The organism is Nonomuraea typhae, assembly GCF_009760925.1.
Lineage (GTDB): Bacteria > Actinomycetota > Actinomycetes > Streptosporangiales > Streptosporangiaceae > Nonomuraea > Nonomuraea typhae.
In genome coordinates this window covers 686,156-741,347 of sequence record NZ_VRLV01000003.1, presented here as the reverse complement: position 1 = coordinate 741,347, position 55,192 = coordinate 686,156, and the positions used below count along the sequence as shown (strand labels likewise).

General features: G+C 71.4%; 56 protein-coding genes (2 of these 56 cut by a window edge). 40 read left to right on the top strand and 16 right to left on the bottom strand.

What is annotated here, in order from left to right:
• Nucleotides 1-571 carry the 3' portion of a GntR family transcriptional regulator gene (locus FVE25_RS15580; protein WP_157247595.1) on the top strand. It extends 104 nt beyond the left edge of the window, so 571 of the gene's 675 nt are visible here — the last part of the coding sequence; its start codon lies beyond the left edge, outside the window; its stop codon occupies nt 569-571.
• Nucleotides 572-574: 3 nt separating this feature from the next.
• Here the strand turns inward: FVE25_RS15580 and FVE25_RS15575 are convergent, their stop codons facing one another.
• From FVE25_RS15575 to FVE25_RS15560, 4 genes are all read right to left on the bottom strand, one after another.
• Nucleotides 575-1,399 carry a class I SAM-dependent methyltransferase gene (locus FVE25_RS15575; protein ID WP_157247592.1) on the bottom strand — a complete coding sequence of 275 codons (825 nt, stop codon included), beginning with the start codon at nt 1,397-1,399 and terminating at the stop codon, nt 575-577.
• 93 nt (nt 1,400-1,492) lie between these two features.
• The gene (locus FVE25_RS15570) at nt 1,493-2,425 is read right to left on the bottom strand and encodes an EamA family transporter (RefSeq protein ID WP_157247590.1); all 933 of its coding nucleotides are present in this window, start codon (nt 2,423-2,425) and stop codon (nt 1,493-1,495) included.
• A gap of 82 nt (nt 2,426-2,507) precedes the next feature.
• Nucleotides 2,508-3,275, bottom strand: coding sequence for an ABC transporter permease (locus FVE25_RS15565; protein WP_157247589.1), 768 nt, complete (start codon nt 3,273-3,275; stop codon nt 2,508-2,510).
• On the bottom strand, nt 3,272-4,180 hold the full coding sequence (locus FVE25_RS15560; RefSeq protein ID WP_157247587.1) for an ABC transporter ATP-binding protein: 909 nt from the start codon (nt 4,178-4,180) through the stop codon (nt 3,272-3,274). Before FVE25_RS15560 ends, FVE25_RS15565 begins: the two co-directional genes overlap by 4 nt.
• Before the next feature lie 148 nt (nt 4,181-4,328).
• Here FVE25_RS15560 and FVE25_RS15555 point away from each other — a divergent pair, with 148 nt between their 5' ends.
• From FVE25_RS15555 to FVE25_RS15490, 14 genes are all read left to right on the top strand, one after another.
• Nucleotides 4,329-5,105 carry a VOC family protein gene (locus tag FVE25_RS15555; protein ID WP_157247585.1) on the top strand — a complete coding sequence of 259 codons (777 nt, stop codon included), beginning with the start codon at nt 4,329-4,331 and terminating at the stop codon, nt 5,103-5,105.
• 83 nt (nt 5,106-5,188) lie between these two features.
• Nucleotides 5,189-6,412, top strand: coding sequence for a multidrug effflux MFS transporter (locus FVE25_RS15550; RefSeq protein ID WP_157247583.1), 1,224 nt, complete (start codon nt 5,189-5,191; stop codon nt 6,410-6,412).
• A 91-nt stretch (nt 6,413-6,503) separates the two neighbouring features.
• Nucleotides 6,504-7,244: a helix-turn-helix transcriptional regulator gene (locus FVE25_RS15545; RefSeq protein WP_246267048.1), complete on the top strand. Its 741-nt coding sequence runs from the start codon at nt 6,504-6,506 to the stop codon at nt 7,242-7,244.
• Entirely contained in the window at nt 7,241-8,653 is a 1,413-nt protein-coding gene (gene sufB, locus FVE25_RS15540; protein WP_157247581.1) for a Fe-S cluster assembly protein SufB, read from the top strand. Before FVE25_RS15545 ends, sufB begins: the two co-directional genes overlap by 4 nt.
• Entirely contained in the window at nt 8,653-9,777 is a 1,125-nt protein-coding gene (gene sufD / locus FVE25_RS15535; RefSeq protein ID WP_157247579.1) for a Fe-S cluster assembly protein SufD, read from the top strand. The genes sufB and sufD overlap by 1 nt, the downstream gene beginning before the upstream one ends.
• A complete protein-coding gene (locus tag FVE25_RS15530; protein WP_157247577.1) occupies nt 9,774-10,091 on the top strand; it encodes a non-heme iron oxygenase ferredoxin subunit in 318 nt (105 codons plus the stop codon). Before sufD ends, FVE25_RS15530 begins: the two co-directional genes overlap by 4 nt.
• Nucleotides 10,091-10,837, top strand: a complete 747-nt coding sequence (sufC, locus tag FVE25_RS15525) for a Fe-S cluster assembly ATPase SufC (RefSeq protein ID WP_157247575.1) — start codon at nt 10,091-10,093, stop codon at nt 10,835-10,837. The genes FVE25_RS15530 and sufC overlap by 1 nt, the downstream gene beginning before the upstream one ends.
• Nucleotides 10,837-12,090, top strand: a complete 1,254-nt coding sequence (locus FVE25_RS15520) for a cysteine desulfurase (RefSeq protein ID WP_157247573.1) — start codon at nt 10,837-10,839, stop codon at nt 12,088-12,090. Before sufC ends, FVE25_RS15520 begins: the two co-directional genes overlap by 1 nt.
• Before the next feature lie 2 nt (nt 12,091-12,092).
• Nucleotides 12,093-12,530 (top strand): Fe-S cluster assembly sulfur transfer protein SufU, encoded by a 438-nt coding sequence (sufU, locus tag FVE25_RS15515; RefSeq protein WP_157247571.1) that lies wholly within the window; start codon nt 12,093-12,095, stop codon nt 12,528-12,530.
• Nucleotides 12,527-12,889 (top strand): metal-sulfur cluster assembly factor, encoded by a 363-nt coding sequence (locus FVE25_RS15510; protein ID WP_157247569.1) that lies wholly within the window; start codon nt 12,527-12,529, stop codon nt 12,887-12,889. Before sufU ends, FVE25_RS15510 begins: the two co-directional genes overlap by 4 nt.
• Nucleotides 12,890-13,181: 292 nt before the next feature.
• Entirely contained in the window at nt 13,182-15,110 is a 1,929-nt protein-coding gene (locus FVE25_RS15505; protein WP_157247567.1) for a DEAD/DEAH box helicase, read from the top strand.
• 353 nt (nt 15,111-15,463) lie between these two features.
• On the top strand, nt 15,464-15,727 hold the full coding sequence (locus tag FVE25_RS15500; protein WP_157247565.1) for a phosphoribosyl-ATP diphosphatase: 264 nt from the start codon (nt 15,464-15,466) through the stop codon (nt 15,725-15,727).
• Between the two features lie 14 nt (nt 15,728-15,741).
• Entirely contained in the window at nt 15,742-16,587 is an 846-nt protein-coding gene (gene hisG, locus FVE25_RS15495) for an ATP phosphoribosyltransferase (RefSeq protein WP_157247563.1), read from the top strand.
• A gap of 34 nt (nt 16,588-16,621) precedes the next feature.
• Entirely contained in the window at nt 16,622-17,311 is a 690-nt protein-coding gene (locus tag FVE25_RS15490) for a carbonic anhydrase (protein WP_157247561.1), read from the top strand.
• Here the strand turns inward: FVE25_RS15490 and FVE25_RS15485 are convergent.
• Nucleotides 17,308-18,633: an aminotransferase class V-fold PLP-dependent enzyme gene (locus tag FVE25_RS15485; RefSeq protein ID WP_157247559.1), complete on the bottom strand. Its 1,326-nt coding sequence runs from the start codon at nt 18,631-18,633 to the stop codon at nt 17,308-17,310. The genes FVE25_RS15490 and FVE25_RS15485 overlap by 4 nt on opposite strands.
• Before the next feature lie 326 nt (nt 18,634-18,959).
• Between FVE25_RS15485 and FVE25_RS15480 the strand changes: the two genes are divergently transcribed.
• Both FVE25_RS15480 and FVE25_RS15475 read left to right on the top strand, forming a co-directional pair.
• Nucleotides 18,960-19,655 (top strand): GAF and ANTAR domain-containing protein, encoded by a 696-nt coding sequence (locus FVE25_RS15480; protein WP_157247557.1) that lies wholly within the window; start codon nt 18,960-18,962, stop codon nt 19,653-19,655.
• Nucleotides 19,652-19,972, top strand: a complete 321-nt coding sequence (locus FVE25_RS15475; protein ID WP_157247555.1) for an STAS domain-containing protein — start codon at nt 19,652-19,654, stop codon at nt 19,970-19,972. The genes FVE25_RS15480 and FVE25_RS15475 overlap by 4 nt, the downstream gene beginning before the upstream one ends.
• On the opposite strand, the gene FVE25_RS15470 is transcribed toward FVE25_RS15475, so the two are convergent.
• Entirely contained in the window at nt 19,973-20,947 is a 975-nt protein-coding gene (locus FVE25_RS15470) for an EAL domain-containing protein (protein WP_246267046.1), read from the bottom strand.
• 349 nt (nt 20,948-21,296) lie between these two features.
• On the opposite strand from FVE25_RS15470, the gene FVE25_RS15465 reads away from it, so the two are divergent.
• The 5 genes from FVE25_RS15465 to FVE25_RS15445 all read left to right on the top strand — a co-directional run bounded on the left by FVE25_RS15465 (nt 21,297) and on the right by FVE25_RS15445 (nt 26,913).
• Nucleotides 21,297-21,959, top strand: coding sequence for an acVLRF1 family peptidyl-tRNA hydrolase (locus tag FVE25_RS15465; RefSeq protein WP_157247551.1), 663 nt, complete (start codon nt 21,297-21,299; stop codon nt 21,957-21,959).
• 160 nt (nt 21,960-22,119) lie between these two features.
• Entirely contained in the window at nt 22,120-23,718 is a 1,599-nt protein-coding gene (locus tag FVE25_RS15460; RefSeq protein WP_157247549.1) for an ABC-F family ATP-binding cassette domain-containing protein, read from the top strand.
• A 113-nt stretch (nt 23,719-23,831) separates the two neighbouring features.
• Nucleotides 23,832-24,047 carry a helix-turn-helix domain-containing protein gene (locus FVE25_RS15455; RefSeq protein WP_157247547.1) on the top strand — a complete coding sequence of 72 codons (216 nt, stop codon included), beginning with the start codon at nt 23,832-23,834 and terminating at the stop codon, nt 24,045-24,047.
• 122 nt (nt 24,048-24,169) lie between these two features.
• A complete protein-coding gene (locus tag FVE25_RS15450; protein ID WP_157247545.1) occupies nt 24,170-24,994 on the top strand; it encodes an enoyl-CoA hydratase/isomerase family protein in 825 nt (274 codons plus the stop codon).
• Nucleotides 24,995-25,026: 32 nt separating this feature from the next.
• On the top strand, nt 25,027-26,913 hold the full coding sequence (locus FVE25_RS15445) for an ABC transporter ATP-binding protein (RefSeq protein WP_157247543.1): 1,887 nt from the start codon (nt 25,027-25,029) through the stop codon (nt 26,911-26,913).
• On the opposite strand, the gene FVE25_RS15440 is transcribed toward FVE25_RS15445, so the two are convergent.
• A complete protein-coding gene (locus FVE25_RS15440) occupies nt 26,885-27,769 on the bottom strand; it encodes a sulfotransferase family protein (RefSeq protein WP_157247541.1) in 885 nt (294 codons plus the stop codon). The two genes, FVE25_RS15445 and FVE25_RS15440, sit on opposite strands and share 29 nt — an antisense overlap.
• 42 nt (nt 27,770-27,811) lie before the next feature.
• Between FVE25_RS15440 and FVE25_RS15435 the strand changes: the two genes are divergently transcribed.
• From FVE25_RS15435 to FVE25_RS15405, 8 genes are all read left to right on the top strand, one after another.
• Complete coding sequence (locus FVE25_RS15435) at nt 27,812-28,537, top strand: SIR2 family NAD-dependent protein deacylase (RefSeq protein WP_157247539.1); 726 nt, start codon at nt 27,812-27,814, stop codon at nt 28,535-28,537.
• Nucleotides 28,524-29,411, top strand: coding sequence for a S66 peptidase family protein (locus FVE25_RS15430; protein ID WP_157247537.1), 888 nt, complete (start codon nt 28,524-28,526; stop codon nt 29,409-29,411). The genes FVE25_RS15435 and FVE25_RS15430 overlap by 14 nt, the downstream gene beginning before the upstream one ends.
• A gap of 42 nt (nt 29,412-29,453) precedes the next feature.
• A complete protein-coding gene (locus FVE25_RS15425; protein ID WP_157247535.1) occupies nt 29,454-30,311 on the top strand; it encodes a hypothetical protein in 858 nt (285 codons plus the stop codon).
• An 81-nt stretch (nt 30,312-30,392) separates the two neighbouring features.
• Nucleotides 30,393-31,694, top strand: coding sequence for a lanthionine synthetase LanC family protein (locus FVE25_RS15420; RefSeq protein WP_157247533.1), 1,302 nt, complete (start codon nt 30,393-30,395; stop codon nt 31,692-31,694).
• 53 nt (nt 31,695-31,747) lie between these two features.
• Nucleotides 31,748-32,698: a glutathione S-transferase C-terminal domain-containing protein gene (locus FVE25_RS15415; protein WP_157247531.1), complete on the top strand. Its 951-nt coding sequence runs from the start codon at nt 31,748-31,750 to the stop codon at nt 32,696-32,698.
• Entirely contained in the window at nt 32,695-32,817 is a 123-nt protein-coding gene (locus FVE25_RS56265; RefSeq protein WP_281367851.1) for a hypothetical protein, read from the top strand. The genes FVE25_RS15415 and FVE25_RS56265 overlap by 4 nt, the downstream gene beginning before the upstream one ends.
• Nucleotides 32,814-33,944: an LLM class flavin-dependent oxidoreductase gene (locus FVE25_RS15410; RefSeq protein WP_157247529.1), complete on the top strand. Its 1,131-nt coding sequence runs from the start codon at nt 32,814-32,816 to the stop codon at nt 33,942-33,944. Before FVE25_RS56265 ends, FVE25_RS15410 begins: the two co-directional genes overlap by 4 nt.
• Complete coding sequence (locus FVE25_RS15405) at nt 33,934-35,043, top strand: LLM class flavin-dependent oxidoreductase (RefSeq protein WP_157247527.1); 1,110 nt, start codon at nt 33,934-33,936, stop codon at nt 35,041-35,043. Before FVE25_RS15410 ends, FVE25_RS15405 begins: the two co-directional genes overlap by 11 nt.
• A 37-nt stretch (nt 35,044-35,080) precedes the next feature.
• Here FVE25_RS15405 and FVE25_RS15400 read toward each other — a convergent pair whose 3' ends face one another.
• Complete coding sequence (locus FVE25_RS15400; RefSeq protein ID WP_181019596.1) at nt 35,081-36,835, bottom strand: glycoside hydrolase family 15 protein; 1,755 nt, start codon at nt 36,833-36,835, stop codon at nt 35,081-35,083.
• 81 nt (nt 36,836-36,916) lie between these two features.
• Complete coding sequence (gene yczE / locus FVE25_RS15395) at nt 36,917-37,510, bottom strand: membrane protein YczE (RefSeq protein WP_246267043.1); 594 nt, start codon at nt 37,508-37,510, stop codon at nt 36,917-36,919.
• A 72-nt stretch (nt 37,511-37,582) separates the two neighbouring features.
• Between yczE and yczR the strand changes: the two genes are divergently transcribed.
• On the top strand, nt 37,583-39,010 hold the full coding sequence (gene yczR / locus FVE25_RS15390; RefSeq protein WP_181019595.1) for a MocR-like transcription factor YczR: 1,428 nt from the start codon (nt 37,583-37,585) through the stop codon (nt 39,008-39,010).
• Between the two features lie 62 nt (nt 39,011-39,072).
• Here the strand turns inward: yczR and FVE25_RS15385 are convergent, their stop codons facing one another.
• The 3 genes from FVE25_RS15385 to FVE25_RS15375 form a co-directional block, all read right to left on the bottom strand.
• Entirely contained in the window at nt 39,073-39,582 is a 510-nt protein-coding gene (locus tag FVE25_RS15385) for a hypothetical protein (protein WP_157247524.1), read from the bottom strand.
• Between the two features lie 142 nt (nt 39,583-39,724).
• Complete coding sequence (locus FVE25_RS15380) at nt 39,725-40,606, bottom strand: hypothetical protein (protein ID WP_157247522.1); 882 nt, start codon at nt 40,604-40,606, stop codon at nt 39,725-39,727.
• A 68-nt stretch (nt 40,607-40,674) separates the two neighbouring features.
• On the bottom strand, nt 40,675-42,519 hold the full coding sequence (locus tag FVE25_RS15375) for an AMP-dependent synthetase/ligase (RefSeq protein WP_157247520.1): 1,845 nt from the start codon (nt 42,517-42,519) through the stop codon (nt 40,675-40,677).
• A 149-nt stretch (nt 42,520-42,668) separates the two neighbouring features.
• Here FVE25_RS15375 and FVE25_RS15370 point away from each other — a divergent pair, with 149 nt between their 5' ends.
• Together FVE25_RS15370 and FVE25_RS15365 are read left to right on the top strand one after the other, a co-directional pair.
• On the top strand, nt 42,669-44,156 hold the full coding sequence (locus FVE25_RS15370) for a peptide MFS transporter (RefSeq protein WP_157247518.1): 1,488 nt from the start codon (nt 42,669-42,671) through the stop codon (nt 44,154-44,156).
• 11 nt (nt 44,157-44,167) lie between these two features.
• Nucleotides 44,168-44,782, top strand: a complete 615-nt coding sequence (locus FVE25_RS15365; protein ID WP_157247516.1) for a trimeric intracellular cation channel family protein — start codon at nt 44,168-44,170, stop codon at nt 44,780-44,782.
• Between the two features lie 12 nt (nt 44,783-44,794).
• On the opposite strand, the gene FVE25_RS15360 is transcribed toward FVE25_RS15365, so the two are convergent.
• On the bottom strand, nt 44,795-45,589 hold the full coding sequence (locus FVE25_RS15360) for an isocitrate lyase/PEP mutase family protein (protein ID WP_157247514.1): 795 nt from the start codon (nt 45,587-45,589) through the stop codon (nt 44,795-44,797).
• 113 nt (nt 45,590-45,702) lie between these two features.
• Here FVE25_RS15360 and FVE25_RS15355 point away from each other — a divergent pair, with 113 nt between their 5' ends.
• The 5 genes from FVE25_RS15355 to FVE25_RS15335 all read left to right on the top strand — a co-directional run bounded on the left by FVE25_RS15355 (nt 45,703) and on the right by FVE25_RS15335 (nt 50,706).
• Nucleotides 45,703-46,323: an alpha-ketoglutarate-dependent dioxygenase AlkB gene (locus tag FVE25_RS15355; protein WP_157247512.1), complete on the top strand. Its 621-nt coding sequence runs from the start codon at nt 45,703-45,705 to the stop codon at nt 46,321-46,323.
• 76 nt (nt 46,324-46,399) lie between these two features.
• Nucleotides 46,400-47,587 carry an RtcB family protein gene (locus tag FVE25_RS15350; RefSeq protein ID WP_157247510.1) on the top strand — a complete coding sequence of 396 codons (1,188 nt, stop codon included), beginning with the start codon at nt 46,400-46,402 and terminating at the stop codon, nt 47,585-47,587.
• Nucleotides 47,588-47,619: 32 nt separating this feature from the next.
• Nucleotides 47,620-48,525: a MarR family winged helix-turn-helix transcriptional regulator gene (locus tag FVE25_RS15345; protein ID WP_157247508.1), complete on the top strand. Its 906-nt coding sequence runs from the start codon at nt 47,620-47,622 to the stop codon at nt 48,523-48,525.
• Between the two features lie 10 nt (nt 48,526-48,535).
• Nucleotides 48,536-49,534 (top strand): GTP 3',8-cyclase MoaA, encoded by a 999-nt coding sequence (gene moaA, locus FVE25_RS15340; RefSeq protein WP_219825505.1) that lies wholly within the window; start codon nt 48,536-48,538, stop codon nt 49,532-49,534.
• Between the two features lie 377 nt (nt 49,535-49,911).
• Nucleotides 49,912-50,706, top strand: a complete 795-nt coding sequence (locus FVE25_RS15335) for an NTP transferase domain-containing protein (protein WP_219825504.1) — start codon at nt 49,912-49,914, stop codon at nt 50,704-50,706.
• A gap of 296 nt (nt 50,707-51,002) precedes the next feature.
• Here FVE25_RS15335 and FVE25_RS15330 read toward each other — a convergent pair whose 3' ends face one another.
• On the bottom strand, nt 51,003-51,317 hold the full coding sequence (locus FVE25_RS15330; protein WP_157247504.1) for a DUF3099 domain-containing protein: 315 nt from the start codon (nt 51,315-51,317) through the stop codon (nt 51,003-51,005).
• 98 nt (nt 51,318-51,415) lie between these two features.
• Between FVE25_RS15330 and FVE25_RS15325 the strand changes: the two genes are divergently transcribed.
• Together FVE25_RS15325 and FVE25_RS15320 are read left to right on the top strand one after the other, a co-directional pair.
• Entirely contained in the window at nt 51,416-51,628 is a 213-nt protein-coding gene (locus tag FVE25_RS15325; protein ID WP_157247503.1) for a dodecin, read from the top strand.
• A gap of 61 nt (nt 51,629-51,689) precedes the next feature.
• Entirely contained in the window at nt 51,690-52,718 is a 1,029-nt protein-coding gene (locus FVE25_RS15320; protein ID WP_157247501.1) for a carcinine hydrolase/isopenicillin-N N-acyltransferase family protein, read from the top strand.
• Here the strand turns inward: FVE25_RS15320 and FVE25_RS15315 are convergent.
• Nucleotides 52,702-54,069 carry a metallopeptidase TldD-related protein gene (locus FVE25_RS15315; protein WP_157247499.1) on the bottom strand — a complete coding sequence of 456 codons (1,368 nt, stop codon included), beginning with the start codon at nt 54,067-54,069 and terminating at the stop codon, nt 52,702-52,704. The two genes, FVE25_RS15320 and FVE25_RS15315, sit on opposite strands and share 17 nt — an antisense overlap.
• Nucleotides 54,069-55,192: the 3' portion of a TldD/PmbA family protein gene (locus FVE25_RS15310; protein WP_157247497.1), read on the bottom strand. The gene runs 370 nt beyond the window's last position; only the last 1,124 of its 1,494 coding nucleotides appear in the window; its start codon lies beyond the right edge, outside the window — the gene reads right to left on this strand; its stop codon occupies nt 54,069-54,071. Before FVE25_RS15310 ends, FVE25_RS15315 begins: the two co-directional genes overlap by 1 nt.

The window sequence follows — 55,192 nt, the reverse complement described above, 5'->3', positions numbered from 1 at the left end:
GCGGCCGGGCGTGGTGTACTCCGCCCCGGTCCTGGCCGCCCAGTTCGGGGTGTCGGCGACCCCCGTGCGCGAGGCGATGCTCGACCTGGCCAAGGAGGGCCTGGTCGAGGCGGTGCGCAACAAGGGCTTCCGGGTGACGGAGCTGTCGGACCGGGATCTGGACGAGCTCACCGAGATCCGGCAGCTGATCGAGGTCCCGACGGTGACCCGGCTGGCCGACGCCTCCCGCGCGGCGGAGTTCGAGGGGCTCCGGCCGATCGCGCAGGAGATCGTCTCCGCGGCAGAACGCGGTGACCTGCTCGCCTACGTCGACGCCGACCTGCGCTTTCACGTGGAGCTGCTGAAGCTGTCGGGCAACGCGCACCTGGTGGAGGTCGTCCGCGACCTCCGCAGCCGGGCCCGCCTGTACGGCCTGCAGCAACTGTTCGAACGCGGCAAGCTCCCCGATTCCGGGCGCGAGCACCTGGCTCTGCTGGACGCGCTCGCCGCGGGCGACTCCGCCGCCACCGAGCGGATCATGTCCGCCCACATCCAGCACGTGCGCGGGATCTGGGCGGACCGCCCCGAATAGATCTCAGGGGCGGTGGGCGCGTACCAGCCACACGTCGGCGGGCGGCGTGCGCAGGCGCTCGGGCAGCGGGGGCAGCCACCGGCAGCCGCCCGTGGCCAGTTCGCGGTGGAGCACCGCCGACGCGCTCCACCCGAACCCGGCCAGCGTCTCGGCCGGATCGGCCAGCGCGCCCACGTACGGCACGCCGCGCCGGCCCATCTCCCGCAGGAACGGCTCGAAGACCGGGTCCCGCAGGAACCGCTCGTGCGGGATGTCGAAGGTCAGCCACGATCCGGGTGCCGCCAGCGAGCTGACCGCGGCCAGCAGCGTCTGGATCCGCTCCGCGCTCAGGTAGGAGAGCAGACCCTCGGCGATCCAGTGGGCCGGCTCGGCGGGGGAGAACCCGGCCGTCACCAGCTGGGGCGCCCAGTCCCTGCGCAGGTCCGCCTCGACCACGCGCACCCCGCACCGGGGCGCGAACCCGGCGGCGGCCAGCCGCTCCGCCTTGCCCGTCAGCTGCCCGGGCAGATCGATCTCGTAGTAGACCACGCCGGGCTCCAGCGGCAGCCGGTAGGCGCGGCAGTCGGTGCCGGAGCCGAGGCTGACGGCCTGCCGTACGCCCGAGGACAGCAGCGTGAGGTCGCCGAGGCGCGCCCGGATCGGCACGACGGCGGAGGGGAGCGCGCCGGGGCCCAGGGTGTCGACCCCCGTCTCGGCGGCGGGGGTGACGAAGGCGGCGGCGCAGGGGTCGCTGAGGTAGGCGTCGGGCTGGGAGTGTTCCCTGGCTCGCAGGACGGCCATCCAGTCGCTGGAGAGCTTGACCGGGTCCGGACGCACGCCTTCGTTCATCTCCTGTCGCCCTCCGCGCTCAGATAATGACTCAAAGCCATGTTCGCTGCTTAGGGTGCGAAAGACCATCAGGAGATTCACCCCTGCAGGGCATCAACCCGGTGTTTCCCCCTTTTTCTGCGTCCGGGTCGCGCCCAGGCTGGCGGCCACGATGCAGATGATCGCCGCCCATTCCCGGACATTCAGGATCTCGCCCAGGATGGCCAGGCCGATCACGGCGGCCACGGCCGGCTCCAGGCTCATCAGGATGCCGAACACGTGCTTGGGCATGCGCCGCAGCGCCTGCAGCTCCAGGGAGTACGGGATGACCGACGACAGCAGGCCCACCCCGAGCCCAATCAGCAGCAGCTCCGGCTGGAGCAGGTCGGCCCCGCCGGTGGTGACGCCGACGGGGGCGATGAGGATCACCGCGACCATCATCGCGAACGACAACCCGGTCGTCCCGGAGAAGCGCCGGCCCGCGGCGGCGGCCAGCAGGATGTAGCCCGCCCAGCACACCCCGGCCACCAGGGCGAAGGCGATGCCGACCCAGCTCACCGAGGCCGACTGCCCCCACGGCGCCATGAGGGCCACCCCGCCCCCGGCCAGCAGCACCCACACCAGGTCGAGCCGCCTGCGGGAGGCGGCCACGGCGACGCCCAGCGGGCCGAGGAACTCGATGGCCACCGCGATCCCCATGGGCAGCCTGGCCAGCGCCTCGTAGAAGGTCAGATTCATGATCGCCAAAATGGCGCCGAAGCCGACGCCCACCGCCCAGTCACGCATGGTCATGCCGCGCAGCCGCGGCCGCGCGAAGGTGGCGATGATCAGCGCGGCCGCGGCGATGCGCAGGAACACCATCGCGCTCGGCGGCAGCACGTGGAACAGGTCCTTGGCGAAACCCGCGCCGATCTGCACGGAAAGGATGCCCAGCAACACGAGCCCGGAGGGCGGGATCGAGTCGGCGGCGGCCCGCAGCAACCCGGCGGGGCCGGGCAGCCGGCCTTTGTCACGATTGAAGGGATCGTCAAGGGCGAAGGCGGTCACGGGGTCTCCTCAGGGTCGGTCGTCAGAGACTACTCAGACCGGCCGACACTTCCCGGGACAGGGGGTCGCCCCCACCGCCGGCTCACTCCCAGCGGAACGTGCGTGAAGCCAGTCCCAGGGTCGCCGCGGCCCAGATCAGCAGGACCGCCAGCGCGCCCAGCGGCAGGGCGGCGCCGTCGCGCAGCACCGCGCGCAGCCCGCCGGCCAGCGCCGAGATGGGCAGCAGCTCCAGCACCGAGCGCACCCCCTCGGGGAACTTCGACAGGGGGAAGACCACCCCGCCGGCCCCGAGCAGCACGAGGTAGACCAGGTTGGCCGCCGCGAGCGTGGCCTCGGCCCGCAGGATCCCGGCCATGAGCAGGCCGAGCCCGCTGAAGGCGGCCGTGCCCAGCAGCACGAGCAGCGCCGCGGCGGCGAAGGAGCCGTGCGGCCGCCAGCCCAGCGCCAGCGCGACCGCCACGATGACCACCGCCTGCAGCGCCTCCACCGCCAGTACGGCCAGCGTCTTGGCGAGCATGAGCCCGGCCCGCGACAACGGCGTGGCGCCCAGCCGCTTCAGCACGCCGTAGCGGCGCTCGAAGCCGGTCGCGATGGCCTGCCCGGTGAAGGCCGTGGACATCACGGCCAGGGCCAGCACGCCGGGGGCGAGGAAGTCGACCCGGCGCCCGCCCCCGATGTCGATCAGCGGCGCCAGCGAGAACCCGGCCAGGAGCAGCACGGGGATGATCAGCGTCAGCAGCAGCTGCTCGCCGTTGCGCAGGATGGCCCGTACCTCGGCGCCCGCCTGGGCCAGCACCATCCTGGGCAGCGGCGCGGCCCCGGGGGAGGGGGTGAGGTCAAGGGTGGTCATCGCAGTTCGCGTCCCGTCAGTTCGAGGAAGACGTCCTCCAGCGTGCGCCGTTCGATGCGCAGGTCGTCCGCGGTGACGCCCTCGGCCGCGCACCACGCGGTCACGGTGGCCAGCAGCTCGGGCCCGACCTGGCCCTCGATGATGTAGTGGCCGGCGGGTGACTCCTTGGCGGCGCTCCCGGCGGGCAGCGCGTTGAGCAGCTCCTCCAGGGCGAGGCCGGGGCGGGCGCGGAAGCGGAGCTGGCGCTCGGCGCCGGTCAGGGAGGCGGGGCTGCCCTCGGCCACGACCTGGCCGCGGTCGATGATGACGACGTGGTCGGACAGGCGCTCGGCCTCGTCCATGTGGTGGGTCGTCAGGACCACGCTGACCCCGGCGGCGCGCAGGTCGCCGACCAGCTCCCAGCAGGCGTGCCTGGCCTGCGGGTCGAGCCCGGCGGTGGGCTCGTCGAGGAAGACCAGCTCGGGGCGGCCGATGACCGCCGCGGCCAGGGACAGGCGCTGCTGCTGGCCGCCGGAGAGCCTGCGGTAGGGGGTGCGGACGTGGTCGGCCAGGCCGAGCCGTACCAGGAGGGCCTGGGCGTCGAGGGGATGGGCGTAGAAGCGGGAGACCAGGCGCAGCCACTCGCCGCAGCGCGTCGCAGGCGGGACGCCGCCCGACTGGAGCATGACGCCGACGCGGTGACGCAGGCCCTGGTCGCGGGGGTCGGCGCCGAGCACGCGCACGGTGCCGGCGTCGGCGCGCCGGAAACCCTCGCAGATCTCGATCGTGGAGGTTTTCCCCGCGCCGTTGGGCCCGAGGATCGCGGTGACCGCGCCGCGCGCCGCCGAGAGCGTGAGGCCGTCGATCGCGGTCGTGGCGCCGTAGCGCTTGACCAGATCGATGAGTTCGACGGCTGGGGAATCCATGGCCAAGAGTCTAGGGACTGCCATGGGTGGTCCGGGCTGCGGACCTGCCTGGGCGTAAAGGCTTGCGGACGAACCCGTCAAGTCGCCTGACGCGTGGCATGGGACGTGATTGGGTGAGTGTGGGCTATCTCACATAAGGAGGGGGAAGGTGTCAGTACGCAGCGCCTATGATCCGGGCGTTCCCTGCTGGGTGGATCTGTCCACCACCGACGTCGCCGCTGCCGTGGACTTCTACGGCGACCTGCTCGGCTGGCGGGCCGAGATGGTCGACGACCCGGCCGCCGGCGGATACGGCCAGTTCTGCGTGGGCGACAAGGTCGTGGCCGGGGTCGGCCCCCTCCAGGCCGAGGGCATGCCGCCGGTGTGGAACATGTACGTCTCCACCGACAACGCCGCCGAGGTCGCCGATCGCGTCAAGAACGCCGGAGGCACGGTCGTGGCCGAGCCGTTCCCGGTGTTCGAAGAGGGGATCATGGGCGTCTTCCAGGGGCCCGACGGCAGCTTCTTCTCCGTCTGGCAGCCGGGCAACCACCACGGCGCGGCCCTGGTCAACGAGCCGGGCGCCTTCTGCTGGAACGAGCTGGCCACCCGCGACGTCGAGGCGGCCACCGGCTTCTACCGCGCGGTCTTCGGCTGGGAGCCGCAGACCTCGTCGATGGGCGAGTTCGAGTACACCGAGTGGCACAACGCCGGGCGCAGCATCGCGGGCATGATGGCGATCTCCCCGGACTACCCGCCTCAGGTGCCCTCGCACTGGATGACCTATTTCTCCGTGGCCGACCTCGACGCGACGCTGGCCAAGGCCCGCGAGAAGGGCGCCACCGTCGTGGTGGACAAGGTGGAGGCGCCGCCCGGGCCGTTCTCGATCCTCACGGACCCGCAGGGCGCGGCCTTCGCCGTGATCCAGCTTCACGAAAATTCCTGAAATAGGGAATTAGGTTGACCTAATTCCCGTTCAACCCCTCGGCCCTCGTGGGTCATCGGCCTGCGAGGGAGAGGGGTACGGGCATGTCCGTGGCAGAGGCCACTCCGGCGACCGCATCGGGAGTCAAGGGAGGGCGCCGCGGACCGCTCCTGGTCATCCTGGGCGCGTTGAGCGCCATCGGGCCCCTGGCCATCGACATGTACCTGCCCGCCCTGCCGGCCATCACCGGGGAGATGCTCTCGGCGCCCGCGCAGGTGCAGCTCACGCTCACCGCCTGTCTCATCGGCGTCTCGCTCGGCCAGATCCTCGCCGGTCCGATCAGCGACGTGCGCGGGCGCCGCGGCCCCCTGATCATCGGCGTCGGCGGCTTCGCGCTGGCCTCCCTGCTGTGCGCCTTCGCCCAGAACGTCCCCGTCCTCATCGCGCTGCGCCTGCTGCAGGGCGTCCTCGGCGGCGCCGCCCTGGTCATCGTCCGGGCGGTCGTGCGCGACCTGTACGACGGCGCCGCCATCGCCCGCATCTTCGCCACGCTCATGCTGGTCAGCGGCCTGGCGCCGATCCTGGCCCCGATCGCCGGGGCGCAGCTGCTGACGTTCACCTCCTGGCGCGGCGTCTTCGTGGCCCTGAGCCTGCTCGGCCTGGTGCTGCTGCTGGCGGTCATCCCCGGCGTCAAGGAGACGCTCCCGGCCGGCGAGCGCGAGAGCGGCGGGCTCAAGCACACCGTCCTGACGTTCTGGCAGCTGGTGCGCGACCGCGCCTTCATGGCCTGCGCGCTCACGGCCGGCCTGTCCTTCGCCGCGATGTTCGCCTACATCTCCGGCTCGCCGTTCGTGATTCAGGGCGTCTACCACGCCAGCCCGCAGCAGTATTCCCTGATCTTCGGTCTCAACGCGCTCGGCCTGACCGTCATGGCGCAGGTGGGCGGGCGCCTGGCCGGTCGCGTCGCGCCCGTCCGCCTCGTCCAGGTCGGCCTGGTCGTCGCGCTGGCGGGCGGCGCGCTGCTGACGGCCGCCGCCACCGCCGGGCTCGGCCTGGGCGGCATCGTGGCGGGCCTGTTCGTCATCATGTGCGGGCAGGGCCTGGTGCTGCCGGGCACCGGCGCCCTGGCTCTGGGCAGCCAGCCCCCGCAGGTGGCCGGGAGCGCGTCGGCGCTGCTCGGCGTGCTGCAGTTCGCGCTGGGCGCGCTCGCCGCCCCGCTGGTGGGCCTGGCGGGCTCGGGTACGGCGGTGCCGATGGCGGTCGTGATGCTCGGTCTCATCCTCGCCGCCGGAATCGCCTTCGCCCTGCTCCGGCGCGGTGTTAGGTAAGGCTAACCTGCGTGAGAAATTGCATTCTCCGCATCTCCGGATCCGTTTGAGAAGCGGGAAGGAATTACGGCACACTGATGTTGTGAAAAACGTGAGCTCCTCGAATGAGCCGGGACATGAGCGCGGCACCCGCGCCCGTGTCGCTCGTCTCATCCTGGAGCACGGTCCCGTCACGGCCGCCGCACTCGGCGAGCGGCTCGGGCTCACGCCCGCGGCAGTCCGGCGCCACCTCGACGCGCTGCTGGCCGACGGGATGATCGAACCTCGTGCGATGCGGCCGCGCGGACAGCGCGGCCGAGGGCGGCCGGCCAAGCTGTTCGCCATCACCGACGCGGGGCGAAGTGCTTTCGAGCACGCCTATGACGACCTGGCCAACAGCGCCCTGCGCTTCCTGGCCGATCACATGGGCGAAGAAGCGGTGACCGAGTTCGCCCGCTCGCAGGTCATGAGCCTGTTGCAGCGGCTCGAGCCGGTCATGGCGACAGTGCCGGAGGATCAGCGCGTCCATGTGCTGGCCCAGGCGCTGTCGGCGGAGGGCTACGCCGCCTCGGCCAGCAAGGCCAAGTCCGGCGGAGACCAGCTCTGCCAGCACCACTGCCCGGTGGCGCACGCGGCCGCGGAGTTCCCGCAGCTGTGCGAGGCCGAGACGGAGGCGTTCGCGCGTCTGCTCGGCACCCCGGTGCAGCGCCTGGCCACCATCGCACACGGCGACGGGGTCTGCACCACGCACGTCAGCCCCGTACGGATACAGGACGCGCACCAGAACCCGCTACGGGGGCGGGGCCCGGTGAGCGGCCGACTGGACACTGAGAGCAAGGAGACCGGAAGGTGACTGTCACCGACCGCCCGGAGCTGGAAGGCCTCGGGAATTACAAGTTCGGCTGGGCCGACCCGGATGCCGCGGGCGCGGCGGCCAAGCGCGGCCTGTCCGAAGAGGTCGTCCGCAACATCTCAGCACTCAAGAACGAGCCCGAGTGGATGCTCGACCTGCGGCTCAAGGGCCTCCGGCTGTTCGGCAAGAAGCCGCTGCCGACCTGGGGCTCCGACCTCACCGGCATCGACTTCGAGAACATCAAATACTTCGTGCGCTCCACCGAGAAGCAGGCCGCTTCCTGGGACGAGCTGCCCGCCGACATCAAGAACACCTACGACAAGCTCGGCATCCCCGAGGCGGAGAAGCAGCGCCTCATCGCCGGTGTCGCCGCCCAGTACGAGTCCGAGGTCGTCTACCACAAGATCCGTGAGGACCTCGAGGAGAAGGGCGTCATCTTCGTCGACACCGACACCGGGCTGCGCGAGCACGAGGAGCTGTTCAAGGAGTACTTCGGCTCGGTGATCCCGGTCGGCGACAACAAGTTCGCCGCCCTCAACACCGCCGTGTGGTCCGGTGGCTCCTTCATCTACGTGCCGCCGAACGTCCAGGTCGAGATCCCCCTGCAGGCGTACTTCCGGATCAACACCGAGAACATGGGCCAGTTCGAGCGCACGCTGATCATCGTCGACGAGAACAGCTACGTGCATTACGTCGAGGGCTGCACCGCGCCGATCTACTCCAGCGACTCGCTGCACTCCGCGGTCGTCGAGATCATCGTGAAGAAGAACGCCCGCTGCCGCTACACGACCATCCAGAACTGGTCCAACAACGTCTACAACCTGGTCACCAAGCGCGCCGTCGCCTACGAGGGCGCCACCATGGAGTGGATCGACGGCAACATCGGCTCCAAGGTCACGATGAAGTACCCGGCCGTCTACCTCATGGGCGAGCACGCCAAGGGCGAGACCCTGTCCGTGGCCTTCGCCGGCGAGGGCCAGCACCAGGACGCCGGCTCCAAGATGGTCCACCTGGCCCCCCACACCTCCTCCAGCGTCATCTCCAAGTCGGTGGCGCGCGGCGGCGGCCGTACCTCCTACCGCGGTCTGGTGCAGATCGAGGAGGGCGCCCACGGCAGCGCCAGCACGGTCAAGTGCGACGCGCTCCTGGTCGACCAGATCAGCCGCTCCGACACCTACCCCTACGTCGACGTCCGCGAGGACGACGTCTCGATGGGCCACGAGGCCACGGTCTCCAAGGTCAGCGAGGACCAGCTGTTCTACCTCATGAGCCGCGGCCTCGACGAGGACGAGGCGATGGCGATGATCGTGCGCGGCTTCGTCGAGCCGATCGCCCGCGAACTCCCCATGGAGTACGCCCTCGAGCTGAACCGCCTGATCGAGCTGCAGATGGAAGGAGCCGTCGGCTGATGGGCCTGAACGAGAAGCCCCTGTCGACCCTGCACGAGAAGTCCTCCTACAACCTGGAGGACTTCGAGGTGCCCACGGGCCGCGAGGAGCAGTGGCGCTTCACGCCGCTGTCGCGCCTCAAGGGCCTGCACAACGGCACCGCCGCGGCCTCCGCCCAGGTCGTCACCCAGGTCCGGACGCCCGAGGGCGTGCAGAGCGAGTGGGTCGGGCGCGACGACACCCGCATCGGCAAGGCGTACGCGCCGGCCGACCGGGTCAGCGCCCAGGCGTACAACGCCTTCGAGAAGGCGCTGGTCGTGACCGTCCCCAAGGAGGCCGCGCCCACCGAGTCGATCTCCATCGAGATCAAGGGCAACGGCGCCCAGGGCGCCGCCTACGGCCACATCGTGGTCGTCGTCGAGCCGCTGGCCCAGGCCACCGTGGTGATCGAGCACGACGGCTCGGCCGTCTACGCCGACAACGTCGAGTTCGTGGTCGGCGACGGCGCCACGCTCAAGGTCGTCAGCCTGCAGGACTGGGCCGACGACGCGGTGCACGTCTCCCACCACCACGCCCAGCTCGCCAAGGACGCGACCTTCCGCAGCTTCGTGGTGACGCTCGGCGGCGACCTGGTACGGCTGTCGCCCAGCGTCTCCTACACCGCCCCGGGCGGCGACGCCGACCTGTCGGGCGTGTACTTCGTCGACGCCAAGCAGCACCTGGAGCACCGTCTCCTGGTCGACCACTCCGAGCCCAACTGCAAGAGCAACGTGGACTACCGCGGCGCCCTGCAGGGCGAGGACGCGCACGCCGTCTGGATCGGCGACGTGATCATCCGGGTGGCGGCCGAGGGCACCGACACCTACGAGCTCAACCGCAACCTCATCCTCACCGACGGCGCCCGCGCCGACTCGGTGCCCAACCTGGAGATCCTCACCGGCGAGGTCGCCGGGGCCGGCCACGCCTCCACCTCCGGCCGCCTCGACGACGAGCACCTGTTCTACCTCCAGGCCCGCGGCATCCCCTACGACGAGGCTCGCCGCCTGGTCATCCGGGGCTTCCTCGGCCAGCTCATCGAGAAGATCGAGGTCGAGGAGATCCGCGAGCGCGTGATGAGCGCGGTGGAAGCGGAGCTGGCCCGGTGAGCTACGAAAAGGTGTGCCGTGTCGCCGACATCCCCGACGGGGGTGTGATCGGCACCGAAGTGGGTGAGACGCCGGTGGCGCTCGTGCGCAAGGGCGCCGAGGTGTTCGCCCTGCACGACATCTGCTCCCACGCCGAGGTCAAGCTCAGCGAGGGCGAGGTCTACGACGACACCCTCGAGTGCTGGCTGCACGGATCGTGCTTCGACATCCGCAGCGGCAAGCCGACCGGCCCGCCGGCCACCAGACCCGTGAACGTTTACACCGTCAAAATCGAGGGCGACGACGTGCTCGTCTCGCTCGCGCAGGAGTCATAGTGAGCACACTTGAGATTCGTGACCTGAAGGTCGCCGTCGAGGACAAGGAGATCCTCCGCGGCGTCAACCTCACCGTGAGGGCGGGCGAGACGCACGCCATCATGGGCCCCAACGGCTCGGGCAAGTCGACCCTGGCCTACGCGATCGCCGGTCACCCGAAGTACACCATCACCGGCGGCGAGGTGCTGCTGGACGGCGTCGACCTGCTGGAACTGTCGGTCGACGAGCGGGCCCGCGCCGGCCTGTTCCTGGCCATGCAGTACCCGGTGGAGGTGCCCGGCGTCTCGGTCTCCAACTTCCTGCGCTCGGCCGTCACCGCCATCCGCGGCGAGGCGCCGAAGCTGCGCGAGTTCGCCAAGGACCTCAAGTCCGGCATGGACTCGCTGGCCATCGACGCCGCCTTCGCCCAGCGCAACCTCAACGAGGGCTTCTCCGGCGGTGAGAAGAAGCGCCACGAGATCCTGCAGCTCGAGCTGCTCAAGCCGAAGATCGCGGTGCTCGACGAGACCGACTCCGGCCTCGACGTCGACGCCCTGCGCGTGGTGTCGGAGGGCATCAACCGCTTCCGCGCCTCCGGCGAGACCGGCGTGCTGCTGATCACCCACTACACCCGCATCCTGCGCTACGTGAAGCCGGACTTCGTGCACGTCTTCGCCGGCGGCAAGATCGTCGAGGAGGGTGGCCCCGAGCTGGCCGACAAGCTGGAGGCCGAGGGCTACGAGGCATACACGAAGGCTGCCGTCTAATGAGTGGCGCGTTCGACGTGGAGAGGATCAGGAAGGACTTCCCGGTTCTCTCCCGCGAGCTGCCCGGCAACCGGTCGCTGGTCTATCTCGACTCGGGCAACTCCTCGCAGAAGCCGGCGCAGGTCGTCGAGACCATGCGCGAGCACCTGGCGATGCACTACAGCAATGTGGGGCGGGCCATGCACGTGCTGGGCGCGGAGTCCACGCAGGCGTACGAGGACGCCCGCGACAAGGTGGCCGGGTTCGTCGGCGCTCCCTCGCGCGACGAGATCGTCTTCACCAAGAACGCCTCCGAGGCCCTCAACCTGGTCGCCTACTCCTTCGGCAACCGCACCAACGAGGACCCGCGCTTCACGATGGGCCCCGGCGACGAGATCGTCATCTCCGAGATGGAGCACCACTCCAACATCGTGCCGTGGCAGATGCTGGCCCAGCGCACCGGCGCCACGCTGAAGTGGTTCGGGGTGACCGACGAGGGCCGGCTCGACCTGTCCGGCGAGGTCATCACGGACCGGACGAAGATCGTATCCATCGCGCACCAGTCGAACGTGCTCGGCACCGTCAACCCGGTCGCCGAGGTGGCGCGACGCGCCCGTGAGGCCGGCGCGCTGGTCATGCTCGACGCCTCTCAGTCCGTCCCGCACCACCCGGTGAACGTGGCGGAGCTGGGCGCCGACTTCGTCGCCTTCACCGGCCACAAGATGCTCGGCCCGTCCGGCATCGGCGTGCTGTGGGCCCGCGGCGAGCTGCTGGAGGCCATGCCCCCGTTCCTGGGCGGCGGCGAGATGATCGAGGCGGTCTGGATGGACCACTCGACCTACGCGCCCTACCCGCACAAGTTCGAGGCCGGCACTCCGCCGATCGTCGAGGCCATCGGTCTCGGCGCCGCCGTGGACTACCTGCAGAACGCCGGGATGGAGGCGATCGAGGCGCACGAGCGCACGCTGACCGCCTACGCCCTCGACGCGCTGCGCGAGATCCCGTCGCTGCGCCTCATCGGCCCGTCCACGCTCGAGGAGCGCGGCGGCACGGTCTCCTTCACCCTCGACGGCATCCACCCGCACGACGTCGGGCAGATTCTCGACGACGAGTTCGGGATCGCGGTCCGCGTCGGTCACCATTGCGCGCGCCCCCTGCATCTGCGCTTCGGAATACCGGCGACCACGCGGGCGTCGTTCTACCTGTACAACACCACGGGCGAGATCGACGCCCTGGTGCGCGGCCTCCATCACGTCCAGAAGGTGTTCGCATAGTCATGATCGGCGAGTCGATGTACCAGGAGCTGATCCTGGAACACTACAAGCACCCGCAGGGGCGGGGGCTGCGCGAGCCGTACGACGCGGAAGTTCACCACGTGAACCCGACGTGCGGCGATGAGATCACGCTCAGGGTCAAGGTCGGCCACGGCGGCAAGATCGAGGACGTCTCGTACGAGGGCCAGGGCTGCTCCATCAGCCAGGCCGCCGCCTCGGTGCTGCACGAGCTGGCCACCGGCTCGACCGTGGACGAGACGCTGTCCGTGGTCGACGAGTTCACCCGCCTCATGCAGGGCAGGGGGAAGGTCGAGGCCGACGAGGACGTGCTCGGCGACGCGGTCGCCTTCGCCGGGGTGGCGAAGTTCCCGGCGCGGGTGAAGTGCGCGCTGCTGTCGTGGATGGCCTACAAGGACGCTGTGGTGAGGAGTTCCTCATGAGTAAGCCAACGGAGACCCCGACGCAGGGGTACGACGGGGAGGCCACCGTCGATGAGGTCATGGAGGCCCTCAAGGACGTCGTCGACCCCGAGCTCGGCATCAACGTGGTCGATCTCGGCCTGGTCTACGGCCTCAACCTCGACCCGGCCGAGGGCGCCCGCCCTGTGGCCACCATCGACATGACCCTGACCAGCGCCGCCTGCCCGCTGACCGACGTCATCGAGGACCAGGCCCACTCGGCCCTGGACGGCATGGTCTCCGACGTGAAGATCAACTGGGTCTGGCTTCCGCCGTGGGGCCCCGACAAGATCACCGACGAGGGGCGCGAGCAGCTCCGTATGCTAGGCTTCAACGTCTGATCTTTTTCTGCTGTACGGCTGGCGCAGCCCGCGTCAGCCGTTTCAGCGTGCCAGGGCGGGAATACCGTTGACCCCCTCCCGCGTTGGCACCACGTGCACCTGACGCATCATCGCGCGTCTTCAGCCGCCTGCGCCGGCACCGGGTGCGCGTAGACGACCGCCTCCATCAAGGCGGGCTCGTCCCCACCCCGAGGTGTACCTCATGCACATGTACGGCGCCGCCGTACGTCCCGGCTCGTCCTTTCGCAGAAGTGACGCGCCACTTCGACTGAAAGGCACGATGTTCGTGACCATGCTTGACGTTGCCCTGCCCGAAACCTCTCCGGAGTCGGGTCCGTCCGAGTTCGAGCTGCTGGGTCTGCCGGCGCCGCTCGTGAACGGCCTGGCCCGCCAGGGCATCACCGCACCCTTCCCCATCCAGAGCGCGACGATTCCCGACGTGCTCGCGGGTAACGACGTCCTCGGCCGCGGCCAGACCGGCTCCGGCAAGACGCTCGCCTTCGGCCTGCCCACCCTCTCCCGCATCGCCGGCGAGCGGCCCAGGCCCAAGCACCCGCGCGCCATGATCCTGGTCCCGACCCGTGAGCTCGCCCTCCAGGTCCACGACGCCCTCGAGCCCCTCGGCCGCGGCCTCGGGCTGCGCATGAAGGTCGTCGTCGGCGGCATGTCCATGGGCAAGCAGATCGAGGCGCTGCGCCGTGGCATCGACGTCGTCATCGCCACCCCCGGCCGCCTCGGCGACCTCATCCGCCAGGGCGAGTGCTCGCTGTCCGAGGTGGAGGTCAGCGTCCTGGACGAGGCCGACCACATGTGTGACCTGGGCTTCTTCCCCGTGGTGACCGACCTTCTGGCCCAGACCCCGGCCGACGGCCAGCGTCTGCTGTTCTCCGCCACCCTCGACGGTGACGTGGACAAGCTGGTCCAGAAGTTCCTCAAGGACCCCATCACCCACTCCGTGGCGCCCGCGACCTCCCCGGTCGACACCATGGAGCACCACGTGATGCAGGTGACCCGCGACGAGAAGTTCGACGTGGCCGCCGAGATCGCCAACCGCGAGGGGCGCACGATCATCTTCGTGCGCACCCAGCACGGCGTCGACCGGCTCTGCAAGCAGCTCGCCCGGGTCGGCGTCCGCGCCGGCGGCCTGCACGGCGGCAAGCGCCAGAACCAGCGGACCCGGATCCTGTCGGAGTTCCGCGAGGGCAGCGTGAACGTCCTCGTCTGCACCGACGTCGCCGCCCGCGGCATCCACGTGGACAACATCAGCCTCGTGCTGCATGTCGACCCGCCGCAGGACCACAAGTCCTACCTCCACCGCGGCGGCCGCACCGCCCGGGCCGGGGAGAAGGGGACCGTCGTCACCCTGGTCCTGCCCAACGAGCGGCGCTCCACCGACCAGCTGACCCGCCGGGCCGGGATCCACCCGTTCCGTCTCAAGGCCACGCCCGGGCACCCGCGGCTGGCCGAGGTGGCCGGCGCCCGTACGCCCAGCGGCGAGCCCATCCCGGTGTGGGAGCCGGACGTGCGCAAGCCGCTGCGGCCCCGGCGTGAGGGCGGCAACGGCTCGGAGCGCCGCGGGCGCCGTCCGCGCCGCGAGTTCGACGGCGAGCGGCGTCCGCGCCGCCACGAGGACGGCGCTCGCCGGCACGAGGACGGTGAGCGCTTCCCCAAGCGTCACTCCGACGGTGAGCAGCCCCGGACCTTCGGCGACGGCCGCCGGGAGCGGGACGACCGCGGGCCGCGTGGCGGGTTCCGGCAGGGCGAGCGCGGCTTCCGCGGCGAGGGCCGGGGCGGCTTCCGCGCCGACGACCGCGGCGCGCGTCCCTTCCGCTCCGACGACCGGGGCGGGTTCCGCGCGGACGACCGGGCGGGTTTCCGCTCGGACGAGCGTGGCGGGTTCCGTTCGGAGGACCGGGGGAGCTTCCGCTCGGACGAGCGTGGCGGCTTCCGCGCCGACGACCGGCGTGACGTGCGCTCGGGCGACCGTGGCGGGTTCCGCGGCGATGACCGCGGCCCCCGTGGCGGCTTCCGCTCGGACGAGCGTGGCGCGTTCCGTGACGACCGTGGCGCGCGTCCCTTCCGTTCCGACGACCGCGGCCCCCGCGGCGGCGCCTTCCGCGCCGACGACCGTGGCGAGCGCCGCCCGTTCTCGGCCGACCGCGGCGACCGTCCCCGTGACGGCTACCGCCCCGGCAACTCCGGCCGCCGCTACGGCCGCTGAGCCACCCTGTTGGCCGGCGCCCCGTTGCGCCACCCCTCCGGCGCTCCGTCGCGCCGGTGACGACCGCTGAATCCCGGCCGATCGTGCGATCGGCCGGGATTCCGGTGTTTCTGGCCGATGCCCGCCGTACCCCGTGGAGGGCACGGCGGGCCGCAGCCGCCCCGTCGTGTCCGGCGCGCCCGTGTGGGCACGCGTCCCCCGACACAGCCGGTGAGCGTAGCGGAGAGCGCTTTCGATTCGTTATCGACGGCCCGAAACACCGACGCGTCTCGGCCTCCGGACGGAGCACCTGCAGGTCCGCCGCGAACGTTAGGCTTGGACCCGCAGATCGAGACCGACCGACGAGAGAGATCATGAAGACCTTCGAAGAGCTGTTCGCCGAGCTGTCCGACAAGGCGCGCACCCGGCCCGAGGGATCGGGAACCGTGGCCGCGCTCGACGCCGGCGTCCATGCCATCGGCAAGAAGGTCGTGGAGGAGGCGGCGGAAAGCTGGATGGCCGCCGAGCACGAGTCGAAGGACCGCGCCGCCGAAGAGATCTCTCAGCTGCTGTACCACGTGCAGGTGCTGATGATCGCCCGGGGTATCGGGCTGGACGAGGTTTACAAGCACCTGTAGGGAGTTGACCACCGATGTTGCGGCTTGCCGTACCGAACAAGGGGACGCTCAGCGAGGCGGCCCAGATCATGCTCAAGGAGGCCGGCTACCGGCCTCGCAAGGACAGCAAGGAGCTGGTGGTCGTCGACGCCGACAGCTCCTGTGAGCTGTTCTTCCTGCGCCCCCGGGACATCGCCGTGTACGTCGGCGAGGGCACGCTCGACGCGGGCATCACCGGGCGCGACATGCTCATCGACTCGGGCGCGCCGGTGGAGGAGGTCATGCCGCTGGGGTTCGGCGCCTCGACCTTCCGGCTGGCGGCCGGCTCCGGGCACATGGGCGCGGTCCAGGATCTCCACGGGATGCGGGTGGCGACCGCCTACCCGGGGCTGCTGGAGAAGTACCTGGCCGACTGCGGCGTGGACGCCCGGGTGATCAAGCTGGACGGCGCCGTGGAGACGGCCATCCGGCTGGGCGTGGCCGACGCGGTCGCGGACGTGGTCGAGACGGGCACCACGCTGCGCAACGTCGGGCTGGAGGTCTTCGGGGAGCCGATCATGCGCTCCGAGGCCGTCCTGATCCGGCGGCGCGAGGCGGCCGACGCGCCCGGGCTGGACCAGCTCATCCGCCGCCTGCAGGGTGTGATCCACGCCCGTGACTACGTGATGATGGACTACGACATCCGCGCCGAGCGGATCGAGGAGGCCATCGCGCTCACGCCCGGCATGGAGGGGCCGACGGTCTCGCCGCTGCACCGCGAGGGGTGGGTGGCCGTGCGCGCGATGGTCCGCCGCAAGGGCCACCAGCACGTGATGGATCAGCTGTGGGACATCGGCGCAAGAGCCATTCTGGTCACCGACATCTACGCATGTCGGCTATAGCGGTGTTTCCCATGGCGCGGCGACCATCGTTGCCGTGCGTGAGCAAGGAACCACCCGTCGTCATCTGATGGTCAACACCGGGGTCGTGCTCGGCGCGGCCCTGGTGTCCGGCGGGGCGTTCGCCGGCGGGGTGGCGCTGGGCAGGTCCGGCGCCGCCGTACCCGAGGAGGACCGCCCCGCCACGGCCGAGGAGGCGTGGGCGGCGCTCATGCGCGGCAACCGGCGGTGGGCGGCGGGCAGCGTCCGGCACCCGCGGCAGAGCGCGGCGCGGCGGCGGGCGGTGGCCGGGCGTCAGGAGCCGTTCGCGGTCGTGGTGACCTGCGTCGACTCGCGGGTGCCGCCGGAGGTGGTCTTCGACGCGGGCGTGGGCGACCTGCTCGTGATCCGCACCGCCGCGCACACCGTGGACCCGCTGGTGACCGGCGCCATCGAGTACGGCCCGGCCGACCTGCTGGCCCCGCTCGTGGTGGTGCTGGGGCACCGGCGGTGCGGGGCGGTCACGGCGGCCGCCCGGGCGCTGTCCGCGGGCACGACCCTGCCCGGCCAGCAGCAGCGGATCGTGGAGGCGCTCAAGCCCGTCTACTCGCCCGACGCCGAGCAGATGATCGCCGGGCACACGCGGGCCACGGTGACCCGGCTGCGGGCCGACCCGCTGCTGCGCCGGGCGCGGGTGGTGGGCGCCCGCTACGACCTCGACACCGGCGAAGTGGTCAGGCTGATCTAGCGGAGCGCGGCCATCGCCTTGATCGCCTGGTCGACCTGCTCGGGCGTGTTCATGATGGTGGTGCCGAAGCGCAGCAGCGACTCCCGGTAGGGCGTGGAACCGGCGACGATCCGGTGGCGGTCGAGGAGCCTGGCCACCGCTTCGTAGGGGCTGGCGAAGCCGTCCACGGACATGCAGACCAGACCGGCCGAAAGCTCCGGCGAGACGGGTGTGGCCAGTTTGACGTGAGGGAGGGAGCTCAGGCCGGACTTGAGGCGGGTGGCGAGTTCCTGGATGCGCGCCTGGACGCGGTCCTTGCCGATGGCCTCCTGGAACGTGAACGCCTCCTTGGCGGCCCAGCGGTGCTCGAATGCCTTGTAGCCGCCGGGCGTGTGGTAGGCGGCGGTGACGGGCTGCTGTGTCTCGCCCATGGTGAAGTAGTCGAAACTGACCTGACCGAAACTCGGGATGACCGGGACCACGGCCTCCCACGCGCGGCCCCACACGATCCCGGTGCCGCGCGGGCCGCAGAGCCACTTGTGGGTGCCGCTGGCCAGGAAGTCGCAGCCCAGGTCGCCGGGGCCGTCGGCCATGGCGCCGAAGCCGTGCACGCCGTCCACGCACAGCAGGGCCCGGTCCTTCTCGTCGCGGTTCTTGTTGGCCTCGGCGACGACCCGGGCCAGTTCCTTGATCGGCAGCCGGACGCCGGTGCTGGAGTGCACCCAGGTGACGGCGACGATCCTGGTGCGGGGGCCGATCGCGGCGCGCAGCCGGCCGGCGATCTGATCGGCGGAGGCCCGGGCCGGCGCGTCGTAGAGGCGGACCCTGCGGACCTTGGCGCCCGTGCGCTCGGCCAGCAGCCTGAGCGACTCGTGGGTGGCCAGGAAGTCGTGCTCGGTGGTCAGGACGTCCTGGCCGGGGCGCAGCCGCAGGCCGGCGTACAGCAGGGCCAGGCCCATGGTGGTGCTGTCGGTGAGCGCGATCTGCTCCGGGGCGCCGCCGAGGTAGCGGGCCGCGGCCTCCCGGACGGCCTGGTCGGGGTCGCCGCCCGGCGGGAGGTACTCGGGGTCGGCGTCCAGGGCGGCGCGATGGCGGGCCACGGCCTCGCGCACGGGGGCCGGGTGCCTGGCCAGGACGAACGCGGCGAAGTCCGCCCGATCCGCCGGCATGGTGAACTGGGCGCGCACCGAGGCCCAGTCGCCGGGCTCGAACGGCGCCGAGGACGGCGGAGCCGAGGACGGCGGCGCGGCGGGGCGCGACGGGGAGGACGACGAGGTGCACGCGCCGGCACCGGCCAGCAGCCCGGCGCTGAGCAGGGCCCGTCTGTTCAGCGGCTGCGTCATGTTGTCCTGCTTACCCTCCGGCACGGGCTCATGCCCAGCGCCACGGCGTCACGGTTTCACTTCGGCCCGCAGTTGGACGCCGCCGTGCCGCGTCGCCTACTGTTGCGGGCAAGCACCCCGCCGTGTGTCCGCGGGCCTTTTTCCCACGCCGGAGGTGCATTCTTCATGCCCGCGATCCTTCCTTTCGCCCATGCCGTGCGGCGACCTCCGTGGTAGAACCCGCCGGTCTCGGGCAGGTGGCAGGAGCGCCCGATTACCGAGGCGCCCACGCTGAGCCCGCCACGCCGGTGCGACCACACCGGGAACACCTACGAGGAAGGGCAGGCATGCACATCGACGAAGAGGCGCTCCTGGCCAGCCTGAAGCGGCTGCGCCACGAGGGGCCCGACCCGAGCATCGGCGACCACCTGGCGCGCATCGTGCAGGCCGTGGACGACATCTTCGGCTACGACGGCGCCGGGCTCATGTTCGCCGACGAGACCAGGACGCTGCGCTACCTCATCGCCACCGACGAGCCGGGACGCTCGCTGGAGCGCGCGCAGGAGGAGGTGGGCCAGGGACCGTGCATGGACGCCTATCTGCACGACACCGCCATCACCACCGCCGACGCCCAGGCGGACACGCGCTGGCCGCTGCTGGCCGCGCTGCTGCATCCGCGCGTGCACGCGGTCGCGGGCGTGCCGGTACGGCTGGCCGGCGGACCGGTCGGCTCCCTGAACGTCTACCGGGCCGAGCCCATCGAATGGGACGCGACCGACATCCAGGCCCTGCACTCCTACTCCAAGATCATCGAGCAGGTCGTCGCCAGCGCGCTGGCCGCCGAGGAGCACGGCGCGCTGGCCAAGCAGCTCCAGTACGCGCTGGACTACCGGGTGCTGATCGAGCGGGCGATCGGCTTCCTCATGGGGCGGCTGTCGTTCACCGCCGACGAGGCGTTCACCGCCCTGCGCAAGCGGGCACGGGACAACCGGCGGCGCATCGTGGACGTGGCCGCCGAGGTCCTCGGCCAGCAGACCCCGTGAATGTGGTGGTGCGTCTGGCCCCGTCGGGGACCCTGTACGCCGTCCTGGAGGGGGATCTCGACACCGCGGGCGGGCAGGTGCTCCGCGAACGCCTGGACGAGTTCCTGGACGGCCGGCTGGACGGTGGCGGGCCCAGGCGGCTGGTGGTCGACGCCGGCGCGGTCACCTTCGCCGACGTGGCCGGGCTGCGGGTTCTGTTGTGGGCCGACACGGTGATGCGCGGCGGCGGCGGGACGCTGGTGCTGCGCCGCCCCGGACGGCCGTTGCTGCGCGTCATCGCGCTGCTCGGGTTCGACGACCTCCTGAGCGTGGAGTGATCAGGTCTTCGCCACGTGCCGCATGAGGTCGGAGACGCGCACGATGCCCAGGCAGCGGTTGAGCTCGTCGGTCACCACCAGGTCGTCGTACACCCGCGTCGAGTCGCGCCCGGCCGCCTGCATGGCCGCCACGGCCGGGGTCGTGCGCGGCACCGTGCGGGGCGGGTCGGCCAGCCGGTGGGCGGGCTTCTTGCCGTGCAGCGCGTGGCCGTAGCGGGCGGCGAACGACAGCAGGAACCGGCTGCGGTCCAGGCTGCCCTTGGGCCGCTGGTACTCGTCGACCAGGATGACGCTGGTGATCGACGGCTCGTGCCCGAACGCCGCCACGACGTCCTCGGCCACGGCCTGGGCGGGCAGCGTCACCGCGGGCATCAGCAGTTCCTGCACCCGTGGGCCCAGCATGAGCGCCTCCGGGGTCTCCTCGACCTTGGGCAGGGGCACGTGCACCCGCCCGTCGGGGCCGGGGGCGAGCAGGGGCCCGTAGGCCAGCCGTACCCCGGAGTCGCGCGCGGCGGCGAGCTCGGCCTCGGTCTCGACGCTGGATGCGAGCACGTGGGCGCCCAGGCCGCGGGCGAGGGTGGAGATGGCGCGGGCGACGGCGGCGCTGCGGTGGTCGCGCGGCATGCGGGCCAGGAGCTCGGGTTCGATCGTGAGCAGGTAGGGCGAGGAGTGCGCGATCAGGTCCAGCGGGACGCCGCCCGCCCCGCTGAAGGCCAGCAGGTAGCCGAGGGTGCGCAGGCCGTCGAGGCCGACCTTGAAGAGTTCCCGGTCGTTGTCCGTGCACGTGCCCCTGAGGGTCAGCACCACCTCCCTCGGGTGCCGTCCGGCACGGCGGAGCGCCTCGTGCAGCGGGGCCAGCGCGCCGGCTCCGTTCAGGACCACCTGAACGGGCAGGTCGAGCAGCAGCGGCAGCGGCCCCTGGGGGACGCTGTCAGTGGCGTGCGTCGCGATGACCGCCCCCGTGTCAAGATCCAAGACAGGGGCTGTGAACTGGGAAGACACGGAAAAATGATCCGCCTGATAGCAGGTGCGGCATAAGTCGGGGAACAGTAAGTTCACTCACATTTCAGCGACAGTTCCCTACCTCCGAACCAGGGAATCGGATGTCCGCATATTCGGTCAAATCATCGTAAAACCATTGGGGTAGAGGGTGTTGCCCGGCAGGTGTCCGGGGCGGCGGGTGTCCGGGCGAGGCGGAATCGGATGCCCCCAAACGACTCTCGCGCGGAGGCGGTCCCTGAAGGGGGCCGACCTAACCGGAGGTTGACGAACCGCCGTAATGGCCGGGGCGGCCTCGCCGTACGGGAACGGATAGCCTTCCGGCATGAAGGGGCCGGCGAAGGGCGGGGGCCGCTGGGTGTCGGTGGCGCCGGAGCGGCTGAACAAGTGGATCGACGGGTTCGCCGACCGGCACGGGCCCTTCGAGGCCGCGGGGGACGCCGCGGTCGTGCGGCTGCGGGCCGCCGACGGGGCGCTGGCGGAGCTGCATCCGCCGTTCCCGCCGCTTCCCGAGGGGCCGCCGTACGTGTCCGGGCTGGTCGCGCACGCGGGCCGGGCCCGGTGCGTCGGCGTGGTCCTCGTACGGCTCGGCGGCTACGCGGCAGGCGTCTTCCGGGGAAGCGACCTGGTGGTCTCCAAAGTGGGCTCGCGGCTGGTCCAGGGGCGCACGGCGGCGGGCGGGTGGTCGCAGCAGCGCTTCGCCCGGCGGCGGGCGCTTCAGGCGGAGCAGGCGTTCGACGCGGCGGCGGCCACCGCGGACCGCGTGCTGACGCCGTATCTGGGGGCGCTGGAGGCGGTGGTGCTCGGGGGCGACAGGAAGGCCGCGGAGGCGCTGCGGGGCGACCGGCGGCTGGCCCCGCTGCTGGCGCTGGAGGCCGAGCCGTTCCTGGTGGTGCCCGATCCGAGGCTGGCCGTGCTCAAGGAGGCGCCCGCCCAGTTCCGGGCGGTGCGCATCCGGGTGGTGGACCCCGAGGGCGCGACCGGCTGAGAGCGGCCGTGCCTCCGGCCGGTGGATGCCGGGATCTGCCGAAGCACGCGGGTGGGCGGACGGTGACCGTAGACTGATCCGCGCACACTCCCGGTTAAGCGGCGCAGCATGCCCGGCGTCTCCGACGCTCTCTTCCTAGCCCGGGAGCGTTCCTTTCATCATGATCCTTGCTACTGACATCGAGCTGCGCGCCGGTGCGCGCCTGCTGATCGAGAAGGCCACGTTCCGCGTCAACCCGGGCGACAAGGTCGGGCTCGTGGGCCGCAACGGGGCCGGTAAGACCACGCTGACCAAGGTGCTGGCGGGAGAGGGGCTGCCCGCGGCCGGGTCCGTCACCACGACGGGGAGCGTCGGATATCTGCCGCAGGACCCGCGCACCGGCGACCTGCAGGTGCTGGCGCGCGACCGCATCCTGTCGGCGCGCGGCCTGGACGAGGTGCTGCGCAAGCTGCACCAGGCGGAACTGGGCATGTCGTCGGCCGATGAGAAGACCCGGGAGAAGGCCGTGCGCAGGTACGGCCGGCTCGAGGACCAGATGCACGTGCTGGGCGGCTATGCGGCAGAGGCGGAGGCGGCCTCGATCGCCTCCAGCCTGGGCCTGCCGGACCGGGTGCTGAAGCAGCCGCTCGAAACGCTCTCGGGCGGTCAGCGCAGGCGGGTGGAATTGGCACGCATTCTTTTCAGTGGAGCGGAAACTCTCCTTCTGGACGAACCGACAAACCACCTTGATGCCGACTCAATCGGGTGGCTTCGTGATTTTTTGCGATCGCATCAGGGCGGGTTGGTGATCATCAGTCACGACGTCGGTCTTCTTGAAGCGACGGTCAACAAGGTCCTCCACCTGGACGCCAACCGGTGCGTGATCGACCACTACAACGTCGGCTGGAAGGCGTATCTGGCCCAGCGGGAGACCGACGAGAAGCGGCGCAAGCGCGAGCGGGCCAACGCCGAGAAGCAGGCGGGCGCGCTGCTGGCCCAGGCCGACAAGATGCGGGCCAAGGCGACCAAGGCCAAGGCGGCCCAGGACATGATGCGCCGCGCACACCGGCTGCTGGCCGGGACCGAGGAGGAGCGGCAGGGCGACAAGGTCGCCAAGCTGCGCTTCCCCGAGCCCGCCCCGTGCGGCAAGACTCCGCTGCAGGCGGTGGAGCTGTCGAAGTCCTACGGCTCGCTGGAGGTCTTCACCGACGTCGACGTGGCCATCGACCGAGGTCACCGGGTTGTGATCCTCGGGCTCAACGGCGCGGGCAAGACGACGCTGCTGCGCATCCTGGGCGGCCTGGAGCCCCCGGACACCGGCGAGATCCGCCCCGGGCACGGTCTCAAGGTCGGCTACTACGCCCAGGAGCACGAGACGCTGGAGGCGGATCGCACGCTTTTGGAGAACATGCGTTCGGCCGGCGGCGAGTTCACCGACACCGAGCTGAGAAAGGTCCTCGGATCTTTCCTGTTCTCCGGCGACGACGTCGACAAGCCCGCCGGGGTGCTGTCGGGCGGGGAGAAAACCCGGCTGGCCCTCGCCCTGCTGGTGTTGTCGAGCGCCAACGTCCTCCTCCTGGACGAGCCCACCAACAACCTCGACCCGGTCTCCAGGGAGCAGGTCCTCAGTGCTTTGAGGTCGTATTCAGGAGCAATCGTCCTGGTTACCCATGACGAGGGTGCCGTTGATGCTCTTTCACCGGATAGGGTGATCTTGCTACCGGACGGAACTGAAGACGCATGGAGCGAGGAATTTTCCGATCTTGTGGCACTCGCCTGATCGGAATTTGAGTGGGTACGGATCTTTTCCCGTGGAGTAGGTAGCCGATCCCGCTGAAATGACTGATCATGGCGGTGTAACGCTGCGGAAGTCTGGCACTACAGGAGGTACTCGTGGCCGAGACTCTGAAGAAAGGCACCCGGGTGACCGGGGCCGACCGCGACAAGCTGGCCGGTGATCTCAAGAAGCGCTACGCCGCGGGTGAGAGCATCCGCGCCCTGGCCGCTTCGACCGGCCGGTCCTACGGGTTCATCCACCGCATCCTGAGCGAGTCCGGCGTGACTCTGCGCGGGCGCGGCGGGGCGACCCGAGGCAAGTCCAAGCGCTAAGGCCGCCTCGGAACGTCGCGACCGCAGCCGCTTCGTCTCCAGTCGACCGGCCGTCGCGCCCGAGTTCAGAATCTTATTCTGTAAGCTCGGGCGCGACGGCACAGCGACGACGGGAGCGGGCGATGACGGAAGCGAAGGCGCCTTATGCGCGCGGGGGGAGTGCGAAGGACGCCTCTGTCGAAGAGGCGGGCCTGCGCTTCGAGGTGGACGGTGAGATCGCCACGATCACGCTGGCCCGGCCGGACAAACGCAACGCACAGACGTTCGCGACCTGGTCGGCCCTGGCCCGCATCGGCGAGAACCTGCCGGAGCAGGTCCGCGTCGTCGTGGTGAACGGTGAGGGACCGTCCTTCTCGGCAGGGATCGACCTGCGCATGTTCACACCTGAGGGGGTGCCCGGGCAGGGCTCGTTCGGCTCTGTGGCCCGGCAGGATCAGGCTTCGTTCGACTCCACGGTCGAGCGGGCGCAGCAGGGGTTCCTGTGGCTGCGCCGACCGGAGATCGTCTCGATCGCGGCCGTGCAGGGCCATGCGATCGGCGCCGGATTCCAGCTCGCGCTCGCCTGCGATCTGCGGATCGTGGCCGACGACGTCAAGTTCTGCATGAAGGAGCCCGCGCTGGGCCTGGTTCCCGACCTGACCGGCACCAAGCCGCTGGTCGATCTCGTGGGGCTGGCCAAGGCGACGGACCTGTGCCTGACCGCCCGCGTCGTCGAGGCGGAGGAGGCGTATCGGATCGGCCTGGCCGAACGGGTCGTCACGCCGGGCGAGCTGGCGCAAGCCGTACAAGAGAAGGCGGCGCAGCTGCTGTCGACCAACAGGGACGCGGCGGCGGCGACCAAGCGGCTGCTCAGGGGGGCGCCGGGGCGGACCCTCGAGGAACAGTGCGCCGCCGAGCGGGCCGAGCAGGGACTCAGGATCAAGGCGTTGTTCGCGCGCGGGGAATGAGCCGGGGCAGGGCCGGTGCTGAACGGTGAGTGATGGCGATGATGGGCGGAGGCTTCGGCCCGCAGGTGATGCGCTCGCTCAAACGCGACGAATCGGTGGTCAACCAGCGGCTCAAGCCGGGCACCGTGCGGCGCATCGCCCGTTACGCCAGGCCGTACGCGCGGCAGATCACCGTGTTCCTGGTGCTGGTGGTGGCCGGCGCGGTGATCGTGGTGGCCAACCCGCTGCTGATGAAGGCCATCATCGACGACGGCATCCTGCCCAAGCGGCCCGGCGTGGTCATCGGGCTGGCGGTGGCCATCGCCGCGCTCGCCCTGGTGGACGCCGGGCTCACCCTGGCCCTGCGCTGGTTCTCCGCGCGCGTCGGCGAAGGGCTCATCTACAACCTGCGCACCGAGGTCTTCGACCACGTCCAGCGCATGCCGGTGGCCTTCTTCATGCGCGCCCAGACCGGCGCGCTGGTCTCCCGGCTCAACACCGACGTCATCGGCGCCCAGCGCGCCCTCACCAGCACGCTGTCCACGGTCGTCGCCAACGTGATCAGCCTGATCGTCGTCCTCGGCGCCATGATCGTGCTGTCGTGGCAGGTCACGCTCGTCGCACTGGTCCTCCTGCCGATCTTCATCGTGCCCGCCAAGTGGGTGGGCCGGCGCATGTCCGCGCTGACCCGCGAGCAGATGGTCCTGGACGCCGAGATGAGCTCGGTGATGACCGAGCGGTTCAACGTCGCGGGCGCGATGGTCGCCAAGCTGTACGGCCGGCCGCAGGAGGAGACCGGGCTGTTCAGCGGACGCGCGGCCAGAGTCAGGGACGTCGGCGTGACCGTGGCCATGTACGGCACGGTGTTCCGGGTCGCGCTCGGCCTGATCGCCGCCCTGGCCACCGCGCTGGTCTACGGCATCGGCGGCGTGCTGGCCACCCGCGACGTCTTCGAGCTCGGCACGCTGGTGGCCCTGGCCGCCCTGCTCATGCGCCTGTACGGCCCGCTGACCTCGCTGTCCAACGTGCACGTGGACGTGATGACGGCCCTGGTCAGCTTCGACCGCGTCTTCGAGGTGCTCGACCTCAAGCCGATGGTCGCCGAGAAGCCCGGCGCCCGCCCGGTGCCCGAGGGCTCGGTCACGATCGAGTTCGACGACGTGAGCTTCCGCTACCCGGCGGCCGAGGAGGTCTCGCTGGCCTCGCTGGAGTCCGTGGCCCGCCAGGACACCGGCCCCTCGCACCCGGTGCTCAAGGGCATCTCGTTCACCGCGGAACCGGGCCGGCTCATCGCCCTGGTCGGCCCCTCCGGCGCGGGTAAGACCACGATCACCTCCCTGGTCTCCCGCCTGTACGACGTGGACGGCGGCGCCGTGCGCGTCAACGGCCTGGACGTGCGCGAGGCGACGCTCGCCTCCCTGCGCGACACCATCGGCGTCGTCATGCAGGACGCCCACCTCTTCCACGACACCATCGGCGAGAACCTGCGCTACGCCCGCCCCGGCGCCACTGAGGAGGAGATCTGGGAGGCGCTGCGCGCCGCGCAGATCGCCGAGCTCGTCGAGTCGCTGCCCGACCGGCTCGACACCGTCGTCGGCGACCGCGGCTACCGGCTGTCCGGCGGCGAGAAGCAGCGGCTGGCGCTGGCCAGGCTGCTGCTCAAGGCGCCCCGGGTGGTCGTGCTCGACGAGGCCACCGCCCACCTGGACTCCGAGTCGGAGTCGGCGGTGCAGCAGGCGCTGAAGACGGCGCTGGCCGGGCGCACCTCGCTGGTCATCGCCCATCGCCTGTCCACGATCCGCGAGGCCGACCAGATCCTCGTCATCCAGGACGGCCGGGTCGCCGAGCGCGGAGGGCACGAGGAGCTGCTGGCGCGCGGCGGCCTCTACGCCGAGTTGTACCGCACCCAGTTCAGCTCGACAGGTAGCCCAGCCGGGTGAGCTCGTCCTTGGCCACCTTCTCCACCAGCGCCCGGTCGCCGGGGCGCAGCCGGGTGCGCCAGGAGCCGACCTCCGGGACGCGCCGGCCGTACAGGGCGACCTTCGACACGCGCGTCTCCAGGAACTCGCCCAGCCCGGCGACCGACCGGGCCGGGCGCAGGACGAGGTCCTCGTAGCGCAGCGTCAGCAACTGCTCGGCGGGCAGGTCGCGGCGCAGGGAGGCGCTGAGGCGGACCGCGCTGCGCCAGCGCAGCGCCGACTTGCCCGCGACGGGCAGGTCCTTCCAGCGCTCGCCGTGCTCGTCGCGCTTGAGGCCGAGGAAGTCGTTGGGGAACTCGGTGCCCTCGGCCAGCATCACCGGCCGGAACCAGGCCAGGCACGCGGGGTCGTCGAGCATGTCGGCGGCCACGTCGCGCCCGTCGCGGATCAGCTGGACGAAGCGCGCGTCGGGGAAGGCGCGCTGCAGCACGGGCGCGCTGTAGAGAAGATCGGGGCCGGCGTCGCCGAAACGGGTCACCGTGTTGGTGGCCACGCAGGGGCCCAGGCCGGTCACCCCGCCCGCCTCGCGGCAGGTGTCCGGGCACGTCCCGCACGAGTCGCGCAGCACCTGCCACGACTCGGCCAGCGCGTCGCGCAGCACGCGGGCCGCGCCGCTGCTCCGCGCGATGGACGGCTTGCGGGCGAAGGCGTACAGCACGTGGGCCACGCACGGCCGTCCCATGGTCACGTGAAAGCCGGGGGAACGTTTCAACGCGCGCGCCACCAGGTCCGCACCCGAATGCGGGGCGCCCAGCACGAACACCGGGCGGCGGACCTTGATGCCGTTGACCACGAGGATGTGGGGCGGGAGTCGCATACGGGAGTCAAGTGTGGCACCGTTTGCCAGGTGAGCGAGCCAATGTCGGTGACTGTGTTGACCGGGGCGGGAATCTCCACGGATTCCGGAATCCCCGACTTCCGCGGCCCCCAGGGCGTCTGGACGAAGGACCCCGCGGCGCAGGAGCTGTACACCATCGACACCTACATGGCCGACGCCGGAGTCCGGCGGCGCTCGTGGATCGGCCGGCGCGACCACGCCGCCTGGGCCGCCCAGCCGAACGCCGGGCACGACGCCCTGGTCGAGCTGGAACGTGCCGGGCTGCTGCGCGCCCTGGTCACCCAGAACATCGACGAGCTGCACCAGCGGGCGGGCAGCTCGCCGGACAAGGTCATCGAGCTGCACGGCACGCTCTTCCACGTCGTCTGCATGTCCTGCGGCCTGCGCACGCCGATGCGCGAGGTGCTGGACCGGGTCGCGGCGGGGGAGGACGACCCGCCCTGCCCGGACTGCGGCGGCATCCAGAAGGCCGACACGATCTCCTTCGGCCAGTCGCTCAGGCCGCTCGTGCTGCACGCCGCGCTGCAGGCGGCCCGCTCCTGCGACCTCTTCCTGGCCGTCGGCACCTCGCTGACCGTGCAGCCGGCCGCCGGACTGTGCGGCGAGGCGGTCGACGCCGGAGCCCGCCTGATCATCATGAACGCCCAGCCCACCCCCTACGACGACTACGCCGGCGAGGTGGTCCGCGAGCCGATCGGGCAGGCGCTGCCGGCGCTGGTGAAGGAGCTGATCGATGCGGCCCGGTGACACCGTCGCCGTCGTCTCGCCCTCAGGCCCGCCCGATCCGATCCTGCTCCAGCGGGGAGTCGTGGCCCTCGAACGGCTCGGCGTGAAGGTCGTGGTGGGCCCGTACGCGCTGGACCGGCAGGAACTGGGCTACCTGGCCGGCTCCGACCGGGCGCGCGCCGCCGACCTGCAAGGCGCCTGGTGCGATCCGGCCGTGTCGACGGTGTTCTGCGCCCGGGGAGGGTACGGCGCGGCCAGGGTCCTGGGCCTGCTGGACTGGGCGGCGATGCGGGCGGCCGGGCCCAAGACGCTGGTGGGCTTCAGCGACGTGACGGCGCTGCACCACGCCTTCCACCTGGAGCTGGGGGCGCCGACGCTGCACGGGCCCATGCCGGGCTGCGTGCCCTTCGAGGAGGAGCGGGCCACCTGGGAGTCGCTCACCGGGGCGCTGGAGGGGCGGGCCTGGTCGGTGACCGGCTCCGGGATACTTTCTCCGGGGGCCGGGCCGGTGAGCGGGGTCGTGGCGGGCGGGAACCTGTCGTTGCTGGCCTCGCTGTGCGGAACCCGCTGGTCGCCCCGCTTTACCGGAAATATCGTGTTTTTGGAGGATGTGGGAGAGGAGCCTTACCGGGTCGATCGCATGCTCACGCAACTGCTGCTGGCAGGGGCCTTCGACGGAGTGCGCGGCTTTGCGCTCGGCACCTGGGAGGAGTGCGGGGACGTCTATCCGGTGCTGCGTGATCGTCTGCTCCCGCTCGGCGTTCCCGTGCTGGCCGGGCTTCCCGTCGGGCACGGGGGCCGTACGCTGAGCATCTGGCTTGGTGCGCTTGGTGCTATCGATACCGAATCGTGCTCGCTGGCTGGTCGGTTCAGCAATGTCGACGCGGCAAGGTAGGAGAAACGGTAGGGACGAAACCGGCATGAGGGGGCAGACCGCGTGAAATTCTTCAGGCGTGACTCGTCCCCCCGCCGCCCCGAGGACGTCGACCTCGACTCCCTTCTCGCTCTCGTGGCCGACTCCCTCGGATACGACTGCGACTTCGCCGCCGACGGCGCCTCGCTGACCCTCGTCGCCGAGCGCCGCATCCTGGTCCGCCTGACCGGCCTGCGCCGCGAGGCCGGGCGGCGCGCCCGCGAGGACTGGCCGACCCTGGTCTCCGAGCACCTGGCCAACGCGGTCTCCGGCGAGCTGATCGACTTCTGCGACCTGGAGCAGGTGCGGCCTCTGCTGCGCACCCGCGTCGAGGCCGTGGACGCGATCGCCGACCTGACCCGCGTGGTCGGCCGCCACCTCAACGGGGACCTGGTCGAGCTGCTGACCGTGGGCCCCCGGCTGATCCGCCCGGAGGAGGCCGGCTGCTGGCCGCTGCCGTCGGGCAAGGCGCTGGAGCTGGCCACCGGCAACGTGCGCGCGGACGAGCGGCTGACGGTCGAGACGATCGAGCTGTCCGGCACGCCCGTCACCCGCCTGACCGGGCCGACGCCCACCGCGCCCACCCACCTGCGCTGGCTGCCGGCGTACGTGCCCGTGCCCGCGGACGGCGTGCTGGTGGTGCTGCCCGACCCCTACACGCTCCTGCTGCACCCGGTGGACGGTCTCGGCGTCGTGCGCGCGATCGAGCGCCTGCGCCTGTACGCGGCCCGCACCGACGGCCTGAGCGACCAGGTGTACTGGTGGCACGAGGACCGGCTGACGCACATCCGGGCCGACATCGTGCTGCGCTCGGGCCAGACCCGCCTCGTGGTCACGCCGCCCGCCGAGTTCGCCCGGGTGCTCGCCCGCCTGGCGGTCTGAGCCCGCTTCCCGCCCTCGTCGCGCGGGACGGTACGGCCTTAATACCTTAATTTCCTACCAGATGTGTGGGATAGTCGGAGGGTGAGCCACGAGCGGACCACCTCGCTGAACGCGGCCATCCTGGCCGGACGCTGGATCCGGACCGCCGCCCACGACGACGAGCGCGGGCGGCGCTGGCAGGCCAACCCCGACCGCCGCGGCCGCGCGGCCGTCGCGGCTGAGCCGGCCTCACTCTACGCGGGCGCCGCCGGCATCGTGGTGTTCTTCCTCGAACTGGCCGCCGCCACCGGCCACGAGGCGTACCTGGAAGAGGCCCGATGCGGCGCGCGGTACCTGGCCGCCACCTGGCGCGAGCAGCGCGACCTCACGCTCTACCACGGCCTGAGCGGCATCGTCTTCGCCCTGACCGAGGCCGGATGGGTGCTCGGCGAGGAACGCCTGGAGGAGGAGGCCCGCGCCGCCGCCGACCGCATCGTGGCCGCCGCGCGCTCCCTGCCCGGCGGGCCGGGCTGGTCCAGTGAGCCGGCCCAGCGCGGCGACGGAGGCATCGTGCTCGGCCTGCTGCGCGCCGCGACCATGCTCGGCGTGCCCGCCTACGAGCAGATCGCCCTGGAGGCCGGCGAGCGCATCGCCGGCGCCGCCGTGCCCGGGCATCAGTTCGGCGACTGCCCCGGCATCCCGGCCGACGCCGTCACGCCCGGCTTTCTCGGCGGTACGGCCGGCACCGCGTTCCTTCTCGCCCGGCTCCACGGGGTCACCGGCGAGGACCGGTTCCTGGAGGCCGCCCGGCGCGGCGCGGGCTTCGTGCGCTCGATCGCGGTGCTGAACGGCCGCTCCGCCTTCGTTCCCCACCACGTGCCGCACGGGCGCGGGCTGCACTATCTCGGCTACTGCTCCGGCTCGGCCGGGGTGGCCAGGATGTTCTACGAGCTCTACCGCGTCGCCGGCGATCCGGGCGACCTCGACTGGGCCGAGCGCCTGGCCGCCGGGATCATCGCCAGCGGCGTGCCGTACCGGCAGACCAACGGGTACTGGAACACCGCCTGCCAGTGCTGCGGGACGGCGGGGCTGGTGGAGCTGTTCGTGGGGCTCTGGGCGGCGACCGGGCGCGAGCCGTACCTGGAGTTCGCCCGCACGCTGGCCGAGCACCTCGTGGGCCGGGCGACGGGGCACGACGGGCGGGGGCACCGGTGGTACCAGGCGTACCGGCGGCTGCGGCCGGGCGAGGTGAGCGCGGACACCGGGTACATGGTCGGCGCGGCCGGGATCGGGGCGGCGTTGCTGCATCTCGACGCGGCCGAGCGGGAGGGGGAGACGCGCAGGGTGATCCTGCTGCCGGACAACCCGTTCCCCGCCATCCCGGCGCCGGTATTCATGCATTGACATATAAAGCTCCTTTTCCTACCGTTTATATAGGTAATAGGAGAGGAGCCCTGATGACCGTCTTCGCCCCGCCCGCCGACCCGGCAGCCTATGGCGCCTACGGAACGGGCCGCCTGCACACCTCGCCGGAATGGAACCGCCCCCTCTACCCCTTCCAGGGGCGCATCGGCGGTGAGCACCATCCGGCGGAGCCGGGGCGTTACCACCTTTACGCCGCTCACCTGTGCCCCTGGGCGCAGCGCGCGGCCATCGTGCGCACGCTGGCCGGGCTCGACGACGTGGTCGGCCTGTCGTACGTCGACGACGAGCGTGACGGACGCGGCTGGGCCTTCCGCGAGCGGCGCGGCGCCGACCCGGTGAACGGCTTCGCCTTCCTGGAGCAGGCGTACGACGCCACCGAGCCCGGATACGCCGGGCACATCTCGGTGCCGGTGCTGTGGGACCGCGTCAGCGGGCGGATCGTCAGCAACCACTACCCGGACATCACCATCGACCTGGCCACCCGGTTCGAGCGCTGGGCCGATCCCGGGGTGCGGTTGTACCCGGCGGAGCTGCGCGTCCAGATCGACGCCCGCAACGACGAGATCCTGCGCGAGATCAACCACGGCGCAGGCCGCGTGGGCACGGCGCGCACCCAGGAGGACTACGACGAGCGGCGCCGGCGCGTCGTGGCCGCCTTCGAGCGCCTGGACGCGCACCTGGGCGAGCGGCGCTACCTCGTCGGCAACCAGCCGACCGAGGCCGACGTGCGGCTGTGGGTGACGCTGGCCCGCTTCGACCTGGGCTACAACCCGGCCTACCGGATCAGCGAGCGCCCCCTGACCGCCTTCCCGAACCTCTGGGCCTACGCCCGCGACCTCTACCAGCGGCCCGCCTTCCGCGACACCACCGACTTCACGGCCTTCGGCCTTCGGCCGGCCGAGGAGTATCCGGACGTCAAACGCATCGACGTCCCCATCGCCGACGCCGACTGGGACGAGCCGCACCACCGGGGCGAGTGGTGAAATATCCGGCGAGCACGTTGATCGTCCACCGCGAGAGCCTGGAACCCTTCCAGAGCGAGATCGCGCCGGTGCCGCACAAGGAGATCCCCGGCAGGCCGTTCCCCGGAGGCCGCGCATGACGCTCCCGCTGTCCGTCCTCGACCTGGCCCCCATCACCTCCGGCGCCGGCGCCGCCGACGCGCTGCGCAACACCCTCGACCTCGCCCAGAAGGCCGAAGAGTACGGCTACCGCCGCTACTGGGTGGCCGAGCACCACTTCGCCCCCGGCGTGGCCGGCTCGGCCCCCGCCGTCCTCATCGCGCTGGTGGCCGCCGCCACCCGGCGCATCCGGGTCGGCTCCGGCGCCGTGCAGCTCGGTCACCAGACGCCGCTGGCGGTGGTGGAGCAGTTCGGCCTCATCGACGCCCTCCACCCCGGCCGCCTCGACCTCGGCCTCGGCCGCTCCGGCCGGCGCGGGAGCGAAGCCGCCACCACGCCACCTCCCGCCACTCCGCCGCCGGGGGAGTGGCGGGAGGTGGGCGGGCTGACGATCCCGCCGCCCTTCGACTGGTCCGCGCTGGCCAGGCACCCGCAGCTCGCCTTCCAGGCGTCCCTGCTGCAGCAGCCCAGCGCGCGGACGCCCGACTTCGCCGGCCAGGTGGACGACGTCCTCGCCTTCCTGGAGGGCACCTTCACCGCCGGCGACGGCCGCACCGCCCACGCCGTCCCGGGCGAGGGCGCCCAGGTCGAGGTCTGGATCCTCGGCAGCAGCGGCGGCCAGAGCGCCCAGGTGGCCGGGGAGCGCGGGCTGCCGTTCGCCGCCAACTACCACGTCAGCCCCGCCACCGTCCTGGAGGCCGTCGCCGCCTACCGGGAGGCGTTCAAGCCGTCGTCCGTGCTGAGCCGGCCGTACGTGATCGTCTCGGCCGACGTCGTGGTCGCCCCCACCGACGAGGAGGCCGGGGAACTGGCCTCGCCGTACGGGCTGTGGGTGGAGGACATCCGCGCGGGGCGGGGCGCGCAGCCGTTCCTCTCGCCCGCCGAGGCGGCGGTGCGCACGCCCGAGCGGGCGCTGGTCGCCGATCGCGTCGCGACCCAGTTCACCGGCGCGCCCGCCACCGTCGTCGAACGGCTGCGCGTCCTGGCCGAGGCCACCGGCGCCGACGAACTCCTCGTCACCACCATCACCCACGAGCACGCCGACCGCGTGCGCTCCTTCGAGCTCCTGGCCCGCGCATGGCAGAAAGGCGGCACCGATGCCCGTTGAGTTCCTCGGCATGGGCGGGACCAACGCCCGTTCGGAGACCGATCCGCTGACCGGCCCGGTGGTGGACAAGGAGTACACGCTGCGCCTGGCCCGCGCCCACGAGGACAACGGCTGGGACCGGGTGCTGTTCGGCTACTCCTCGGCCAGCCCGGACGGCGACCAGGTCGCCGCCTACGTGGCCGCGCACACCGAGCGGCTGCAACTGCTGCTGGCCCACCGGCCCGGCGTCACCTTCCCCACGCACACCGCGCGGCAACTGGCCACGCTCGACCGGTTCGCCGACGGCCGGCTGACCGTGCACATCATCACCGGCGGCAACGACACCGAGCAGCGGCGCGAGGGCGACTACTTCCCCAAGGACGAGCGTTACGCCCGCACCCACGAGTACATCCGGATCCTGAAGCGGGCGCTGACCAGCCGCGAGCGCTTCAGCCACGAGGGCCGCTTCTACCGCTTCGAGGACTTCGTCAGCGAGGTCTTCCCCGTGGAGTCGGTGCCGATCTCCTTCGGCGGCTCCTCCGCCGCGGCCTACCGGGTGGGCGCCGCCGAGGCCGACGTCTACTGCCTGTGGGGCGAGCCGCTGGCCGGCACCGCCGAGCAGATCGCCACCGTGAAGAAGGCGGCCGAGGAGGCCGGGCGGGCCACGCCGCCGCGCATCCAGGTGGCCTTCCGCCCCATCATCGCCCCGACCGAGAAGCTCGCCTGGGAGAAGGCGGAGCGCACGCTGGAACGCATCACCCGCCGCAGGCCCGTCCCGCCGGGCGGCGACCGGCCGCAGAATGCCGGCTCCCAGCGCCTGCTGAAGATCGCCGAGCAGGGCGAGCGCTTCGACCGGGCCCTGTGGACCGCCACCGCCAAGGCGACCGGCGGCGCCGGCAACTCCAACGCCCTGGTCGGCACCCCGGAGCAGGTCGCCCAGGCGCTGCTGGACTACGTGGACCTGGGCGTGTCGATCATCTCGATGCGCGGCTACGACATTCTCGGGGACGCGATCGAGGTGGGGCGCGAGGTGATCCCGCTGGTGCGCGAGGAGGTGGCCCGCCGCGACCGGGAACGCGCCCGCGCGGCGCAGGAGCCGCCCGCGAAGGCGGCCTCGTGACCCGGTACGGCCGCGCCGCCGCGGCCGCCGGAAGGGCTCACGACAGGGCGCGGGCCGCGTGCACCAGGGGCACGTGGCTGAACGCCTGCGGGAAGTTGCCGACCAGGCGGGCGTAGCGGGGATCGTACTCCTCGGCCAGCAGCCCGAGGTCGTTGCGCAGCCCCAGCAGGCGGCCGAACAGCTCCTCGGCCTCCTGTTTGCGCCCCTGCATGGCCATGACCTCCACCAGCCAGAAGCTGCAGGCCAGGAACGCGCCCTCGCCGCCGATCAGGCCGTCCACGTCGTTGTCCGCGGCCACCGGGTAGCGCAGCACGAACCCGTCGGCCAGCAGCTCCTTCTCGATCGCGGCGACCGTGCCGAGGACACGCGGGTCGTCGGCCGGCAGGAAGCCGACCAGGGGGATGAGCAGGAGCGCCGCGTCCAGCTCGGACGAGCCGTAGGACTGGGTGAAGGTGTTGCGCACCGGGTCGTAGCCCTTGTCGCAGATCTCGGCGTGGACGACCGCGCGCAGGTCCTTCCAGCGCTCGACGGGGCCGGTGCGGCCGAACTCCTCGACATAGCGGACGCCGCGGTCCAGCGCCACCCAGCACATCACCTTGGAGTGGGTGAAGTGGCGGCGCGGGCCGCGCACCTCCCACAGGCCCTCGTCCGGCTCGTCCCAGTGCTCCTCCACGTAGTCGAGCAGCTCGCGCTGGATGGCCCACGCCCGGTCGTCGGCGCCCAGGCCCATCTTCCTGGAGGCGTACAGGCAGTTCATCACCTCGCCGTAGACGTCGAGCTGGAGCTGGTTGACGGCGCTGTTGCCGATCCGGACCGGGCGTGAGGCCTCGTAGCCGTCCAGCCAGGTGAGCTCCAGCTCGGGCAGGCGGCGCTCGCCGGCCACGCCGTACATGATCTGCAGGTCCTGGGGGCGGCCGGCGATGGCGCGCAGCAGCCAGGCCCGCCACTCGCTGGCCTCGTCGATGTAGCCGGAGGTGATCAGGGCGTCCAGGGTGAGGGTGGCATCGCGCAGCCAGCAGAAGCGGTAGTCCCAGTTGCGCACGCCGCCGAGGTCCTCGGGCAGGGAGGTGGTGGGGGCGGCCACGATGCCGCCGGTGGGGGCGTAGGTGAGGGCCTTGAGCGTGATCAGCGAGCGGACCACGGCCTCGCGATAGGGGCCCTCGTGGGTGCAGCGGGCCACCCAGTCCAGCCACATGGCCTCGGTCTCGGCGAGCTGGTGCTCGGCGGAGATCTGGCGCGGCATCGGCTCGTGGGAGGGGTGCCAGGTGAACACGAACGGCACCCGCTCACCCGCGCGCACGGTGAAGGTGGCGCGGTGGGCGTAGTCGCCGCCCTTCAGCGGGACCGGGGAGTGCAGCCAGATGGAGTCGGGGCCGCCGATGGCCTGCAGGTGGCCGTCGCTGCGGCGCACCCAGGGCACGATGCGGCCGTAGTCGAAGCGCACGCGCACCTGGGTGGAGATCTCGACCTCGCCGGTGACGCCTTCGACGATGCGGACGACATCGGGGTTCTTGTCGCGCGGCGGCATGAAGTCGATGATGCGGACGGTGCCGGTGGGGGTGTCCCACTCGCTTTCCAGGATGAGGGTGTCGGGGCGGTAGCGGCGCCGGGTGGCGGGCGGGCGTCCGGTGGGGCCGAGCCACCAGTGGCCGTTGCGCTCGCTGCCGAGCAGGGCCGCGAAGCACGACGGCGAGTCGAACCTCGGCAGGCACAGCCAGTCGATGGAGCCGTCCAGGCCCACCAGGGCGGCCGACTGCATGTCTCCGATCAGGGCGTAGTCCTCGATCCGCATGCCATCGAACCTACTCGCCCCCGGGATGATCCCGCCGGAGTTACCGATCATGTCGCGTCATGACGGGTGACTCCGGCGGGATCAGGTCAGGGGGAACCAGCGGGAGAACACCTGGGTGAGCGGCCCGATGGCCAGGGCGAAGACGAGAGTGCCCAGGCCGAGGGTGCCGCCGAGGAGCCAGCCGACCGCCAGGGCGGTGATCTCGATGAGGAAGCGGCCCAGCCGTACCGACAGGCCGAGGCGCATCAGGCCGGTCATGATGCCGTCGCGGGGGCCGGGGCCCATTTTGGCGCTGATGTACAGGGCGGTGGCCAGGGCGATCGCCACGACGGCGGTCAGCAGGTAGGTCCACTTCAGGGCCCAGTGGTCCGGGGTGGGCAGCAGCCAGATGGCGGCGTCGGCGAACAGGCCGAGGAAGATCACGTTGCTGATCGTGCCGAGTCCGGGCTTCTGCTTCAGCGGGATCCACAGCAGCATCACCAGCGCGCCGACCGCGATGATGACCATGCCGATGGTCAGGCCCGTCCTGAAGGCCACGCCCTGGTGGAAGACGTCCCAGGGGCTGTTGCCCACGGCGGACTCCACCTGGAGGCCGATGCCCAGCCCGTACAGGGCCAGGCCGCCGTACAGGCGCAGGAGACGGGACGGAAGGGAACCCAGGGAAGGGACGGACATTTCGCTCATAGTTCTGCCAGGGTGCCAGGCGTTTCGGTTGCACTAAAAGGGCCAATCGTGAAAAGTGGCCTTATGCGGTTTCTGAGTGCAGGGCAGGTGGCCAAGCTCGTCAACGTCCCCCGCCAGGCGCGGCCCTACTACCGGGCGCTGGCCGGAGCGGTGCGCGGGGCCATCCTCGACGGGCAGATCCCCGTGCGGGTGCGCATGCCCGCCGAGCGGCACCTCGCCGAGGAACTCCGGGTCAGCCGCACCACCGTGACCTCCGCCTACGACCTGCTGCGCGAACAGGGATACCTCGACAGCCGCCAGGGCTCCGGCAGCTGGACCGCCCTGCCCGATCCGGCCACCAGCGTGGACAACCCCTGGCTGTCCAACGGCGACGACGGCCTCCTGCAACTGCACTGCGCCGCCCCTCCCGCCCCCTCCCACCTGCACCAGGCCATGCACGAGGCGGTCGACGACGCGGCCCGCTTCGGCATGGGCAACGGCTACGACCCGATGGGACTGGCCGCGCTGCGCGAACGCGTCGCCGCCCACTACGGCCGGCGCGGCGTGGCCACCCGGCCCGAGCAGATCCTCATCACCACCGGCTCCCAGCACGCCATGCAGCTCGTCATGAGCCTGCTCGTCGGCGTGGGCGACACCGTGCTCGTCGAGTCGCCCACCTACCCGCACGCCATCGACGTGGCCCGCCAGCGCGGCGCCCGCATCGCCGCCACCGGCGTCTCCCACGAGGGCTGGCAGGCCGACCTCCTCGCCGGAGCGCTGCGCCAGTCCGGGGCCGGGCTCGCCTACCTGATGCCCGACTTCCAGAACCCCACCGGCGCGCTCGTCGACGAGGCCACCCGGGCGGCCGTGGCCGGGGCGGCCCGCCGTACCGGGAGCACGCTCCTCATCGACGAGACGTGGGCCGAGCTCGACCTCGAGGACCTGCCCCGCACCGCCCCGATGGCCGCCTTCGACACCGACAGCCGGGTGATCAGCATCGGCTCGGCCTCCAAGCTGTGGTGGGGCGGGCTGCGCATCGGCTGGATCCGCAGCACCGAGGCGCTCACCCGGCGCCTGGCCGCCCAGCGCGCCACCGTCGACATCGCCAGCCCCGTGCTGGAGCAGCTCGTGGTCGCCCGGCTGTTCGACCGGCTGGAGGAGACCCGGGCCGAGCGCTGCCGCACCCTGCGCGCCTCACGCGACGGCCTCGTCGCCGCCCTGCGCCGGCACCTGCCCGGCTGGGAGTTCACCGTCCCGCGCGGCGGCGGCACCCTGTGGGTACGGCTGGCCGAAGGAGGCGCGACCCAGTTCGCCGAAGCCGCGGCCACCCATGGCGTACGGCTGGCGCCCGGCCCCTGGTTCGGCCTGGAGGGGGCGCTGGAGTCCTATCTGCGCCTGCCCTACACGCAGCCTCCGGCGGTGCTGGCCGAGGCGGTGCTGCGGCTGGCGACGGCCCGCGAGCGGGGGCCCGTGGGACCTCGTCCGGCCGACACGCTCATCCCCATGGTGTGACCGAGCGAAAACGCCCGGCCCCTCGGGACAGGAGGGCCGGGCGTTTCCAGGTGAAGCTGCGACTAGTGACGGCGGATGACCTTCACCCAGTCGGTCGCGGAGGAACCCTCGAGGTACCTGCTGCCCTCGAAGACCGCCTTCCACGTGCCCGAGGTCCAGGCGCGGGCCTCGGTGGAGAAGTAGCCGCCACCGTCCGTGCGGACCGTGTCGACGTAGTGCCAGCGGCCGGAGTAGCTCGGCTGGAAGAGGATCGTGACCCTCTTGCCGCCCAGCCAGTACCAGCTGCCCTCCCGGCAGTGATCGGCGTTGAACACCTGGACGTAGCCGTTGATGTAGTCCTCGTCGCACTGAACCGAGAGCTTGCCTTCGAGAGACAGTTCCTGGCCCTTCCAGACCGGCTCCGGGTTGGCGTCGAACGACAGGCGGGTGTTGCCGCCGTCGCCGTAGTCGCCGTAAGGGCTGGTGTCGAAGCCGAGGCCGGGAGGCTCGGCCATGGCCGGTGCGGCAGCGGTCGCCAGCACGGCGGTGCCGAGCGCGGCAGCAGCTGCCGCGGCCGCGAGACGTCGCATCATCTAGAACTTCCTCTCCCCGTCAGAACGCGTCCGGGACGGAACGCGTCGTACGCCAATGACGCGCAAAGCCGGGGAAAGGTTGTCTAAAGGATGATCACGATTGTGCAACGGATCTGTTTACAGAGGTCAAAGAGGATCTCCGTCAGGTTCCAATCTGTTCGATTGCGGAGAGTTTCGCGGCATAGTGCGCGCTTCCCGGGAAGTGCGCCCGCCACTCGCCCCGGGCCCTGCCCTTCACCGTCTTGGTGAAGGCGCCCGACTCCGCGGTGGTGGCCACGGCCACCGCCTCCCACGGGGACGCCGGCGACCTGCGGTACATGATCTCCATGCGCTGGTTGCCGAACGGGGAGTAGTCGGTGAAGCCGTCCGGGTCCACCCTCGTCAGGACGCCCCGCAGGCGGACCGCCTTCGTGCCGGGCACCTTCGCCGCCTGGATCGAGGTCAGCCTGGTCTCCCTGCGCAGCTTGAAGGTGGCGTGCTGGGTGATGCTCGTGCCGTCGGGGCCCTTGGCGGTCGCCGTGACGGTCCACGTGCCCGAGGGGTAGTAGCGGGTGAGGCCCTTCTCCGGGAGGAAGCGCCAGGTCTCCCAGTCGTCGCCGGCTCGCATGACCCGCTGCGGGCGGGCGGACGGCGTGGGTGTGGGCGCGGGCGTCGCCTCGACCGGCGGGGAGGACGTGGGCGTGGGCGTGGGCGTGGGTGCGGGCGGCTGCGGCGTCGGCGTCGCCGGCTGCGGTGTGGGCGTGGGTGACGCCGGCGCGCTGGGGGACGGCGTGGGCGGGACGCTCACCGGCGGAGGTTCGGGCGGCGTGCCCGGGTCCACCTTGATGGTCACCCCGTCGTCGCCGCTCACCCCCTTGGCGACCACGTCGACGACGAGGCGGACCGAGCCTGTGGGCCGCACCACCGGGTCGGCCGGCCGTACGGTGATCTCCCGGATGGCGAGCTCGGTCGCGGCGGTGGCCGACGGCAAGGGGACCGTGAGCGCCCCCGCCGCGAGCGAGGCTAGAAGGACTCTGCTGGTCATGATCAAGACGGTAGATATCGTCCGGTCATGACAAAGGGCAGGACACACGCCTCCAACGGCAAAAACGGTCAGCCGGTGTAGAGGCCCTCGATGACGTCGGCGTACTTGGCGTGGATGATCCGGCGCTTCAGCTTCAGGCTGGGCGTGAGCTCCTCGGTCTCGGCCGTCCACTCGGTGCCGAGCAACGCCCACCGCTTGACCTGCTGCACCCGGGCCAGCTTCGCGTTGGCCGCCTCCACCGCCACGCCGACCTCCTTCAGCACCTCGCCGTGCTCGGCCAGTTCGGCCAGGGAGGAGAAGGCGATCCCGCGGGCCTGGGCCCAGCCGGGCGCCACCTCGGCGTCGAGCGTGAGGACGGCGACCGGGTGCGGGCGGTTGTCGCCGTAGGCCAGGGCCTGCCCGATGAGCGGGTGCTCCTTGAGATGGTTCTCGATGGCGGCGGGGGAGATGTTCTCGCCGCCGGCGGTGATGATGAGCTCCTTCTTGCGGTCCACGACCCGGACGAAGCCGTCCTCGTCGATGGAGCCGATGTCGCCGGTGTGCAGCCAGCCGTCCTCGTCGAGCAGGGCCCGCGTCTCCTCGGCGCGGTTGAGGTACCCCCGGGTGTTGAGCGGGCTGCGGGTGAGGATCTCGCCGTCCTCGGCGATGCGGATCTCCACCCCGGGCTCGGCCCGGCCGACGGTGCCCAGCTTGTAGTCGGCCGGGCTGTTGCCGGTGAAGGCGCCGGTCGTCTCCGTCATGCCGTACACGTCGATGACCTTCAGGCCGAGGCCGGCGAAGAAGCGCTGCACCTCGTCCGGCAGCGGGGCGGCGCCGGTCGCGGTCCACTCGGCCCGGTCGAAGCCGATCATCGCGCGCACGATCGACAGCAGGCTGGTGTCGGCCTTCTCGTAGGCGGCCCGGATCTCCTCGGTCATCGTGGCGCCGTGCTGGGCCGCCTCGACGTAGGCGACGCCGGCCGCCATCGCCTGCCGTACCTGCTGCTGCTGGGCCTCCGGCTGGGTGGCCAGGACGGCCTGCAGGCGGGCCATCATCTTCTCCCACACACGCGGCACGCCGAAGAACATCATCGGCTTGACCTGCCCGAGCGTGGCGCCGAGGTTGGCCAGGTCGGTGCAGAAGTGCACGTGGGAGACCTTGAGCAGCGGCAGGTAGAGGCTGAGCACGCGCTCGGCGATGTGGGCGTAGGTCAGGTAGGAGATCTGGGTGCCGTGGACGGGCAGCGCGGTGAGCCGGTCGGTGGAGGCGACCTCGTAGAAGACGTTGTGGTGGGTCAGCGGCACGCCCTTGGGGACGCCGGTGGTGCCCGAGGTGTAGAGCACGGTGACGACGTCGCCGGCGGTGACCGCCCGGCAGCGGGCCTCGACCGCGTCCCGGTCCGCGTCCAGCCCGGCCGCGCCCAGCTCCAGGAACGCCTCCCACGACAGGAACCGCTCGTCGCCGGCGGGCGCGCCCTCCAGCATGATGATCCGGCGCAGTCCCGTGAGCCGGTCGAGCACCGGCTGCCAGCGCTCCAGGTCGGCCGGGCCGCCCAGCACGGCGTAGCGGGCGCCGACGTCCTGGGTCACGAAGGCGATCTGCTCGGGGGCGAACGTCGAGTAGATCGTGCAGCCCACGCCGCCCGCGTGCACCGCGCCGAGGTCGGCGAGCACGTGCTCGCTGCGGTTGACCATCATCAACGCCACCGCCTCGCCCGGCTGCAGCCCGAGCGCGGCGAAGCCCGCCGCGATCTGCAGCACCTTCTCGCGGGCCGCGGAGTAGGTGAGCGTCCGCCAGCCGCCGTCCGTGCCGTCGGGATCGGAGTAGGCGGGGGAGCCGGGATGGTCGGCGGCCACCTGCCGCAGTTGCTCGCACACCGTACGGCCGGCGATCTGGGACTCGATCTCGGCCCGCACCTCAAGGACTTCGGCCATGGCACCCGCCTCCAGTCAGTATTCACTTGCACGAGTGGCATGCATCGCACCACACCGCATGGGCAGCGGCAAGACCCTGCTGGCCGGGTCTGTCGGATCCGTCACGTAGAGTACTGGATCACATGCACTATGTGTCGATAGGGGGACGCATGAGCGACGGCGGCAAGACGTTCTTCGGCCATCCCTGGGGCCTGGCCACGCTGTTCGGCACCGAGATGTGGGAGCGGTTCAGCTGGTACGGCCTGCGCGCCATTCTGGCCACCTTCATGGCCGCCTCCCCCGCCGTCGGCGGCCTCGGCATGAGCGAGGAGACCGCGCAGGCGGTCGTCGGCGTCTACGGAGCGCTCATCTACCTGGTGGCGCTGCCCGGCGGCTGGGTCGCCGACCGCATCCTCGGCGCCCGCCGATCGGTGTTCTGGGGCGGCTTCGTCATCATGCTGGGCCACATCAGCATGGCCATCCCGGTGCAGGGGCCGTTCTTCATCGCGCTCGGCCTGCTGCTCATCATCACCGGCACCGGCCTGCTCAAGCCCAACATCTCGGTCATGGTCGGCAAGCTGTACCCCGAGGGCGACGACGGCCGCCGCGACTCCGGGTTCTCGCTGTTCTACCTGGGCATCAACCTCGGCGCCTTCTTCGCCCCGATCGTCGTGGGCTGGCTGGCCGCCGGCAACCGCTGGCACCTCGGCTTCGGCGCCGCCGCGGTCGGCATGGCCCTCGGCCTGGTGCAGTACACCCTGGGCCGCAAGAACCTGCGCGGCAAGGGCGACCGGCCGGGCGAGCCGCTGACCCCCGGCGAGCGCGGCAGGGTCCTGCTGTGGACGGCACTGGCGGTGCTCGCCGTCGTGGTCGTCATGGCCGTGTGGATCTGGAGCGGGACCTTCAGCCTCGACACCTTCACCCTGATCGTCACGATCGTCATCCTGGCCGTGCCGGTCGCCTACTTCGCCTACATCCTGCTCGGCCCCCACGAGCTGACCGCCGACGAACGCTCCAAGATGAAGGCATACATCTGGTTGTTCATCGCCGCCGCGATCTTCTGGATGATCTACGACCTGGCGCCCAGCAAGCTGCTCTTCTTCGCCCAGAACAACACCGACCTCACCCTGTTCGGCATCCCGATCCAGGCGGCCACCACCCAGTCGTTCAACCCGCTCTTCATCATGATCTTCGTGCCGGTCTTCGCCGCCCTGTGGCTGAAACTCGGCAACCGGGTCAGCACCCCGCAGAAGTTCGCCTTCGCCCTGCTCATGGTCGGCCTGAGCTTCGTCGTCATGGCCCTGGCCGCCAGCCTCGCCGAAAGCGGCAAGGTCAGCGTCTGGTGGCTGGTGCTGGTCTACCTCATCCAGGTCTTCGGCGAACTGTCCCTGAGCCCGGTGGGCCTGTCGGTCACCACCAAACTCGCCCCGGCCGCCTTCAAGGGCCAGATGCTGGGCGTCTGGTTCATCGCCGTCTCCGTCGGCGACGCGGTGGGCGGCCAGACCGGGCGGCTGAGCAGCGTGATGTCCGACACGGCCTACTACCTCGTGCTGGCCGCCATGGCGGTCGTCGCGGGCCTGGCCTTGTTCATGTTCGTCCGCAGGCTCCGGGAGATGATGGCCGAACACCACACGCCGACCATGCCGCCGATCCGGTAAATACTTCCACCGTGTCCGAAATTCTCGACCTGGCCGGAATCTTTGTCTTCGCCCTCACCGGCGCGCTCATGGGCGTGCGCAAGCAACTGGACGTGGTCGGGATGGCCGTCCTCGCCGAGATGACCGCTCTCGGCGGCGGCGTCGTCCGCGACCTCATCCTCAACGTGCGGCCCGCCGCCTTCCAGAGCCTCGGCTACGTCCTGGTGCCCATCGCCGCCACGCTCATCGTCGCCTTCTGGCATCCGCACGTGGCCAGGGTGATGCCGGTCATCCTGGTGCTGGACGCCGCCGGGCTCGGGCTGTTCAGCGCCGTGGGTACGGAGAAGGCCCTGGAGTACGGGCTGACGCCGCTGCACGCCGTGCTCCTGGGCGTCACCACCGCGGTGGGCGGCGGCATGCTGCGCGACGTGCTGGCCGGCGAGATCCCGACCCTGCTGTACGACCGGCAGCTGTACGCCGTCCCCGCGATGGTGGGCTCGGCGGTGATGGCCGGCCTGTACGTCTGGGACCTGCACGGCTGGAGCGCCACCCTGGCCGCCGCCGTCATCGCCTTCGCCCTGCGCATCGCCGCCATGAGGTACGGCTGGCGGGCTCCGCTGGCCCGCGGCGTCCGCCCCTCGGACTGAGGGAGACCCGTGTCAGCCGAGGCCCGGCGACCGGAGAAGGGCGTTCAGCCGGTCGTACGGCAGGCCGTCCGCGGTCGTGTCGTAGACCCCGTGCGCCAGCATCTCCCTCGCGGCCCGGGCCGCCAGCCCGTAGGCGGCCTGCGCGATGGCCGCCCCGAGGCTGACCCGGACCACGCCGGCCGCCGCGAACTCCGCCACGGCGGGGGCCCCGGCCCACGCCATCACCGCCACGGGAAGCGGCCCGGCCGACAACTCGCGCAGGGCCCCGAGGTCGATGAGCCCGGGCACGAAGATGCTGTCCGCCCCGGCCGCCGCGTACGCCTCGGCGCGCCGCTTCACCTCGTCCAGGCTGCCGCCGCCCGCCAGGTACACGTCCGTGCGGGCGTTGATCCAGACGGGCACGCCCAGCCGGTCACCGGCGGCCCGCGCGGCGGCCAGGCGGTCGGCCTGGGCGGACGGCTCCAGCATCGCGCCGTCCGCGCGGTCCTCGAGGTTGACGCCCACGGCCCCGGCCTGCACGACGGCGGTCACGGTCTCCTCGACCGAGGAGTACCCGGCCTCGATGTCGGCCGAGACCGGTACCGAGACGGCCCCGGCGATGCGCTCGACGACCGCGGCCACCTGGCCGGCGCGCAGTTCGCCGCCGTCGGGGCGGCCCAGGGCCCAGGCGACGCCGGCGCTGGTCGTCGCGACGGCCCTGGCGCCGGCGTCGGCGACGGCGACCGCGGAGCCCGCGTCCCAGGCGTTCGGCAGGAGGAGCGGGTCACCGGAGCGGTGAAGGGCGGCGAAGGTCTCGGCTCGCGTCATGGCGCTCCACTCTAGGCAGGCGCTCCCGGCGGCCACCGGCCGTATTCGGACCTCGTCAACCGCTGACCGGATATGGCCGGAGGGCGGGGCGGCCGTTGCCGTACACCTGAGGGATGAGCACGATTGACCAGCTCGACCTGTTCGCCGGGCAGGAGCCGGGCTTCGACACCACCTTCGCGACCGCCCGCCGCGTCGAGCTCGACGCCACCTCCTGGGTGGAGCACGTGCCCGCCTGGCTGACCGGCGGCGACCGCCTCCTGCGGGCGCTCGTCGCGGGCGCCGCCTGGGAGCAGCGGCTGCGCCGCATCGCCGACCGCATGATGGTGGAACCCCGGCTGACGGCCGAGTACCCCGACCTGGGCGACGCGCCGGACGATCTCCTGCGGACGGCCGCCGCCGAGCTGTCACGGCACTACGGCGTGCCGTACGACGGGCTGTGGATCAACTACTATCGGGATCACCGCGACAGCACGGGCTGGCACGGCGACTGGGCCACGTGCCGGCGCGAGCTGTGCACGGTGCCGGTGCTGAGCCTGGGGGCGGCCAGGCGGTTCCTGCTCAAGCCGCGCGAAGGCGGGCGCAGCGTCGTCCTCACGCCCGCCTCGGGGGACCTGATCGTCATGGGCGGCCGGTGCCAGCGCGACTGGCGGCACAGCGTGCCCAAGCAGAGCGTCCCGGCCGGCGCCCGGATCAGCGTGAACTTCTCCAGCCGCTTCCAGGGCGCGAAGGGTTAAATGAGTTGCCGGGGGCAGCCTGACTCTGGCGTCATTGATCACGTTCGGGATGTGACCGGAAGGAGGCGACATACAGATGACGTACAACGAGGTGACCGGTACCCGGCATCCGCTCAGGATGTGGACGGACCCGGAGACGGTCGAGCCGCAGGCGATGCAGCAGCTGCGCAACGTGGCGAACCTGCCGTGGGTCCACGGTGTCGCCGTCATGCCGGACGTGCACCACGGCAAGGGCGCGACCGTGGGCTCGGTCATCGCGATGAAGGACGCCGTCTCCCCGGCCGCCGTCGGGGTGGACATCGGCTGCGGGATGACCGCGATCAAGACCACCTACAAGAGCTCGCAGCTCCCGGACAACCTCGCGTACCTGCGCGGGAAGCTGGAGCAGGCGGTGCCGGTCGGTTTCGGCCACCACCGGCGGCCCGTGGACCCGGGCAAGATCCACGGGTTCAAGACGGCGGGCTGGGAGGCGTTCTGGAAGGGCTTCGACGAGCTGGCCCCTGCCGTGCACGCCCGGCGTGAGCGGGCCGAGGTGCAGATGGGCACGCTCGGCGGCGGCAACCACTTCCTGGAGGTCTGCGCGGACGACGAGCAGAACGTCTGGGTCGTGCTGCACTCCGGTTCGCGCAACATCGGCAAGGAACTGGCCGAGCACCACATCGGCGTGGCCCGCCGGCTCTCGCACAACCAGGGCCTCGTGGACCGCGACCTGGCCGTCTTCCTGGGCAGCACGCCTGAGATGGACGCCTACCGCCGGGACCTGTTCTGGGCGCAGGACTACGCGCGCCGCAACCGGTCGGTGATGATGGGCCTGGTCTGCGACGTGCTCCGCCGCCACCTGCCGAACATCGGCTTCGACGAGCCGATCTCCTGCCACCACAACTACGTGGCGGAGGAGCGTTACGACGGCGTGGACGTGCTCGTGACGCGCAAGGGCGCGATCCGGGCCGGCAGCGGCGACCTGGGGATCATCCCGGGCTCGATGGCCACCGGCACCTACATCGTCAAGGGCCTCGGGAACGCGGCGGCGTTCAACTCGGCCTCGCACGGCGCGGGGCGGAAGATGAGCCGGAACAAGGCGAAGAAGACCTTCACCGTCAAGGACCTGGAGGAGCAGACGTTCGGCGTGGAGTGCCGCAAGGACTCCGGCATCGTGGACGAGATCCCGGGCGCCTACAAGGACCTGGAGTCGGTCATGGCCGCCCAGACCGACCTGGTGCAGGTGGTCGCGCACCTGCGGCAGCTCATCTGCGTCAAGGGGTGACGCCGCGTCCGTCGTCTGACTAAGGTCAGAGAATGGACGCGGAGCTCGTCGAGCGCGTGCGGCGCTTCAACCGGACCGTCACCCAGCGGGTGGGGGCCCTGGAGGACGCCTTCCTGTCCCGGGGCCGCCCGCTCGGCCACTGCCGCGTCTTGTGGGAGATCGGCGAGCGCGGCAGCGAGGTACGCCTCCTGCGCGCCCGGCTCGACCTCGACTCCGGATACCTCAGCCGGATCCTGCGCGCGCTGGAGGGCGACGGGCTCGTGATCGTCGAGAGCGACCCGGACGACGCCCGCGTGCGCAGGGCGCGGCTGACCGAGAAGGGGCTGAGCGAACGGGCGGAACTCGACCGCCGCTCCGACGACCAGGCCGCCTCGATCCTGCGCCCCCTCGACCCGCGCCAGCGCGACCGCCTGGTCACCGCCATGGCCGAGGTGGAACGCCTGCTCATCGCCTCCATGGTCGAGGTGGCGGTCACCGACCCGCGCCACCCCGACGCCCGCTACAGCCTGGGGGAGTACTTCGCCGAGCTGGCCAGGCGCTTCCCCGAGGGATTCGACCCCGGCCGCGGCGTCCCGGCAGGGGACGACGACCTGACCCCGCCCCGGGGGCTGATCCTGGTGGCGACGCTGCACTCCGACCCGGTCGGCTGCGGGGCGCTCAAGCTCCGGGGAGACAGCGCCCACCTCAAACGGATGTGGGTGGCGCCCGCCGTACGCGGACTGGGGCTCGGGCGGCGGCTGCTGGCCGAACTGGAGGCGCGCGCGGCCGAGCACGGCGCCGCGACCGTCAGGCTGGAGACGCACGCCGCGCTCACCGAGGCCAGACGGCTCTACAGCACGGCCGGATATCGCGAGGTCGCAGCGTTCAACGACGAGCCCTATGCCGCACATTGGTTCGAGAAGACCCTGCGCCGACAGGCGTCATCGGCCGTGTCGTAGGGTGTGCGACATGACGCCGGTGCTCAAAGACTCCTTCGGAAGGGTGGCGACCGACCTTCGGGTGTCCCTGACCGACAAGTGCAACCTGCGCTGCACGTACTGCATGCCGCCCGAAGGACTCGACTGGCTGCCCAACCCCCAGCTCCTGACCGCCGACGAGATCGTCCGGCTGGTCACGATCGGCGTCGAGCGGCTGGGCGTCACCGAGGTCCGCTACACCGGCGGCGAGCCGCTGCTGCGCCGCGAACTGCTCGGCATCGTCGCCGGCACCGCCCGGCTGCGGCCGCGTCCCGAGATCTCCCTGACCACCAACGGCATCGGCCTGGCCCGCCTCGCCGGCCCGCTGGCCGAGGCCGGGCTCGACCGCGTCAACGTCTCGCTCGACACCCTGGACCGCGACACGTTCAAGCGGCTGGCCCACCGCGACCGCCTCGAGGACGTGATCGCCGGCCTGGCCGCCGCCGACGCCGCCGGGCTGCGGCCGGTGAAGGTGAACGCCGTCCTCATGCGCGACCTCAACGAGCACGAGGCGCCCGATCTGCTGCGGTACTGCCTCGAGCAGGGCTACGAACTGCGCTTCATCGAGCAGATGCCGCTGGACGCCCAGCACGGCTGGACCCGCGACAACATGATCACCGCCGACGAGATCCTCGCCCGGCTCTCCGGGGTATTCGACCTGACCCCCGACGACCGCGAGGACCGCGGCAGCGCGCCCGCCGAGCGTTTCCTGGTGAACGGCGGGCCCGCGCGGGTGGGCGTGATCGGGTCGGTGACCCGGCCGTTCTGCGGGGCCTGCGACCGGGTGCGGCTGACGGCCGACGGCCAGGTGCGCAACTGCCTGTTCGCCAGGGAGGAGTCGGACCTGAAGACGGCCATGCGCGCGGGCGCCTCCGACGAGGACCTCGCCGCCCGCTGGATCGCCGCCGTCGCCCGCAAGCTCCCCGGCCACGGCATCAACGACCCGAGTTTTCTACAGCCCTCACGGCCCATGTCCGCTATCGGCGGGTGAGTTGAATGTCTGCTTTCGGCGGGTGAGTTGATGTCTGCTTTCGGTGGGTGAGTTTTTTACGGCGGAGCCGTGTTGCCCCCGCCCGCCGCCGCAGGCGGGCGGCCTCGGGCGATGGCCGGCAGTCGGACGTGGTTGCTCGCCGTCACAGCCCTTCGTCACCCGCCCAAGTGCCCCGGCCACGCCCGGTGCCGCGGCTCTCGATGACCCGGTAACCACCCTGAAGGGCGAACCCGTGGGCCGGTGCCTTCCCGCCCCGAGCTCTAACTGTGCCACCCGGCTGCGTTGACTCGGCGCCCGGCTTCCCCGTCCGTGTGCCGGTCTCTCTTCTCCCCGGACCCGGAGGGGCGTGAGGGCTGGCGGGCGGCTACCGTGAGCCTGTGGCGTATGACGCGGTGATCCTGGCCGGGGGTGCGGCCGAGCGGCTTGGGGGCGTGGACAAGCCGGGCCTGACCGTCTGGGGCCGGTCTTTGCTGGAGTCGGTGGCCGCCGCCGTGCGCGGCGCGGACAGGGTGATCGTGGTGGGCCCGGAGCGCCTCAGGCCCCGGGCCGTCTACGTGCTGGAGGAGCCCAGGGGCGGCGGGCCGGTTCCGGCGTTGCGCGCGGGGCTGGCGCAGGTGCGCGCGCCCTGGGTGGTGGTGCTGGCGGGTGACATGCCGCTGTTGCGGCCTTCCCACGTGGAGGCGCTGCTCGAACGGGCGCAGGCGCCCGGAGCGGGGGCCGTGCTCGTGGACGGCGACGGGCGGGAGCAGTGGCTGGCCGGCGCCTGGCGCACCGAGGCGCTCCGCCAGGCGCTCGGCGACTATGACGGCCGGTCGCTGCGCGGCGTGATGGGACCGTTGGGCGCGGTCCGGGTGGCGTTGCCCGGCCGGCCGTGGTTCGACTGCGACACTGTGGACGATCTCGAGGAGGCTCACATGAACGTGCTCGCCGAGTGGACGGCGCTGGCCTGCAAGGAGCTGGGCATCGACCCGGCCCGCGTGGACCGCGACCTGATCCTGGACCTGACCAAGGAGGTGGCCCACGGCGTGGCCAGGCCGGCGGCGCCGCTGACGGCGTACCTGCTGGGACTGGCCCAGGGCGCGGGCACGGCGCCCGAGGACGCGGTGGACAAGCTGACCACGCTGGCCCGCAACTGGGCCAAGGCCACGGCCGAGACACTGACCGACGAGTGACACTCCCGCGAACTCGCGGTGTCAATCGCTGACCGAAACCTGAAGATTTCCTGTGAATTGCAGGCAGGCGCCGGTGTAAACGATTTCGGGAAAGCAGACCTACCCGCTTGGCGGGGTTCAAAGATGGTCTTCCTGAGAAAAGGGCGACGCCGGGTGGTTACGGGGGCAAACCACCCGGCGTCGCTTCATCGGCGTTCCGACGGGGGCCCGGAACGCCGGCACCAGCACTCCGACGGGGGACCGGAGCGCTTGGCTAAAGCGTACACCTACAACCCGTGGGATGCGTCAAGACTTAGTCACGACCCGATCTCGCGTCGGTGCAGTGGTATCTCGCTTTGGTTAGCTTCGGGTGTGTGAAAGGTAGGGGCAGGCACACCCTTCGACCTCTCATTGGCCCCGATTACGGCTATGTATGGCAAAAAGACGGCGCCCGCGATGAAGAGCAGCCGGTAGGGCCAGTCGAGGGGCACCACCACGGCCAAGATGAGGCAGGCGGTCCTGATGCCCATCTTGATGAGGTAGCTGATCTCGCGTTTGCGCACGTCATCCGTGAGCGACGGCTGAGCGTCCGTCACCTGGTGGATCACCTGGCGTCTGCGCCACCCCTTCATACCTCCCACGGTAGACCTCGGAGGTGAGGGACGCGACAGGGCGCCGGTGCCGGGACGAGGGTCATGCGATCATGGCTTTCGAGTAAGGAGGAACGGAGATGACGGATCGAACGTATCGGGTGACCGAGATAGTCGGGACTTCGGGGGAGAGTGTCGATCAGGCCATCCGCAACGGCGTCAGGCGGGCGGCGCAGACCCTGCGGCACCTGGACTGGTTCGAGGTCACGGAGATCCGGGGCCACATCGACCAGGGCGAGGTGGCGCACTTCCAGGTGGGCATGAAGGTGGGCTTCCGTCTGGAAGACGCCTGACCAGATCGACGGGTGACATTTCGGGCGGTGCATCGGACACTTCTCGGTGAAGGGGGTCTCGATGCATCGCCGTACCATGGCGCTCATCAGCGCGCTGGGGATCGTTCTGTCCGCCGGATGCGCCGCGCAGAAGGCCGAGCAGAAGGCCGAGCAGAAGGCCGGGCCGCCGGCCGTACAGACTCGGGCGCCCGCGGCGGACGCGCCCGCGCCCATCCTGCGGCAGAGCGCCGGCGAGAGGGCCCGCACGGTCGCCAGCCTCCGGCAGGTGGACGACCTGCCGCTGTACGAGATGACCTACCACGGCTCCTACGACGCCGAGGCCCCGCTCACCGAGACGGAGCTGTCCAGGAAGGACGCGGCCTGGGCCTGCTCGCTGTTCCTGCGCGGCAAGGAGTTCGGGCGCAACTTCGACTGGGATCCGAACCCGGCGATCCTCGTCAGATCCCACCCGCCCGGCGGCTACGCCTCGATGTCCATGGTGGACGCCTTCTACGTCCTTGGCCGCAAGGGGCCGCCCGACCTGGTCGAGGACCGGCGGCGGCTGGCCCACGCCGTCCTGGCGCCCTTCGACGGCGTCAACGAGAAGGGCCTGGCGGTGGGACTGGCCACCACGCCGGGCGTGAAGGCGCCGCAGCCCACCCCGCAGCGGCCCGCCGTCGGCAGCGCGCGCGTCATCCGCCTCATGCTCGACCGCGCCGCCACCGTGGAGGAGGCCCTGGCCATCATCAAGAGCAGGACCGTGGACTTCTCCGGCGGCCCGCAGGTCCACTACCTCATCGCCGACCGCAACGGCGACTCCGCCGTCGCCGAATACGGCGCGGACGGCGAACTCGACGTGATCCGCGACCGGATCCTCACCAACATCACGATGAGCGGCACCGACCGCACGGCCCGCCTGGCCGACACCCGCTACCGCACCCTGGCCGAGGGCGTGCGCACCGAGGCCGACGCCCTAGACCTGCTCAGGAGCGTCGCCCAGGGCCACACCCGCTGGTCGGTCGTCTACGACCTCGCCGGCGGGAACGCACGCGTCGTCACCGCCAAACGGTGGCAACGCGTGCACTCCTTCCCGTTCAGCTCGCCTGGCTGACCGTGGACATGTTGAAGTCCGGCACCCGCACGGGCGGCATGACCGAGCGGGTGAAGTAGTCGCCCCACTCGCGCGGCAGCGTCGCCTCGGCGGCGCCCACCTCGGTGATGCGGCCCAGCAGGTCCACCGGGCTCTCGTTGAAGCGGAAGTTGTTCACCTCGCCGACCACCTCGCCGTTCTCCACGAGGTAGACGCCGTCGCGGGTCAGGCCGGTGACGAGCAGCGTCTGCGGATCGACCGTGCGGATGTACCACAGGCAGGTCAGCAGCAGGCCGCGCTCGGTCGAGGCGATCATCTCGGTCAGCGACCGGCCGCCGTCGGCGCGCATGATGAGGTTGTCGATGTCCGGCGTGACCTCCATGCCGCCCAGCTCGGCCGAGTGGCGGGTCTGGCGCAGCGCGTTCAGCGTCCCCCCGGCCACCCAGTCGGTCGCCGCCAGCGGCAGGCCGTTGTCGAACACCGAGCTCTCCCGGCCCGACGAGCGGGCCACGACGAACGGCGCGCAGGCGATGCCGGGCGCCGCCGGGTCGCTGGCCAGCGTGATCGGCAGCGGGGACAGCCGCTCGCCCACCCGGGTGCCGCCGCCGCGCTTGGCGTAGACCGTCCGGCCGTCCAGCGCGTCCCTGGCGCCGGCCGACCAGTAGGCGTAGATCATCAGGTCGGCGACGGCGCTCGGGGGCAGCAGCGCCTCGTAACGCCCCGCCGGCAGGTCGACGCGGTTCTTCGCCCACTCCAGCCGGGTGGCCAGCGAGGCGTCGAGCGCGGCCACGTCCACGCCGGCGAAGTCGCGCGCGCCCACGCCCGTCCACGCCGAGCGCTTCATGTCGGCCGACTTCGCGTTGAGCTCCAGCCGTCCCGTCGGCTGGTCGTGGCGCAGCCGCAGCCCGGCGGAGGAGCCGAGGAAGGTCGTGGTCATCGAGTGCTCGGCGAAGCCGTACAGCTTCCTGCCGCCCGCCTCCGCGGCCGAGAACGCCTCGCCGAGCGCGGGGGCGAACTCGCCGAACACCCCGATGTCGGTGGGCGAGACCGCCTCGCCCCAATGGGCGCTGGCCGGCACGCCCGACACCAGCGGGCGCGCGTCCTCCGCGGGCTGCGCGTCACGCGCCGCCGCGTCGGCCGCAGCCACCACGTCCGCGAGCTGCTCCTCGCGTACGGCGGCGCGGGACACCACGCCGACGCCCCGACCGGCGATCGAGATCACGGTGAGCTGGGCCGAGCGGGCCACGCCGTTCGTGGTCAGGGTGTTGCCCGCGAACCGCAGATTGGCCGTGGACGAGTCGTCCGCGATCACGATGCAGTCGTCGGCCCGCGAGAGCTCCAGCGCCCGCTCAACCATCTCCTGGGGAGTCATCACTTGCCGCCCTCCTGGACCGTGTTGAGGATGCGCACGCCGCGGAACAGCGCCGACGGGCAGCCGTGGCTGACCGGCGCCACCTGGCCGGGCTGGCCCTTGCCGCAGTTGAAGGCGCCGCCGAGGACGTAGGTCTGGGGGCCGCCGACGGCCTCCATGGACCGCCAGAAGTCCGTCGTGGTCGCCTGGTAGGCGAAGTCGCGCACCTGGCCGGCCAGCTTGCCGTCCACGATGCGGTAGGCCCGCTGGCCGGTGAACTGGAAGTTGTAGCGCTGCATGTCGATCGACCAGCTCTTGTCGCCCACGATGTACACGCCGCGCCGGACCCGGGAGATCAGCTCCTCGGTGCCCGGGCCGTTCTCCGCGGGCTGGAGGGAGACGTTGGCCATGCGCTGGATCGGCGTGTGGCCGGGGGAGTCGGCGAAGCCGCAGCCGTTGGAACGCCCGAAGCCCTTCATCAGCGCCATGCGCCGGTCGAGCTGGTAGCCGGCCAGGATGCCGTCGCGCACGATGTCGAAGCTCTGGCCCGCCACGCCCTCGTCGTCGTAGCCGATCGTGGCCAGGCCGTGCTCGACCGTGCGGTCGCCGGTGACGTTCATCGCCGGCGAGCCGTACACGAGCTCGCCCAGCTGGTCGAAGGTGGCGAAGCTGGTGCCGGCGTAGGCGGCCTCGTAGCCCAGCGCGCGGTCCAGCTCGGTGGCGTGCCCGATCGACTCGTGGATCGTCAGCCACAGGTTCGACGGGTGGATGACCAGGTCGTACTCGCCCGCCTCGACCGACGGCGCGGCCAGCTTCTCGGCCAGCAGCTCCGGCAGCTGAGCCAGCTCGCCGGTCCAGTCCCAGTGGGAGCCGGTGAGGTACTCGTAGCCGCGGCCGACCGGCGGCGCGATCGTGGACATGTCGTCGAAGCCCTGCTCGGAGGACTTCATCGCGTTGAGCGAGGGGTGCAGGCGCACCCGCTGCTGCGTGGTGACGGTGCCCGCGGAGTCGGCGTAGAACTTCTGCTCCTTGACCTGGAGCAGCCGGGCCGAGACGTGGTCGGCTCCCTTGAGCAGCCCCGCCGACCACTCCGCCAGCAGCGCGATCTTGTCGGCCTGCGGCACCTCGAACGGATCCACCTCGT

What these genes read in the sequence shown, in the direction of transcription:
- FVE25_RS15520 (WP_157247573.1), top strand. Translation starts at nt 10,837, where the DNA reads ATGAGTGGCGCGTTCGACGTGGAGAGGATCAGGAAGGACTTCCCGGTT.
- FVE25_RS15315 (WP_157247499.1), bottom strand. Translation starts at nt 54,069, where the DNA reads ATGACTCCCCAGGAGATGGTTGAGCGGGCGCTGGAGCTCTCGCGGGCC.
- FVE25_RS15355 (WP_157247512.1), top strand. Translation starts at nt 45,703, where the DNA reads ATGAGCACGATTGACCAGCTCGACCTGTTCGCCGGGCAGGAGCCGGGC.
- FVE25_RS15550 (WP_157247583.1), top strand. Translation starts at nt 5,189, where the DNA reads ATGTCCGTGGCAGAGGCCACTCCGGCGACCGCATCGGGAGTCAAGGGA.
- FVE25_RS15505 (WP_157247567.1), top strand. Translation starts at nt 13,182, where the DNA reads ATGCTTGACGTTGCCCTGCCCGAAACCTCTCCGGAGTCGGGTCCGTCC.
- FVE25_RS15460 (WP_157247549.1), top strand. Translation starts at nt 22,120, where the DNA reads ATGATCCTTGCTACTGACATCGAGCTGCGCGCCGGTGCGCGCCTGCTG.
- FVE25_RS15485 (WP_157247559.1), bottom strand. Translation starts at nt 18,633, where the DNA reads ATGACGCAGCCGCTGAACAGACGGGCCCTGCTCAGCGCCGGGCTGCTG.
- yczR (WP_181019595.1), top strand. Translation starts at nt 37,583, where the DNA reads ATGCGGTTTCTGAGTGCAGGGCAGGTGGCCAAGCTCGTCAACGTCCCC.
- FVE25_RS15480 (WP_157247557.1), top strand. Translation starts at nt 18,960, where the DNA reads ATGCACATCGACGAAGAGGCGCTCCTGGCCAGCCTGAAGCGGCTGCGC.
- FVE25_RS15510 (WP_157247569.1), top strand. Translation starts at nt 12,527, where the DNA reads ATGAGTAAGCCAACGGAGACCCCGACGCAGGGGTACGACGGGGAGGCC.
- FVE25_RS15370 (WP_157247518.1), top strand. Translation starts at nt 42,669, where the DNA reads ATGAGCGACGGCGGCAAGACGTTCTTCGGCCATCCCTGGGGCCTGGCC.
- FVE25_RS15405 (WP_157247527.1), top strand. Translation starts at nt 33,934, where the DNA reads ATGCCCGTTGAGTTCCTCGGCATGGGCGGGACCAACGCCCGTTCGGAG.
- FVE25_RS15500 (WP_157247565.1), top strand. Translation starts at nt 15,464, where the DNA reads ATGAAGACCTTCGAAGAGCTGTTCGCCGAGCTGTCCGACAAGGCGCGC.
- FVE25_RS15360 (WP_157247514.1), bottom strand. Translation starts at nt 45,589, where the DNA reads ATGACGCGAGCCGAGACCTTCGCCGCCCTTCACCGCTCCGGTGACCCG.
- hisG (WP_157247563.1), top strand. Translation starts at nt 15,742, where the DNA reads ATGTTGCGGCTTGCCGTACCGAACAAGGGGACGCTCAGCGAGGCGGCC.
- FVE25_RS15380 (WP_157247522.1), bottom strand. Translation starts at nt 40,606, where the DNA reads ATGACCAGCAGAGTCCTTCTAGCCTCGCTCGCGGCGGGGGCGCTCACG.
- FVE25_RS15375 (WP_157247520.1), bottom strand. Translation starts at nt 42,519, where the DNA reads ATGGCCGAAGTCCTTGAGGTGCGGGCCGAGATCGAGTCCCAGATCGCC.
- FVE25_RS15435 (WP_157247539.1), top strand. Translation starts at nt 27,812, where the DNA reads ATGTCGGTGACTGTGTTGACCGGGGCGGGAATCTCCACGGATTCCGGA.
- FVE25_RS15325 (WP_157247503.1), top strand. Translation starts at nt 51,416, where the DNA reads ATGACGGATCGAACGTATCGGGTGACCGAGATAGTCGGGACTTCGGGG.
- sufU (WP_157247571.1), top strand. Translation starts at nt 12,093, where the DNA reads ATGATCGGCGAGTCGATGTACCAGGAGCTGATCCTGGAACACTACAAG.
- yczE (WP_246267043.1), bottom strand. Translation starts at nt 37,510, where the DNA reads ATGTCCGTCCCTTCCCTGGGTTCCCTTCCGTCCCGTCTCCTGCGCCTG.
- FVE25_RS15430 (WP_157247537.1), top strand. Translation starts at nt 28,524, where the DNA reads ATGCGGCCCGGTGACACCGTCGCCGTCGTCTCGCCCTCAGGCCCGCCC.
- FVE25_RS15465 (WP_157247551.1), top strand. Translation starts at nt 21,297, where the DNA reads ATGAAGGGGCCGGCGAAGGGCGGGGGCCGCTGGGTGTCGGTGGCGCCG.
- FVE25_RS15330 (WP_157247504.1), bottom strand. Translation starts at nt 51,317, where the DNA reads ATGAAGGGGTGGCGCAGACGCCAGGTGATCCACCAGGTGACGGACGCT.
- FVE25_RS15440 (WP_157247541.1), bottom strand. Translation starts at nt 27,769, where the DNA reads ATGCGACTCCCGCCCCACATCCTCGTGGTCAACGGCATCAAGGTCCGC.
- FVE25_RS15350 (WP_157247510.1), top strand. Translation starts at nt 46,400, where the DNA reads ATGACGTACAACGAGGTGACCGGTACCCGGCATCCGCTCAGGATGTGG.
- FVE25_RS15445 (WP_157247543.1), top strand. Translation starts at nt 25,027, where the DNA reads ATGGCGATGATGGGCGGAGGCTTCGGCCCGCAGGTGATGCGCTCGCTC.
- FVE25_RS15575 (WP_157247592.1), bottom strand. Translation starts at nt 1,399, where the DNA reads ATGAACGAAGGCGTGCGTCCGGACCCGGTCAAGCTCTCCAGCGACTGG.
- FVE25_RS15345 (WP_157247508.1), top strand. Translation starts at nt 47,620, where the DNA reads ATGGACGCGGAGCTCGTCGAGCGCGTGCGGCGCTTCAACCGGACCGTC.
- FVE25_RS15410 (WP_157247529.1), top strand. Translation starts at nt 32,814, where the DNA reads ATGACGCTCCCGCTGTCCGTCCTCGACCTGGCCCCCATCACCTCCGGC.
- FVE25_RS15400 (WP_181019596.1), bottom strand. Translation starts at nt 36,835, where the DNA reads ATGCGGATCGAGGACTACGCCCTGATCGGAGACATGCAGTCGGCCGCC.
- FVE25_RS15450 (WP_157247545.1), top strand. Translation starts at nt 24,170, where the DNA reads ATGACGGAAGCGAAGGCGCCTTATGCGCGCGGGGGGAGTGCGAAGGAC.
- moaA (WP_219825505.1), top strand. Translation starts at nt 48,536, where the DNA reads ATGACGCCGGTGCTCAAAGACTCCTTCGGAAGGGTGGCGACCGACCTT.
- FVE25_RS15320 (WP_157247501.1), top strand. Translation starts at nt 51,690, where the DNA reads ATGCATCGCCGTACCATGGCGCTCATCAGCGCGCTGGGGATCGTTCTG.
- sufD (WP_157247579.1), top strand. Translation starts at nt 8,653, where the DNA reads ATGGGCCTGAACGAGAAGCCCCTGTCGACCCTGCACGAGAAGTCCTCC.
- FVE25_RS15560 (WP_157247587.1), bottom strand. Translation starts at nt 4,180, where the DNA reads ATGGATTCCCCAGCCGTCGAACTCATCGATCTGGTCAAGCGCTACGGC.
- FVE25_RS15385 (WP_157247524.1), bottom strand. Translation starts at nt 39,582, where the DNA reads ATGATGCGACGTCTCGCGGCCGCGGCAGCTGCTGCCGCGCTCGGCACC.
- FVE25_RS15565 (WP_157247589.1), bottom strand. Translation starts at nt 3,275, where the DNA reads ATGACCACCCTTGACCTCACCCCCTCCCCCGGGGCCGCGCCGCTGCCC.
- FVE25_RS15415 (WP_157247531.1), top strand. Translation starts at nt 31,748, where the DNA reads ATGACCGTCTTCGCCCCGCCCGCCGACCCGGCAGCCTATGGCGCCTAC.